Consider the following 57671-nt stretch of genomic DNA (forward strand, 5'->3'; position numbering starts at 1 on the left):
AGCGCTTGCATGGCATGCAAGAGGTCGACGGTTCGATCCCGTCTAGCTCCACCAAAGATTCTCCTTCAAGAGAAACACTAACCACCTCAGGGTGGTTTTTTGTTATCTGTCCTTCAACGTTTGCTTCCTATCAAAACAGCACGCTCTAACCCCGAATGGATTGTTAGAGTATTTATCCAACCATGTATCGAGACATGGCCCCAAAATGCAGATCTTATTAACTGCTCTTATCAGGCTCAGGCTTCACTACCGATACGCCAGATTGTTTTGCCCGGATACCCGCCGAGTTACTACTTGAGTAAAAAGTCGCTACTCGAGTAAGCAAGTCGCAGTTAGTCAAGGTAAGTGTCTCTTTACATGGAAGGCTTAAAAAACAGGAAGCCGCGATGGCTTCCTGGAATGTTGTTCTATGCTGAAAAGCAGGGCGGTATATAGATATTTTAGTCTACACCAATAAAACCGCCTGTTTGGTGGGCCCACAGCTGGGCGTAAATCCCTTTGCTGCGGATCAGTTCCTGATGGCTGCCTTGTTCGACGACTTTGCCCTGATCCAGCACTATCAATCTATCCATAGCGGCTATGGTTGATAGCCTGTGAGCGATAGCGATAACGGTTTTTCCTTCCATCAGTTGATAGAGGCTTTCCTGAATTGCCGCTTCCACTTCCGAGTCGAGTGCCGAGGTGGCTTCATCCAGGATCAGGATTGGCGCATCTTTCAATAGCACTCTGGCGATGGCAATACGCTGCCTTTGACCGCCGGATAATTTGACACCCCGTTCACCCACCTGGGCATCCAGCCCGGTATTTCCCGACGGATCTGTCAAAGAGGCGATAAACTCACTGGCCTGGGCCTTAATGATAGCCTGCTCCAGTTCCTCTTCCGTGGCATCGGGACGACCATAAAGAATATTTTCTCTGATGGATCTGTGCAGCAAGGAGGTATCCTGAGTCACCATGCCTATCTGTGAGCGCAGCGAATCCTGAGTGACTTTACGTATATCCTGACCATCTATCAGAATTTTTCCCTTTTCCACATCATGAAAACGCATCAGCAGATTGACCAAGGTGGACTTACCGGCACCCGAGCGACCCACCAGTCCGACTTTTTCACCTGGCTTGATCTGTAAATCCAAGCCTTCCAGCACGCCGCTCTGTTCTCCATAGTGAAAGCTGACCTTATCGAAATCGATTTGCCCTTGCTCAACCAAAATGGCTTTGGCGTCTTCAGCATCCAGAATGCGGGTGGGTTTGGACAGGGTGCTCATACCATCGGCCACTGTCCCTATATTTTCAAACAGTGAGCTGATTTCCCACATTATCCATTGCGACATGCCGTTGAGGCGCAGAGCCAGGCTGACGGCAATCGCTATGGCGCCGACACTGATGGCACTGTCGCTCCAGAGCCAGATGGATACGGCTGCCACGCTAAAGGCCAGGAAATAGTTCAGCAGCTGCACACTGACGTTAATTCCGGTGACCAGACGCATCTGCCGGTGCACGGTATCCAGGAAGGTTTTCATGCTCGACTGAGCGTATTCGGCTTCCTGTTGGGTGTGGGAGAAGAGTTTGACCGTGGCAATATTGGTGTAGCTGTCGACGATTCGACCCGTCATGGTTGAGCGGGCATCGGCCTGCTCGGTAGACACGGCTTTCAGCTTGGGCACGAAATACCACTGCAGGCCGATATAGATGGCAAGCCATGCCAACATGGGCAGCATCAAGCGCATATCGGCACTGGCTATCATCACCAACATGGAGGTGAAATACACCATTATGTAGACCAGCACGTCCAAGAGTTTCATCACGGTTTCCCGCACCGCCAGAGAGGTTTGCATCACCTTGGTGGCAATGCGGCCGGCAAAGTCGTCCTGATAGAAGGAAACACTCTGTTTCAACAGGTATTTGTGCGCCAGCCAGCGGATAGCCATCGGATAGTTGCCCAGCAGACTTTGGTAGACAATCAAGGCGTGCAGCAAGATGAGTACAGGCAAGAGCACGAGTACCAGCAAGGTCATGCCGAGTAACTTGAGTCCTTCATCCTGCAGCAGGGTTTGTGGATCCTTGTCTACCAGCCAATCAACCAACTGCCCCATAAAGCCAAACAGCGACACTTCCAGCATGGCCAGAATTGCGGTCAATATTGACATCAATATCAGCGGTCGCTCGAAACCTTTGGTGTAGTGGCGGCAAAAAGCATAGAGCCCTTTGGGCGGCGGAGATGGTTCTATATCCGGCAGTGGATCCGTCCAGTGTTCAAAGCGGGAAAACAACGTCTTTATCATGGCCTTCTCTTGGCAAACTGTTATGGGCGATTTATCTCTTGGCAAAGAATGATTCTTGCCCGGTTATGCGGGCAGACATCGGGCCTTGCGGATCTGGAGTGATTTTTATTCAAGCCGTTCCAGCATACCCAATTTTTATCTGTAGGGCAGCTATTATTCCGGATCAATAGTTTGGGTTTGGTCTCGGGGTTCAGTTCCGTTTTCCGCTGGTTTCCCCCGTGTTCGCGGGGTAATCTGCATCCAGGTTATAGACGATAGCGAAACAGATGATGACGATTTTTACCGAGCTCAGCACCGACACCTGTCGCCGGGCGAGACTTAGTCGCGATCCCAGGTTTGATGGCCGCTTCTTTATCGGGGTGAAGACGACGGGGATCTATTGCCGGCCTATCTGCCCGGCGGTGGCGCCGAAAGAGGAAAATGTCGATTACTTTTTCTCGGCCGCCGCCGCGGCAAATCAAGGTTTGCGCCCCTGTTTGCGTTGCCGGCCGGAAAGCGCGCCCGGCTCCTGTGCCTGGAAAGGCACGAGAACCACGCTGGAGCGGGCGGTAACCCTGATAGAGCAGGGCGCCTTGAGCGGCGAGTCGGCGAAAGGTGTCGAGCACTTGGCACAGCGCCTCGGGATCAGCAGTCGTTATCTGCGCAAGCTGTTTGTCGAAGCGCTGGGCCTGTCTCCCAAGCAATACGCTGCGTTTCAGCAATTGATGTTTGCCAAGCAGTTGCTGCACCAAACCCGGCTCCCTATCACGCAAGTGGCCTTGGCTGCGGGATACACGAGCATTCGCCGCTTCAACGAAGTGTTTCAGAGTCAGCTGCAGCTTACCCCGTCGGCGCTCAGACGCAGCGCTGATACGCAAATGGACGACAGTAACAGGCTGCAACTTTTTTTGAGTTACCGGCCGCCATATGCCTGGCAAGCGTTGCTTGATTTCTATCGCCTGCGGGCGGTAACAGGCATGGAGTGGTTTGAACTTGATGGCCGCCAGGGCTATGGTCGCAGCCTGTTACTCAACAGCGACAAAGGCGGGTTCAAAGCTTGGTTTTTTGCCGAGTTGCAGGCCTCGCAAAATAGAGTCGCAGTTACCCTGGCATTGGAAGAGGGCGCCGAGCTTAGCTTGTTGCCGGTATTGGTCAATCGGATAAGAAGGATATTGGATCTCGACGCTGATATGCAGCAGGTTGAGCAAGTGTTGCAACCTATCACACTGGCAGACTCCACCTTTGGTTGGGAGCCGGGGCTGAGGCTGCCGGCAGTAGGCTCTCTGTTTGAAGCCGGGGTGCGGGCTGTTCTGGGCCAGCAGGTCAGCGTTACCCAAGCCACAAAACTGTTGGGGCAGTTGGTGGCAGCCAGAGGTGAGAGGCGAGTTATCGCCGGGCGCGAAATCAGCTTCTTTCCCGAGCCCGAAAGCATGTTGGCGGCGGACTTTGACGAGTTGAAAATGCCCGCAAGCAGAAAGACGGCATTGGCTGAGTTGGCGCGTTTTCAGCTTGAGCATGGTGATACCGAGCCCGAGGCTTGGCTCAGTTTGAAAGGGATTGGCCCCTGGACCATAGCCTACGCCAGAATGCGCGGGTTGTCGGATCCTGATGTGTTGCTCGGCGGCGACTTGATAATCCGTAAACGTCTGCTCACGTTGCTTGGTAAAACGGCAATCTCGACCGAGGTTAACGGGAACTTGGCTCAACTCAACCCGGATTCGGCTAAACAAGGTGCAGTTGGTCAGCATAAAGGCAATAAAAGTGCTGACAAGAAAAGTATGGACAACAAGAGTGACGCCAAGAAAAGTGCGGCCCATTACCAAGCGTTACTGCAAAGTGTCACTGAAGCGGCGTCGCCCTGGGGCAGTTATCTTACTCTACAACTTTGGCAGTCGGCATAGAACCCATTAATAGCAATGAATGAAGAGCTCTGAGATGGGTTGCAGAGGTGACAGGCATCAGGGTCAAACTCCTATTCAAAAGCCATAAAATCAAGGGATTAATCCTATGAATACACAAGATAAACCGAGCTTGGCCGTATCGCTGAGTAAAGAGTGGCCGGCAGCAGAATTGGTGCCGGTGGCGGAGCTTATCATGGATTCGGCTGTGGGCAGGCTGTGGCTTGCTGCGGGGCCCCATGGGTTGTCACATCTGTCGGTTTTGACGGGGGATGACAGAGAGCGCCGGATCCCGCTGGCGAGCGCGAATGTGGCGCAAAAGGCGCGGGCTGAGGCGATATTGGCGCAGACCAAGAGCCAGCTATTGGAGTATTTTGCTGGCGCCAGACAGGTCTTCGAGTTGTCTTTGGCTCCCAAGGGGACACGCTTTCAACGCACCGTTTGGCAGGCGTTGGTGGGGTTGCCCTACGGCAGCTTCACCAGTTACGGCGAGCTGGCCATAAAGATTGATAACCCGAAAGCGGTCCGCGCTGTCGGCACTGCCAATGGCGCCAACCCGATAGCGATCATCGTGCCTTGTCACAGAGTCATAGGTAAGGATGGCAAGTTGACCGGTTATGCCTGGGGCCTGGCCATGAAGCAACAACTGCTTGACTTGGAAGCCGGTCGTCCAAGTTAATCTTTTGGCATAAATCAACGAAATCCTCCGGCGATTTGAGGTATTCTGAAGCCTGATTGAAGTCGCGTATTACTGAGGAAAACACAGATGCAACCACTCTTTTGGCTGGAAGAGGGAGAGTTGGCAGGAAGCCGGGGCCCAGCAGGCCAGAACTGGGATCTCGATGAGCTGCAGCGCTCCGGGATAGGCGCGATTCTTTCCCTGGCTGAAAATGTGGCGGCCGATTGGCCTCAGTCGCCATTTGAGTTTGCCTGTATCCCTTTGCCGAGTGGAGAAACCCCGCTGGATGCCGATTTACGGCTCTGTGTCGAGCAGTTGCCCAAGGCGCTCGACTTTATCAAGCGCCAGCGTGCAGCCGGGCTAGGGGTACTGGTTCATTGCGAGTCTGGGCAAAACCGTACCTGTCTGTTGCTGGCCTACTATCTGATGGCACATGGTGTGGCACCGCTGCATGCGGTTGCCCGTATTCGAGCGGTGGCCGATGCTGCCTTTGAATCCCATGGCTGGGATCAGTTTGTGTTCGATGTGCTCTATGCTTTACAGGAATAGCAAGCCAGAGCTGGAGGCGGGAATGCTGGATCCCGGAACGAATTAATGCTTGAATACTCTTCACTATTTCGAAGAATATTCAAAATGTTGCCACAGTTTGGAATACTGTTGATCCTCTTGTCCTTGCTGAGTGCCTGTAGCTCGGCACCGACACGAGATCCCGCTTACAGCGACTCCAGCTATCTGGCAACGCCGGAGAGTTCTGTCTTGCTGGATTATCTGGAACCTCAATTGTCCATCCACCCATCGCAGACGGGCGTGCTGCCGTTGGCCGAAGGTGTCGATGCCTTTATTGCCAGGTTGGCGCTTATCCGCAGTGCCCAGAGCAGTATCGATCTGCAGTACTACATTTATCGGGCCGATGAAACCGGCAAAACCCTGGTGTGGCAACTGTTGGAAGCCGCTGAGCGCGGTGTGCGGGTAAGGCTGCTGCTGGATGACACCACGAGTGCGCCGCTCGAATCCGGACTGGCGGCCTTGAATCATCATCCCAATATTCAGGTTCGCCTCTATAACCCGGTATATTCCCGCACCTTCAGAGGCTTGTCTTGGCTGTTCAGTTTCGCCCGCTTGAACCACAGAATGCACAATAAGTCGCTGACGGTGGACAACATGGTTTCTGTGGTGGGAGGGCGCAACATAGGCAATGAGTACTTTTCTGCCAACGATGAACTTGAGTTCGGTGACTTTGACTTGCTCGCCATAGGAAAAGCCGTCCCGGCTATCTCTGATCAGTTTGATCTTTACTGGAATGCGCCGCTGACCATTCCACTTGAGCAGCTGCTGCCCAAGCGTCTGACCCGGGAAAAACTGCTGCAGGCCGATGCCAAGATGCGGCAGGAGCAGCAGGCGATGCAGGATCACCCCTATTATCAGCGCCTGTTGCAGAGCCAGTTGATAACCAACATGGAGCAGCAGCAACTCGACTGGTATTGGGGCGAAGCCAAGGTGTTGTTTGACCCGCCCGATAAGCTGCGCAGCGCCGAGCCCGAGAGTTGGATGCTGGCCGATATCGGTCGTTTTCTGTCCCAGGTTGAAAACAACATACTGATCATCTCGCCCTATTTTGTGCCCACCGCCAAAGGGGCCGATGCCCTGGCACAGGCGGTAGCCAATGGCATTGAGGTTACTGTGGTGACCAATAGCCTGGCAGCCACAGATGTAGTGGCCGTGCATGCCGGCTACAAGAAGTATCGTCGGCAACTGCTGGAAGCCGGTGTCAGCCTCTATGAAGTCAAGGCCGACCCTGACCATAAGCCTTCTTCATGGCGCGGCAGCTCACGCACCAGCTTACATGCCAAAACTTTTGTGCTGGACGATAAAGATGTGTTCGTCGGCTCGTTCAATTTTGATCCCCGCTCTGCCTGGATCAATACTGAAATGGGAATTCTGCTACATCAGCCCAAGCTTGCCGAACACATGCAGCGGCAACTGGGCGGCGCCTTACTGCGCAATGCTTACCGATTGGCGCTGGAGGAGGATGAGCTTGTGTGGCACGACGATGCCAAACAAGAGGTGTTCTATAATGAGCCTGCCGCCGGTTTCTGGCGCCGTCTCAGTGCCGATATCCTCAGCCTTTTGCCTATTGAGTCGCAATTGTGAACTGCAGTAGGCCACCATAGGTTCAAGCCTGTGTTATCCTGAAGCGTTTAACTTATTGTCTGTTATGGTGTTGTTATGAAGAGTAAGGCCAATCAATCTCAGGGACTGCTGCTGTTTCATCTGTCGGCAAGCCAGCTGTTTGCCATCGGCACCTTGAAGATCCGTGAGTTGGTACCTTATATGCCACTAAACCAGATCCCCCAATCTCATTCAGCTGTGATGGGTGCGGTAAACTTCAGAGGACACACTATTCCCGTAGTGGATATGGCGGCGGCCGTTGGTTATCGCCCGGTCACCGCAGAGGAGCGCAAGAGCTGTTTTATCATCATCACAGATTGTCAGCGGATGGAGATAGGCTTTCTGGTTCGCGGCATAGACAAGATCCTCGAATGTAACTGGCGAGATATTGAATCACCGCCGGATAACCTGGGACGCAATGCCTATCTGACCGGGGTGACCCGCTACGACAATAAGCTGGTACAACTGCTGGATGTTGAGTTGCTGCTGTCGAAGATTTTCCCGATTGCGGCCCAGAGTGTGGCCATGCTGACCGATGTGCAAAGGGAAAGGTTGAAACCGCTGCGGATCTTGCTGGTGGACGACTCCAAGGTGGCCAGAAAGCAACTGTCCGATGCACTGGACTCCATAAATATCCCCTATGAAGTCACCTCAAACGGTGCTCAGGCTTTGGCCATCATGGAAAAGGCCGCGGCCGAAAAGCGCCCTGTAGATCTCCTGGTGAGCGACATCGAAATGCCGGGTCTGGATGGTTATGAACTCGCCTTTGAGGTGAGAGACAAACCGGCACTCGCCGGAGCTTATATTATTCTGCATACCTCGCTTTCCAGTGAGATCAGTGTCAGTCAGGCGCACCAGGTAGGTGCCAACGAAGCCCTCACCAAGTTCGATGCCCATGAACTTATTGATGCCATGCTCAGAGGCGCCCAAATTGCGCAAGATAGTCAAAAATGACATCACTGTTGCCAAAATGCGTGCTCAGGGTTATCCAGACGACACAAATAGGCTTCAAAGCTAGACATTAGCGGTTTCATCCGCTAAAAACGTAACTCCTGTGGCACTGGTGCCAGAAAGATAATAACGACAGGTCAGGCAATGAACCAATCTTCTTTACTTTTGGCCCGATTGGCCAAGAGCAGTCTTGTACTGCAAATCCTTTTGGGGATCATCGCGGGCATGGGGCTCGCACACTTTGCTCCGGAATGGGCAAAGAGCGTTTCTTTCCTTGGAGATCTTTTTGTCGGCGCGCTTAAGGCGATAGCGCCGATCCTGGTATTTCTGCTGGTGGCGGCATCGATTGCCAATCAGAAGAAAAATACCAAGAGCAATATGCGGCCAATTATCGCCTTGTACCTGTTCGGTACTTTTGCCTCGGCACTTACAGCTGTGGTAATGAGCTTTATGTTTCCCACCACACTCAAGCTCAGGGCGCCTGAACAGTTATTGTCGCCGCCGCAAGGTATTCTGGAAGTTCTCAATACTCTGTTGTTCAAATTGGTCGACAACCCAGTCAATGCTCTGATGAATGCCAACTATATCGGTATTCTGGCTTGGGGTATTGGTCTTGGATTGGCACTGCATCATTCCAGTGATTCGACCAAACAGGTATTTGCCGATGTCAGTCATGGGATCTCACAGATGGTGCGCTTTATTATCCGCTTGGCGCCGATAGGCATCTTCGGTCTGGTGGCCGTGACCTTTGCCGAGAGCGGTTTTGAGGAAGTGTACAATTATGGCCGTCTGCTCGGTGTCTTGCTGGGAAGCATGGCTATCATAGCTCTGGTCGTGAATCCGCTCTTGGTGTTCTACAAGACAAGACGCAATCCTTACCCGCTGGTGTTCGCTTGTCTGAGAGAGAGTGGCGTAACCGCCTTCTTTACCCGTTCGAGCGCCGCCAATATTCCGGTGAACATGGCCTTGTGCGAGCGCCTCAAACTGCATAAAGACACCTACTCGGTTTCTATTCCTCTGGGGGCCACTATCAACATGGGCGGGGCGGCAATTACCATTACCGTACTGACCCTGGCAGCTGTGCATACCACAGGCACCAGTGTCGACTTGCCTACCGCTTTGCTGTTGAGCCTGGTGGCCGCTGTGTCGGCTTGTGGTGCCTCCGGGGTGGCAGGTGGTTCACTGCTGCTGATCCCTCTGGCTTGTAGCTTGTTTGGCATCAGCGACAGCATCGCCATTCAGGTGGTGGCTGTTGGCTTTGTTATTGGGGTCATTCAGGATGCGGCCGAAACTGCACTGAACTCTTCCACTGATGTGTTGTTTACCGCGGCAGTCTGCCAGGCCGAAGAGCGCAAGCTAAGCTAAGGAAGGTGCGAACAAGCCCCATGTGTGCTCTGCGTCGACTTACAGGCCTGGATGCAAGGCGTGGTTCGCAGCAAATGGCCCTAGTCCTTTGCAAGAAGCACAACACAGCAGGCAGGCCTGTAAGCCACGCCCTTCGGGGCTTTCACAGCAAACGGCTCTCTGCGTTATCTGACTTCGACAGGCCCCGGCATGCCTTCAGTCAGATGCCTTGAACGCCAATTGCTGTGTAAGCCAGAGTGCCACGAGGACTTATTCGCACCTTCCCTAAGAAATATTGTTGAAGATAAAGGGCGGCCTCGGGGCCGCCCTTTGTTTTTGGCCCCATTTGCCATGGTGTGACCGTTTAAACGGCCGACGGGAAGGGCATTGTGTGAGTCATTTCATAAATTGCTTAAATTAGCCGCAATAAGTGATCTTGATCACACTTTTATTTTTTCACTGGGCTACACTGCGTACATTAGAGAGATTTCATTCTAACTTATTGGTTTTTAATGATTTGGAATCAAATTTTTCACTTTTCTGTTACTTTTGGCCGGGTAAAGGGGCACTATGAGTTCTATGCTTAATGTCATGCATTTGGGGTCAGCCAAAGAGGCTGGGCTGACATGGTTTAAGGGTATGGATATGTCTGGAGTAGAAAAGCGCAAGCGTCTGCACCGACAGAACGAACAACAGCGAGAATTTCTTGGTTGTTGGCAGGATAGTCGCCCCGGCAGTGGTGAAGAACTGACCCTGTATCGTGAAGGTGGCAAGCTGTTTTTGGAAACCTGGTTCAGCGATGGTTGCCACAGCGTGGATGAGATGAGGTCCAAACAGATCAATGCCGGTTTATGTCTGGAAGATATGGGTGGTAACCTGTTTGGTGAGTACTTTATTTTAACCGCAGAGGGCAAGCTGCAGTTTTGCACCGAAGGAGGCGATAGCTTCAGTCTGGAACCCAAATCTGTGATGAGTGCCTGATAGCGGTCTGATTAAGTCTTGAAAAGAAAACGCCCGCTAAGCGGGCGTTTTCTTTTAGTTGCTTTTCTAAGGCTTTCTTTACCAAGCCTTGCAAGGGTCAGAAAGGTGACAGGCTGACAAAATGCATCTCTGCGCCCGAGTAAGGGTGGCAAAATGCCAGGCTGGCAGCATGCAGACAGAGCCGCGGACGGGCATTTTCAATCTCACACCCACCATAGAAATCATCCCCTAAAATAGGATGCCCCAATGCGAGCATGTGGACTCTGAGCTGGTGAGTCCGGCCGGTTTCCGGTTGCAATGCCACCAGGCTGGAATCTTCACGGTGCTCAAGTACCTTGTAGTGAGTGACCGCTCTCTTACCTTGCTCCGAGACTTGCTGCAGAGGTGGATTGGCCTTGTCCGCTGCCAGTGGCAAGTCAATGACACCGGCTGGCTGTTCAAGATATCCTGCCACCTCGGCCACATATAGCTTATCGCTTTGCCGCTCCTGAAACTGAGTCTTGAGGCTGGACTCGGCGGCCTTGTTGCGGGCGAAAACCATGATCCCTGAAGTGGCGCAGTCCAGCCTGTGCACCAATATGGTTTCCGGATACAGGCGTTGCAAGCGGGTGAGGGCGCAGTCATGGGTTACGGCGGCGCGACCAGGGTTGGACAATAGCCCGGATGGCTTGTTGATGATAATAATATCGCGATCCAGATAGCGGATATCGAGCCAGGGCAGGGCCGGTGGGCGGTACTCAAAAACTTGCATGAACTCTCCTTCGTGAAGGCGCAATTCTAACAAAGCCATAGGCCCGGCAAAAGTGGCTTTGTGGGTTCACCGAACGTGGCAGTTGGCACTTTGCCTCAATCAGAGAAATTCTGCCGGGGTCTTTCTGGCCCATATCCGGCTGTAAGCCATCAATTGTGGGTAAAAGGTTCGAAAGGCGATTTCAATTTCGGTATCGAGTTTTTGCAGCGCCTGTTGGGCGCCGTTGAACAGCTCAGGTTTTGAAAGGCGACGACTCACACCTGTCACCGCACTGTTGAGTCCCTGGCGGCTTTGATAACTCAATAGCCAATTCTGCTGTTCCATCACAGGCGCCAGTTTGGTTAAGCCTTCGGGTAGGGAGGGAGTTTGCCTTAGGCTCTCGTAGGCCTTGTTGCAAAAGGCAGCTAAAGGTTGATGATGATATTCCTCCCAGTATTTGGCCAGCATATGGTCAAAGGCCAAATCCATCAGTACAGGCGCCACTCTGGCAAGTGGCTTGGGGAAAGTACGCACTAACTCGCGGGTTAACTCGTGGCTATCGGTCAACTTGTCTATCTGTCTGTGGAGCCAGAGCCCTTGTTGCAAATGTTTGGGAAACTGTTGGATATTGCCTTTGGCAAAGTCGCCGGCGAGATTGGCGCCGAGAGAGGTTTGGCTGATATCGGCCAGATGCAGGTGTGCAAGGAAGTTCATATTGGCTACTGGGTGTCGAATTCGCCCTCAAGTTACCATGACAAGCCGGCAAATGAAAACAGTCTCTGGCGCCTCGATGAATGTTCTCTTTTTGCTCAGTGAAATAAGATGCTACGCTTAGCGTTCGGTGACGCAGAGGATCAAGGATGATGTGGGACTGGTTCAATAAACTTATCAACAAAACGCCCCGGCCCCAGAGACGCAGGGTCGAGGTGGACATTCCGTTCGAGCAACTCGAATATCGGCGCGAGCCCTTCGATGACAACAAGCCCCTTGCCGAAACGGCAAACGAACCGCTGGAGCCTTGATCTTAACGCCTCAAATCCCTAGACTAGCCGCCGTTTCCAGCTAAGCCGAGGCCCATTCATGCGTGTAGCAGACTTTTCTTTCGATCTTCCAGAGGAACTGATTGCCAAGTTCCCTATGGAGAAACGCAGTGCGTCCAGATTATTGACTCTGGATGGTAACAGCGGGGCCCTTAGCGACTGCCGCTTCACCGAATTGTTGAACCTGGTTCAGCCAGGCGATCTCATGGTATTCAACAATACCCGGGTTATTCCGGCGCGCCTATTTGGGCAGAAGGCAACCGGCGGTAAGCTGGAAATCCTGGTGGAGCGGATGCTGGATGACAAGCGGGTGCTTGCCCATGTGCGTAGCTCCAAGTCGCCGAAAGAAGGCAGTGAAATTTTACTCGATGGCGGCTTCAAGATGCTGATGAGAGCGCGTCACGATGCGCTGTTTGAACTTGAACTGGTATCCGGTCCGAGTGTGCTCGAAGTGCTTGAGCAGGTAGGCCATATGCCGTTGCCGCCTTATATCGACCGTCCCGATGAAGATGCCGACAAAGAGCGCTATCAGACAGTTTATAACCAAACCCCGGGCGCGGTTGCGGCGCCGACAGCCGGTTTGCACTTTGATGACAGTATGTTGGCCGAGCTGAAAGCCAAAGGCGTGGATATTGCCTTTGTGACCCTGCATGTTGGCGCCGGTACTTTTCAGCCGGTGAGGGTCGATAACGTACTGGAACACAAGATGCATTCTGAGTGGGCCGAAGTGCCGGCCGAGGTGGTGACAAAAATCCACAACACCAAGGCGGCCGGGAAACGGGTGATCGCGGTTGGCACCACTTCGGTGCGCTCGCTCGAGAGCGCAGCCCGCGCCAGTGAAGGCGAACTGCAGGCCTTCAAAGGGGATACAGATATTTTCATCTATCCCGGATATGAGTTTCAGGTAGTGGATGCCATGGTCACCAACTTCCACCTGCCGGAGTCGACTCTAATCATGTTGGTCAGTGCTTTTGCCGGCTTTGATGAGGTGATGAACGCCTATCGGCACGCGATTGCCGAAAAATACCGCTTTTTCAGTTACGGTGATGCCATGTTTGTGACTAAAAAAGCTCACTGATTACGACTTTTGTTTTAAAATACCCGCCTCAATGAGCGGGTATTTTGTCTTAAGGGTGAACCTTTTGCCTTTTTGACCCTCTGTTGTCTATACGCTGCGGCCTAAGTCCGCGTAATTAAGGTCAGACTGTTTCTCTGACGAGGTAAGTCATGAAATTTGAATTGGATACAACTGATGGCCGCGCACGCCGGGGCCGATTGATTTTTGACCGTGGCACTGTCGAAACCCCGGCTTTTATGCCGGTTGGAACTTACGGCACTGTGAAGGGGATGACTCCGGAAGAAGTGCGCGCCACCGGAGCCGATATTCTACTGGGAAACACTTTCCACCTCTGGCTGCGCCCAGGTGAAGAGATCATGCGTAAGCATGGTGACCTGCACGATTTCATGAACTGGCAGCGGCCGATTCTTACTGACTCGGGTGGTTTCCAGGTTTTCAGTCTCGGTGATATCCGCAAGATCACCGAAGAAGGGGTGCATTTCCGCTCGCCCATTAACGGCGAAAAGATTTTCATGGATGCCGAGAAGTCGATGCAGATCCAATATTCGCTCGGCTCGGATGTGGTGATGATTTTCGATGAGTGCACGCCGTATCCGGCCACTCATGACGAAGCCCGCAAGTCGATGCAGATGTCACTGCGCTGGGCAAAACGTTCACGGGATGAGTTCGACCGCCTGGAAAACCCCAACTCACTGTTCGGGATTATTCAGGGCAGTGTCTATGAAGATCTGCGTGATGAAAGCCTCAAAGGCTTGTTGGAAATAGGTTTTGACGGCTATGCCGTCGGCGGCTTGGCTGTAGGGGAACCCAAGGCGGACATGCACAGAGTACTGGAGCATGTTTGCCCGCAGATCCCAACAGACAAGCCCCGTTATTTGATGGGGGTAGGCAAACCGGAGGATCTGGTTGAAGGCGTACGTCGCGGTATCGACATGTTTGACTGTGTGATGCCAACCCGTAATGCCCGCAACGGCCACCTGTTTGTCACAGAAGGTGTTATCAAGATCCGCAACGCGCGGCATCGTGACGACACATCACCGCTGGATCCGGAATGTGACTGCTACACCTGTAAGAACTACTCACGGGCGTATCTGTACCATCTGGACCGCTGTAATGAAATTCTCGGGGCCCGTCTCAATACCATACATAACCTGCGTTACTACCAAAGGTTAATGGAAGGTTTGCGCGGCGCCATTGAGACAGGTACATTAGACGCCTTTGTGAAGGACTTCTATGGTCGTCAAGGCCGTGAAGTACCTGAATTGGTGGATTGATTTTATTTGCTGATAAGAAGAGAAAAATATGTTTATTTCAAATGCTTACGCTAGTGCGGCCGGTGCTCCTCAGTCTGGCGGTACCATGGAATTGGTGTTCATGCTGGTGATCTTCGGTCTGATCTTCTATTTCATGATCTTCCGTCCTCAGTCCAAGCGTGTTAAAGAGCACAAAAATCTGATGGCGTCCCTGGGTAAGGGCGACGAAGTCCTGACCAGCGGTGGCATCATAGGCAAAATTGCCAAGATCAGCGACGAGAATGATTATGTTCTGCTGAGCCTGAACGACAGCACCCAGATCACCATCAAAAAAGATTATATCGCGGCGGTATTGCCAAAAGGCTCTATCCAGTCGCTATAAGCCAAGGGGGCTGAGGCGTGTTAAATAAGTATCCTTTATGGAAGAACCTGATGGTGGTGATTATCATCGCCATCGGGGCTTTCTATGCCGTACCTAACCTCTTTGGTGAGGATCACGCGGTACAAGTGGTGGGCACCCGCGGTGCGGATGTGACTGTCACTACCCAGACACAGGTTAACGACTTGCTGCAAAGCAAGGGGATAGGTGTCAAGCGTTCCGAGTTGGAAAACGGTCAGTTACTCGTCAGAGTCAACAATGCCGAACAGCAGTTGTTGGCCAAAGAAGCGATAGCCGAAGCCTTGGGTGACAAGTTCAGCGTGGCGTTGAACCTGGCACCGGCCACACCGGCTTGGCTCGAGTCTCTCGGTGGTTCACCGATGAAACTGGGTCTTGACCTTCGTGGTGGTGTGCACTTCCTGATGGAAGTGGACATGGGCGAAGCCATTCGCAAGATGGAAGAAGCCAAGATCGCCGATTTCCGCAGTCAGCTGCGGGAAGAGGGGATCCGCTACTCGGGTGTCAAGGCTACGGCCAAAGGTATTGAGATCAAGTTCCGCGATGCCGAGAACCTGGCCAAGGCCGAGAGTTTCCTCAAAAGTCGCTCCAACGATATGGTATTCAGCGATGCCAGCGAGGGCAGCAACTTTGCCCTGATGGCCACCATGAGCGAAGTCTACCTCAAGCAGGTGAAAGAAGACGCTCTGTCGCAGAACATCACCACTATTCGTAACCGGGTGAACGAACTTGGGGTTGCTGAACCCGTAGTACAACGTCAAGGCGCCGAGCGCATTATCGTTGAACTGCCTGGGGTACAGGATACGGCTCGCGCCAAAGAGATCCTCGGGGCGACCGCTTCCATTGAATTCCATATGGTCGATGAGAAAGCCGACATGAACGCGGCGCAATCGGGACGGGTACCACCCGGTTCCGAGGTGTATCCTCGTCGTGAAGGCGGTATTGCCGTATTGAAGAAAGAAGTGATGCTGACCGGTGATCATATTACCGGCGCTCAGCCAAGCTTTGACCAATACAGCCGGCCTCAGGTGAGTATCAGCCTAGACGCCAAGGGCGGCAGTATCTTCTCCAACGTGACCAAGGACAACATCGGCAAACCGATGGCGACCCTGTTCATCGAGTATAAGGACAGCGGCAAGCGTAACCCTGACGGCAGCGTGAAGATGGATAAGATAGAGGAAGTGATCTCTGTCGCAACCATTCAGGCTCGCCTCGGCCGTAACTTTGTTATCACGGGTCTGTCTCATGGTGAAGCCCAGAACCTGGCGTTGCTGCTGCGTGCCGGCGCGCTGATTGCACCTGTATCCATAGTGGAAGAACGCACCATAGGCCCAAGCCTGGGTGCCGAAAACATTGAAAATGGGATGCAGGCGATGCTCTGGGGTATGGCAGTGGTATTGATCTTCATGCTGATCTACTACCGCGCCTTTGGTGTTATTGCCAACCTGGCGCTGTGTGCCAACCTGATCATGGTTGTTGGTGTGATGTCGATGATCCCAGGCGCAGTACTGACTCTGCCGGGTATCGCCGGTATGGTGCTGACAGTGGGTATGGCGGTGGATGGCAACGTGCTTATCTATGAGCGTATCCGTGAGGAGCTTCGCGCAGGTCGCAGTGTTCAGCAGGCTATTCATGAAGGTTATGGCAACGCGTTCTCCACCATTGCCGATGCCAACATTACCACCTTCATCACCGCACTTATCCTGTTCGCAGTGGGCAGCGGCGCCATTAAAGGCTTCGCCGTGACCCTGATGATAGGTATCGCGACATCCATGTTTACCGCTATTGTCGGCACCCGGGCGATTGTAAACGCCATGTGGGGCGGCAAGCGCGTGAAAAAACTGTCGATCTGAGGAAGCTGATTATGTTGCAGATTTTATCATTTAAAGGCTCTATCAACTTCCTGCGTCACGCTCTGCCCATCAGTATTATGTCGGCAGTGCTGGTAGTGGCTTCCCTGGCTTCCCTGGCAACCAAGGGGATCAACTGGGGACTGGATTTCACCGGTGGCACCTCTGTCATCATGGAATTCAGCAAACCCGCTAACCTGGACGAGCTGCGTCTTGCCCTGGACACTGAGCTGACCTCGGGCGCCGTGGTACAGAACTTCGGCTCCAGCCGCGATGTGGTAGTGCGCCTGCAGGTGCGAGAAGGCATCAAGAGCGACCTTCAGGTCAAGGAAGTCTTCGCCGCTGCAGCCAAACAAGACCCGGCTGTGCAGCAAAAGAGTGTAGAGTTTGTCGGCCCTCAGGTCGGTAAGGAATTGGCAGAGCAGGGCGGCCTGGCGGTACTGGTTGCGCTTATCTGTATTCTTATCTACGTCTCTTTCCGGTTCGAGTGGCGTCTGGCCATGGGCTCGGTTGCCGCATTGGCGCACGACGTGATAGTGACACTGGGCTTGTTCTCCTTCCTGCAGTTGGAGTTTGACCTGACGGTACTGGCAGGCTTGCTGACCGTGGTGGGTTACTCGCTCAACGATACTATCGTAGTGTTTGACCGTATCCGTGAGAACTTCCTCAAGATGCGTAAGGCAACACCTGTGGAAGTGGTGAATACCTCAATCACCCAGACCATGAGCCGTACCATTATCACCACCGGAACCACGCTTATTACTGTGGTTGCGCTGTTCCTCAAGGGCGGCACTCTGATCCACGGCTTTGCCACGGCATTGCTGATGGGGATTTTGGTGGGTACTTACTCCTCCATCTATGTGGCGAGCTTCCTGGCAATTAAGCTTGGGATCAATCGTGAGCATATGATGCCGGTGGAAGTAGAGAAAGAAGGCGCCGATCAGCCCTCGCTGATGCCCTGATAAACCCAAGTTGAAAAAGCCACCTGCGGGTGGCTTTTTTGTGTCTGGATAGCTGGAAACGATTTTGAAGTCAGGCTCCCCAATCAGTTTTTGGTGTAGATTTGCGGTTTTGTTATCAAAAAGTAAATTCACTTAATTCTGTCACTCGACAGTCCAGGCGTTTATCAGTAGCATGGGCAGCGGATCCTTCCACAGGATCCATTCCTTAATTTCTCTGCTGCGGCAGAGCCTAAAGTTGTAGGAAGAAACATGGAAGAACGAAAAGTCATGGTAGCCGGTGGTAATCTGCTGCAGGCTCATACCTGGAAGGGAATGCTTGAGACCTCAGGATTGAGGGTCGAACTGCGTGGTGAAGCTCTGCTGGGCGGTGTGGGAGAGTTGCCGGTTGATATGCAAACCGTTGAACTTTGGGTCCCGGAATCTCAGCGGGAGCAGGCTCAATCGCAGCTGGCCAGTCTCAATGCCGATAGACCCCAGTGGCAGTGTCTGCAATGTCATGAATTCAACGACGCCAGTTTTGAGCTCTGTTGGCAGTGCAGCGCCGAACGCAGCGAGTGCCATAATTAAGTTATCGCTGGCACAGCCGGAGAGTGGCAAATGACAAACAGCCTTGATTTTATGGCCTTGGTCGAACAGGCAAGAGGTCAGGTCCGTGAGCTGAGCATTGAAGAGTATCAGCAGGACGACGGTTGGCAACTCATCGATGTACGTGAAGATCATGAGTGGCTCAAAGATCGTCTGCCGCTGGCCAAACACTTGTCCCGCGGCATACTGGAGCGTGATATTGCCAAGCGATTTCCGGACAAGTCGGCTGCACTGTTACTCTATAGTGCCGGTGGGCAACGCGCCTTATTGGCAGCACTGAGCCTGCAACAGCTGGGATACCGAAATGTGGCCTCGCTTGCCGGTGGTTATCGAGCCTGGTGCGCCCACGAACTGCCTTTGGTACAGGATTAATGCAATATTTTCCCCTTTTTGTTGATACATCGCGGATAAGAGTGCTGCTGGTCGGTGCCGGTGAAGTGGCCAGCCGCAAACTGGATCTCTTGGCCAGAACCGAAGCCGAAATTCACGTTGTGGCGCCCAAGGTGAGCGCCGAGGTGGAAGCCTATGCGGCCAGTGGCCGAATTTGGCTGTCGCGCCGGGGCGTGGAGGAGCGGGATCTTGCCGAGCGGGAGCTGGTTTATCTGGCTACAGCCGACAGTCATCTGAACCAAACACTGGCGTCCAAGGCGCGCGAGCTTGGTGTATGGGTCAATGTGGTCGATACCCCATCCGAGTGTGATTTTATCACCCCCTCAATCGTCGATAGAGGGCGACTGGTAATGGCTATCAGCACAGCAGGCGCCGCGCCTGTGTTTGCAAGAGACTTGCGAGCCAAACTTGAAACTCTGCTGCCACCGACCCTCAGCCCTTTGCTGGATTTTATCGCCGAGCACAGAGAGGAAGTGCAGCAGCGCCTGCCTTCGGTGGATGCCAGACGGCGCTTCTGGGAGCATTTCTTTAAGCTCAATGGTGACAGGTTTGACGCCAGCACCCGGGAGAATTTCGAGTTGAGCTTTGCCTCAGGTGAAGCCCAAGGGGAGTTACTGCTGTTGGCAGATGACTGTCATCTGCAGTTGTTGCCGCTGGCTGCGATGCCTATGTTGCAGCGGATAGACAGCCTGATAACAGATGCCGCCCCTACGGCTGAGTTGCTGGAGCTTATCCGCCGGGACGCGTCACGTACTGCGCCCATGGCAGACAGCGGCCTGTTGGCATCCTATCAAGCCGGTATGCGGATGTTGCGTCTTGCCGACGCAAACGAAGTCGCCAGGCTCAAGGCGGCGTTTCCGTTCGCCAAACATTTGCGCCCCGGCGCTATTTAACCCCTTTATTTCCTTATTGAGGCAGCATCAGCCTCTTTATCACAGAGAAGTTATCATGGCCTTGAAGGCGAGTATTTTTAAAGTTCAGCTCAGTATTGCTGACATGGACAGGCATTATTATCAGGATCATCAGCTGACCATTGCTCAGCATCCGTCGGAAACCGACGAGCGTATGATGGTGCGCTTGCTGGCTTTTGCGCTCAACGCCAGTGACAGTTTGGCCTTCAGCAAGGGCTTGTGTGTCGATGATGAGCCTGAACTTTGGGATCGCGAGCTAAACGGTGATATTCGTTTGTGGGTCGAGTTTGGACAGAGCGATGAAAAATGGCTGCGCAAGGCCAGCGGCCGCGCCGATGAAGTGCAGCTGTTTACCTATGGTGGCCGCAGCGTGCCTGTATGGTGGCAACAGAATCAGCATGCCTTTAACCGTTATGCCAACCTCAAGGTTTGGGAGATACCCGAAGAGCAGGTGAAGGAGATGGCGCAATTGGTCAGCCGCTCAATGAAACTGGGCTGCAATATCAGCGATGGGATTATTTACCTGAGCAGCGACAGTGCCAGTGTGATGGTGGAGCCCAAGGTGTTGAAGCCCTTGGCGCTGTGATTGTTTCGGTTGCTGCGAGTTGTTTTAAATAACAAGAGCCGCCTCAAAAGGGCGGCTCTTGGGTTATGCAGGTTTCCTGAGCTTAACCCTCTTCAGGGATCACCTCATCGACCTCGTTACGGCCTTTGGTCTTTATTATCACCAGGGCGGTTACCAGCAGGGTCACCACTATGCCGCTGATGGTGGATACTGTCATTGGCAGACCGGCACCCAGGGTACTGGAGTTGAGCAGGAAGCTTATCACTACCGTGGTCATAAACATCGCCGGAATGGTACAGATCCAGTGCAGCTTGTTGTGGCGCAACAGGTAGGCCGAGGCTGTCCACAGCATCATTACCGCTGTTGCCTGGTTGGCAACCCCGAAGTAGCGCCAAATTACACCGAAGTCTACCTGGGTCAGTATCGCCCCTATGATGAACAGCGGAATTGCCAGCATCAATCGCTTGGGCATCTCTGTCTGAGGCATATTGAAGTACTCAGACAAGATCAGCCTGGCGGAGCGGAAGGCAGTATCGCCGGAAGTGATAGGCAGAATGATGACTCCAAGCACCGCCATAAAACCACCGACAGCACCGAGAAGACCGGTTGAAGCACCGTAAACCACGTTGGCAGGGTTGCCGTCCATACCGGCTTTAAGCCCTTCGACGCCGTCGAAGAAAGACAGGGCCACGGCACACCAGATAAGGGCAATGATACCTTCGCCTATCATGGCACCGTAGAACACGAAGCGGCCATTGGATTCATTTTCAACGCAGCGGGCCATCAAGGGAGACTGGGTTGCATGGAAACCTGAAACGGCACCACAGGCGATGGTGATGAAGAGCGCTGGCCACAGCGGGGCATTGTCCGGATTCAGGTTCTGCAGGAAGTCACCGGCTTCAAAGCCCGGCAGCAGAGTATGCTCACTGGACAGCACTATGGCTATGGTCAAACCGACAGACATGAACAGCAGCAAGGCGCCGAAGAAGGGATAAAGGCGACCGATAATTTTGTCTACCGGCACTATGGTGGCAATCAGGTAGTAAACAAAGATGATGCCGACAAACAGGCCGACGCTGCCGCCGGTGAGTTTACCGAGCAAGCCGGCCGGAGCTGAGATAAACACCACACCCACCAACAACAGCAGTATGATGGCGAAGATGTTCATAAAATTCTTGGCACCTTTGCCAAGGTATTTACCCGCCAGGTTAGGCACTGACTGACCGCCGTTACGTACCGACAGCATGCCGGAGAAGTAGTCATGCACGGCACCGGCAAAGATACAGCCGATAACAATCCACAACATGGCTGCCGGGCCGTAAAGGGCCCCCAGAATAGGGCCGAAAATAGGGCCCACACCGGCTATGTTCAGCAGTTGGATAAGGTAGACTTTGCCCTTGGACATGGGCACATAGTCGACACCATCTGTTTGGGCGTAGGCGGGTGTTTGTCTTTTATTGTTAATCCCGAATATTTTTTCTACAAAAGTACCGTAGATGAAGTAGCCGCCGATCAACAGACCGACACACAGCAAAAACCACATCATAGTTGTTATCTCCCCGATTTGAGTTGACGCAATTGTAAACACTTTGGTTACAAGGCCCAGCGGGAACTGGGTCAGCGGTCAAAAGTCGGGGGTGAGCGGTTATCTAGGGCGCCGAGCGGTTGTTAGCTTGTGCTTTACTGGTAACCAAACAGCTGTTTCAGCGGCTTGAGAAAGCGTCTCGATACCGGGATCTTGGCGCCGCTGCGGGTGGTGACCTCGGCGCCTGTTTCCAGCAGTTCTATCTCGGCAATGGCAGTGGGCGCCACCAGATACTGGCGATGGCATCTGAGCAGCGGGGTTTTTTCTTCCAGTAGCTTCAGTGTCAACTGGGTATGAACCTTCTCCCTGGCGGTCGCCACATGCACCCCACCTAGATCGCTGAAGACAAACTCCACCTCGGTGACAGGGACCACCTTGAGACGGTTGCCGCTGAAGCAGGGCAGGTGTTGCAGTTGTTGTGGCGCTATGGCCGACAGCGACTGAGGCCTGAGATCCCGGCGAAGCTTATCCAGGGTCTGGCTGAGGCGCTTCTCATCCAGGGGTTTGAGCAGATAGTCGAAGGCATGGTTATCGAAGGCCTTGACGGCAAATTCATCGTAGGCGGTAACAAACACTACTCTGGGCATATTGTCGGGATCCAGCATGGCGATAAGCTCCATGCCGCTGATCCTTGGCATTTGAATATCCAGGAACAGCAATTGAGGCTTGAGCTTGGCTATCGCTTGCATGGCCTCTATGGCGTTGCCACATTGGCCGAGAATTTCAATGTCGCCGGCCTGAAGCAGCAGCTCTGCCAACTCTTCTCGGGCAAAAGGTTCGTCATCGACAATAAGACAAGTGATCACAGGGCTGTTTCCGTTATGGGTAAATGTATGCTGACTCTAGTGTAACTGTCGCGCTGGCATTCGACACTGACACCGTAATCTGTGCCGAAGAGATTCTGTATTCTTTTGTGCACCAGGTTCATCCCCAGGCCATCGGATTCTTCGGCGGGTTGATAGAGCCCTGCATTATCCGTGACTTCCAGTATGAGCCTGTCATCGGTGCGGCGGCCTTCTACCTGAATACGGCCAGTGTCTATCAGATGCGAAGTGCCGTGTTTGACCGCGTTTTCTATGATGGGTTGCAGGGTAAAGGCTGGCACTCTGATCGCCAGCAGAGATTCGGGAATGGCGATATCTACCTCAAGCTTGTCAATGAAACGGGCTTTTTCTATGGTGAGATAGGCTTCGATATGCTCGAGTTCATCTCCCAGGGTCACCAGGCCCGCAGTACGCTTGAGGTTAATCCGTAAAAACTGACTCAGCTGTTGCAGCAAGGTTCTGGCCATGGGCGGATCGCGACGAATGATTGCCCCTATGGTATTGAGCGCGTTGAACAGGAAATGCGGGTTGACCTGAGCTTGCAACAGTTTGAGCTCAGCCTGGGTTAGCAGGTTTTGCTGCTGCTCGAAACGGCCGTAGAGAATCTGATTCGACAGCAGGCGGGCGATACCTTCCCCCAGAGTACGGTTGATATTGAGAAACAGCTTGTTCTTGGGTTCATACAGTTTAATGGTCCCTATGACCTCGTTGTCGCTGCGAAGCGGGATCACCAAACTGGAGCCCAATTTACAACCGGGGGAGATGGAGCAGGCATAGGGAACCTCTACTCCGTCGGCAAACATCACCTTATTCTGCTGTATGGCATCCAGGGTTATTTGGGACGATATCAGAGTGCCGGGCAAGTGGTGATCGGCTCCTATGCCGATAAAGGCCAGGAGTTTTTCCCTGTCTGTGATGGCCACGGCGCCGACACTGGTTTCCTCTATGACTATCTTGGCAACCTGGGTGCTGGTTTCCTCGTTGAAGCCGGAGCTCAAGAGGCCCACACTGCGCTCGGCGATTTTCAGCGCCTTGGTAGAGAAACTGGACGAGAGTTTATCGAACATGGTTTTTTGGTCCCGCACCATGCTCATAAACAGGGCTGCGCCTATGGAGTTGACCAGCAACATGGGCGGGGCTATTTGACGCACCAAATCCCAGGCTTCATCAAAAGGCTCTGCCAGTAGCAGGATAATGCTCATCTGCATCATCTCGGCATAAAAGGTGATAAGACACACCAGAATGGGATTGAATACCAACTCGGCCTTGCCCTGACGGCGCAGATAATAGCTGATCATCCCGGCGGATAAACCTTCCAGGGTGGTGGAAACCGCGCAGGCCAGATCGGTAAAACCACCCAAGCTATACCTGTGTAAACCTCCTGTCAGGCCGACCAGCAAACCTGTTGTCGGGCCGCCGAGCAGGCCACCGAGTACGGCGCCCATGGCGCGGGTATTTGCGATGGCACCATGGGTCTGCTCACCAAAGTAAGTGGCCATGATGCAAAAGCCGGAAAATACCAGATAGAGAAAGATCTTATGGGGCAGCCGGGTCGATGCCTCAGTAAACAGCTTGAACAAAGGGGTCTTGCTGACCAGATAAACAATCACCAAATACAGGCTCATCTGTTGTGTCAGCAATAGAATAAGGGACATGAAAACTCCTCTTGCACAAGCAAACCGCCGCCATAATGACAAACAAGTTGCGCAAAATCAGGGAATGCTGCAGCAAAATCCGTTAAAAATCGGCAGCGACTCATTATTTTGTGGAGGATACATGAATTCTTCGGTACATGGCCATCAGGTGCTGCAGTTGTTGCTGGAACAAACCGCCCCCATTCAGAGGAACAATCTCAAGGCACTGATGCAGGAGCGTTTCGGTAAAGACGCCCGTTATCATACCTGCAGCGCGGAGGGAATGGATGCCGACGCCTTGCTCAACTTCCTGGCCGCCAAGGGCAAATTTATCGAATCACCTCAGGGGCTGAGCACCCTTGAGAGCAAAATTTGCCGTCACTGAGTTTCGCCTGCCTCATCTCGGGCGATCATTTCGGCCTGGGCTTTATCGCTCAGGTTATGAAAGTCGCGAATGAAGATCCGCAGCAGCCTGGATTTGGCAATACCTGTCTTACGGGCGATGCTGTCCAGCTGGCTGATGCTGGCTTCGGTCAAGGTAAAAGTGGCATGGCGATAGAGACGGGTGGATTTTTTATCCAGACCCGTTTGGGATTTGGCGGCCGCTATCCCGGTTAAGCGGCTGGGTTTCCCATGGGCATAGTTGTTGGCATCTTCGATAAAATCCTCGACAGAGACCTTCTTTGCCTTGGGTTTGATCTTTTGGCGTTTGAGATCAGTTAAGCTCATAAGAGTTTTCCGGCGGAATGGCTAACAGCTCGTCGGCGATATTGCGAATTTCCTCGGCGGCTTTTCCATCGGGCTCAATTTCGATGACGGAGGAGCCTTTTTCTTCGCTGTCATCATAAATGTTACGGCTGAAGGTCACTGAATCCAGCACCCTGAGACCGAATGAGTTGACCACATCCTTGGCTTCAAGAATGCGTTTGAACTGTGAGGGCAGGGCCGGGCATTGGGTCAGTACAATTGTCGCCACCATCTTGGGATTGACCATCTTACAGGTGCTGAGCATATCTTCCATATGCGGCAAGGTCTTCAAATCGCGCCGCTTGGGCCTCAAGGGGATCACCACATAGCTGGCAACCGACATGGCGGCGCGCATTGCCAGGTTGTCCTGACCGCCACAGTCGACTATCACATAGTCGAAACGTTCATCGAGACTCAGGAGATCGTTGCGGATCTTGCCGTAGAGCTGAATACAGTTGATGGCCGGCAGGGAAGGGTCATTGTTACGGGCCTGGATCCAGTCGGATGTGGTGCGCTGTGGGTCACAGTCGACCATCAGTACATTGGCCTGATATTTCTGGGTAATGTGTACAGCCAAATTCTGGGCCAGGCAGCTCTTGCCACTACCACCTTTCTCCCCACCTACGAGCAGTATCATGAATTTTCTCCCCGTGTCCTCGGTACTTATGTTGAATTAAAGTATAGAACACCCCGGATACTGCGTCGGAGTCTAGATAAGTTGCATAGCGATGTGAAAACTCTTTGGATGACTCTCGCTGCAACGGCACACCTGTCCTTTTACAGTGTTTTGGGCATAGGTTCCGGCATGGAAGGTCACGGATACCAGTTCTCCCAAGGCAAAAGGCTGACTGTATTCAAACAAAATTCCCCGTCTGGACAGATCGATACAGACACCATCGTCAATGTGCTCATTGCCCGCTTTATCCAACCAATGAAGCCTGATCCGCTCCGCCTCCAGATCGACTCGCAGTGATCTGCGTCTTTCGATAAAGTCATCCAGATTTTCATCCATGTCGGTCCCCTTTAATTCAATGGATAGTCGGCAGTTTCCCATGCATTATCTAAGTTAGAGTCACTCGTTGCCGTGTATGCATCCAAGGCCAAGGTCGAACTACCCTGATAAACCTTTCTTGCCCTATTTGCCACCACAGCTTTTATTTTTGCTGAGTGAGTCAACTCTCATGTGCAATGGTATAAGTGTTTTAAAAATAGCATAGATTTGTCGGTAACTGCGGCCGGTTATCTCGAGCCGATAAAAAAGAACCCGGCGTTTGCCGGGCTCATTGAATTCAGTTGTCATACTCTTGATTCTTGGGGTAGGGCATCTTCAACTGCCCCCAGCGGATCACTATTACGGTTGCCGCCAGTACCAGGGTCGAGATTGAAATGGCTACTATGCGCCAATCCTCCATCGACTTCATATCCAAAATTAAGTAACGGGCCAAAGCTACAATCGCGATATAGAGTGGCATACGTACAGGCAACTTGCCGGACTCGGCATAATTGGCCACCATTGCCAACACTTCCAGATAGATAAACAGCAACAGCAGATCGGCAAGGGCCACAGCCCCCATTTTGAAGATATGCACTATCTCCTGGCCAATGGCGACGACTGTGGCAATGGCAATAACAATCAACACCAGATGTTCGACGGCTTTAAGGCTCTTAGAGCCGTATTTGCGATACAGTTCCATGAAAACTCCCTGAAATCATTTCCTAAATAGTATCAGCAAATTTTCTGCCTGCCGCGAAATCTGTGTGATAGCTTTCACAGAACCTTTAACCGGGGCGGCCATCCAGCCTCGCTCGGCAAAGGATTGGTGCGTAAAGCAAAACAAAAGTGGCAAATGCCATCAGCCAGCAGATAATCGCGCCCATCAGCAAGATTTGGCTTACCTGGGGCACAATAGCTGCCGTAACCCGCAATATTGCAGCCAGTAATATCAAGCCAAAGGCGGGTATCATGGGCCAGGCAATCTGCAGCGGTCTGCCGGAATGCCCCAAAGATACCCTCGCCATCATAGCCAGGATCATTCCACCCATACCGCCAACGGTCAGGGCATGAAACCCCAACATCATCTGACCGCTGACACCGATAATCAGCAGCCCGATCGGAATACACAGGTAACTCAAATGCAGTGACCACAGCAGTGGTACCTTGAGACTGGCGCGCCAGCCCCAACGAGCCCAGCGCAGCAGTAGCGCAGCACCTGCCAGCAAGGCCAATGCTTGTGTCAGCCAAGGGTAGGGTAAAAATAAACTGATAAGCATCAGGGGTAAGGAGGCGAAGCTGAGCGCTTCGAGTAAAGGGGTTGGCGCCTTGCGGTTAAAGCCGGTGGCGCGCTCGGTAAAGAAGGGGATCACCCTGCCACCGAGTAATGCTACCAGGAGAATGACCAGCAGCGCCGCGGCTTGCAGTGCTTTTTGTGCCAATCCGGGCTGTTCAAGGCCGAGATAAGAGAGGAGGTTGGCACCGAAGAGCAATAGCAGCAGAGGCACAAACACCAGGTTGCGCCACTGTTTTACTCGGATTACAGCCAACCCGAGCAGTAGCGCCGTGACTGGGAAGAAGGCCAGATCCAGCAGCATTACCAAAGTAAAAGGGGCTACGCTGGCATCGAGCAAGAGTAGTCTGGGAGCCAGCCATAGACACCAGAGCAGCAGCAATGGCCAGCCTCTTATACCTGGAACCCCTGTCCAGTTTTGAACTGCTGTTAACAAAAAGCCCGCGACAACAGCGCCTGTGAAGCCGAACAGCATTTCGTGACCATGCCACCACAGAGGGTTAGCGTGGGGCGTCAATGGTACTTGACCACTGAGTAACGCTCCCCAAAGTAAGAGTGACAACAAGCCGAACAGGCTGGCGCCGAGAAAAAAAGGTCTGAAGCCCAAACGGAAGAGCGCCAGCGGAAACTGCTTGTTGGCCGGTTCATCGATGTTGAGGATGCCACCCTGAGTGTTGCGAGTGCCGGATTTGCTCATAGTCTAGCCTTAAATACCCAAACAAAATACTCGGGTATTTTAAGGTGTAATATAAATGCATGTAAATATATCCAAAGAGTTATCTGTATGAGAGACTGAGGGACGATCCCCATCCTTGGTTATTCCGGCTTGGCTCGGCCAGAGCCTTATTGATTCAATCTGATTTACTCGAACGGATTGAAGTCCGCTCTATCTTCTTGGCGTTCAGGCATAAAAAAACCGCCATAAGGCGGTTTTTACCAACTGACTTCAGTACTTTAGTAGGTTATTTCAATGTTTACTCAAGTACTTGTCTGATAACTTACTTCAGAGCGTCGCTCAACAGGGGACGGAAGCGTTTGACCAGCAGGCTGGTGGCTTTAGGCGCACCGGCAACGATATGGCCAGAGAGCAGATAGTTGTGACCACCACTGAAGTCGGTAACTGTACCACCGGCTTCACGAACAATCAGATCGCCGGCAGCGATATCCCAAGGCTTGAGGCCCAGTTCGAAGAAGGCGTCTACACGACCGGCGGCCACATAGGCCAGATCCAGCGCAGCTGAGCCGGCGCGGCGCAAGTCAGCACACAGAGAGAAAGTCTCGCCGAACAGCTTCATATAAGTTTCAGTATGCTGGCGGGCCTTGAAAGGGAAGCCAGTGGCAACCAGACTAGCGCCCAGATCGCTGACATTGTTTACACGGATACGGAAATCATTCAGCTTGGCCCCTTTACCACGTGCGGCGCTGAACAGTTCATCGCGAACAGGATCATAAACAACGGCAACTTCAGTCTTGCCTTTGTACTGCATGGCGATGGAAACGGCGAAGTGAGGTACACCATTAACAAAGTTATTGGTGCCGTCCAGAGGATCAACAATCCACAGATAATCTTGGTTGGTGCCGCGGTTTTCGCCATTTTCCTCACCCACTATGCTGTGGTCGGGATAGGACTTGCGGATCTGATAGATAATTGCTGCTTCTGCTTCCTTGTCTACACTGGTCACAAAATCGTTGACACCTTTGGCATCGACTTCAATACGGTCGAGTTCGGTGTAGGCACGCATAATAGTTTGGCCCGCAGCGCGAGCAGCGCGCACGGCAATAGTCAGCATCGGATGCATTGCAATCCCCTGGATGTTAAAGAACGGACAAAAATTCGGCGCAGATTATACCCTAGTTGTCAGTTATATCAAATGGCGATTTTTCTATAAGCAAAAAAATGTGCCTGTGGTACCATCCGCCTCCTGATTTTTTATTTTTGAAGTTGTTCCATGCTCTCCAATATTCGTGTCGTCCTGGTAGGTACCACGCATCCCGGAAATATAGGTTCTGTGGCCAGGGCCATGAAAACAATGGGATTATCCAATCTTTATCTGGCGGAGCCCAAAGTTGAGCCAGATGGCCAGTCCATTGCGCTTGCCGCCGGTGCCTCCGACATTCTCAAACATCTGGTCAAGGTCGATAGCCTGGAAGAGGCGATTAAAGACTGCAACTTGGTGATTGCCACCAGTGCCCGCAGCCGCACTCTCGACTGGCCCGTGCTCGAACCCCGTGAAGCGGGCAGTAAATTGGCGCTTGAGAGCAGTCAGGGCCCGGTCGCCATTGTCTTTGGCCGTGAAAGCCATGGCCTGAGTAACGAAGAGTTGCAGAAATGCCACTATCATGTGTGTATCCCCGCCAACCCGGAATACAGCTCACTCAACCTAGCCCAGGCGGTGCAGCTTATCTGTTATGAAACCCGGGTGGCCTGGCTGGAGAAGCATCAACAAGCCGAGCAGGAGCTGGTTGAGTATCCCAGCAGTGAAGATCATGAGCGTTTCTTTGAACATCTGGAACGGACACTGCAAAAAACCGGCTTTATTATCAAGAATCATCCGGGACAGGTGATGATCAAGCTGCGGCGCCTGTTCACCCGTGCCAGAATCGAAACGCAGGAGATGAACATACTGCGCGGGATCCTGACATCGGTAGAGAAAAAGGTCGACAGCAAAGAAGAGTAATCCGAGGAATCAAGATGGGTGTGATAGCCAGACTGAAAGAGGACATAGGGTCCATTTACCATAGGGATCCGGCGGCGCGCGGTGCGCTGGAAATATTGCTCAACTACCCGGGTATGCAGGCCATTTGGCTGCACCGTATCAGTCATAAGCTGTGGAAGGCCAATTGGTGTTTTCTGGCGCGCTGTTTGTCCACCTTTTCCCGTTGGCTTACCGGGGTGGAAATACACCCGGGCGCAACCATAGGCCGGCGATTCTTTATCGACCACGGCATGGGGGTTGTAATAGGGGAAACCGCCGAGATTGGCGATGATTGTACCCTTTATCACGGCGTGACTCTGGGCGGCACCACCTGGCAAGCCGGTAAACGTCATCCGACCCTTGGCAATAACGTGGTCATAGGAGCGGGGGCCAAGGTGCTGGGCCCCATTACCATGCATGATGGTGCCCGGGTTGGTTCCAACTCTGTGGTGGTCAAAGACGTGCCCAAGGACACTACCGTTGTGGGTATTCCTGGCCGGGCTGTCACAGTGGCGTCGGCTCAGTCCAAGGAAACCAGCGAGCGTCGCAGCGCCATGGCCAAGAAATATGGTTTTGACGCCTACGCCGTGTCACCCGACAACCCCGACCCTGTTGCCAATGCCATAGGCCAGATGCTGGACCATATGCATCTGATGGACTCCAAAGTACAGGAAGTCTGTCAGGCGGTTCAGAAAATGGGCGGTAGTGTTTGCACCGAGCGCCTGCCTGAGTTGGATGTGGGCGAGTTCAGCGAGGCCGAAACCGCTGCGGCGGAAAAGCGCCAGCAGGCAATGGATGAGTTTGATCCCATAATCTGATACTTAATGGCTATTTTGTGGGCTTTTGCCATTGAATAATCGCGGCGAAAAAGGTTAAATACCCCACCAAGCAGACAGGGTATTCAACCTGATTTATGAACCACTAATACCCGAGTAAACAAGTAGGATTTATACTTGACTAAATTGCTCGGGTATGTTGAAATTCCCACATACCTGTTTGGGAGCCGTGGTCGTTTTATGAAACTTACATCTAAGGGTCGCTACGCAGTGACAGCCATGCTGGACGTGGCCATACATTCGGCGCAGGGGCCGGTACCGCTGGCAGATATTTCCGAGCGCCAGGGGATTTCCCTTTCTTATCTAGAACAACTCTTTGCCAAACTGAGAAAACAAGGCTTGGTCGCCAGTGTGCGCGGTCCCGGTGGGGGTTACCGCCTCGGACTGGAAGCCAATGATATCTCGGTGGGCATGGTGGTACATGCGGTAGATGAATCTGTCGATGCCACCCGTTGTCAGGGGCAGGGGAATTGCCAGAGTGGCACCCGCTGTCTGACGCATTCGCTCTGGGGTGACCTGAGCAAACAGATTTCTGACTTTTTAAATGGCATCAGCCTTGCTGCACTGATGCAGAAACGGGATGTACAGTTCATCTCGGTAAAGCAAGATAAGATGCAGCAGGAGCAGAGAGTCAGCGCTTGAGCTGATCCTCTGGTGGATATAAAAACGAATAATGTACGTTGTATGTAGCCTCGGCCGAGACTGCGAAGTACGGAGTGTGTAATGAAGCTTCCTATCTATTTGGATTATGCCGCAACAACGCCTGTAGACCCCCGGGTTGCAGACAAAATGGTACAGTACATGACAATGGACGGTGTATTCGGTAACCCCGCATCCCGTTCACACCGCTACGGCTGGCAGGCCGAAGAAGCAGTGGATATTGCCCGCAACCAGGTCGCGGAGCTGATCAATGCCGATCCCCGTGAAATCGTGTTCACCTCCGGCGCCACTGAATCTGACAACCTGGCTATCAAAGGTGTTGCCCACTTCTACCAGAAGAAGGGTAAGCACATCATCACCAGCAAGACAGAACATAAGGCCGTACTGGATACCTGCCGTCAGCTGGAGCGTGAAGGTTTCGAGGTCACTTACCTGGAACCTGCAGCCAACGGTATTATTCCCATGGAGCGCCTGGAAGCGGCCATGCGCGACGACACCATTCTTGTCAGCATCATGCATGTCAACAACGAGATTGGCGTGATCCACGATATTGATGCCATCGGCGAACTGTGCCGTAGCAAAGGCATAATCTTCCATGTGGATGCTGCCCAGAGTGCCGGTAAACTGCCTATCGATATTCAAAAGACCAAGGTCGACCTCATGTCTATCTCGGGTCACAAGATGTATGGCCCTAAAGGCATAGGTGCCCTGTATGTGCGCCGTAAGCCTCGTATTCGTCTGGAAGCCCAGATGCACGGCGGTGGTCATGAGCGTGGTATGCGCAGCGGCACCCTGGCGACTCACCAAATTGTGGGTATGGGCGAAGCGGCAGCCATTGCCAAAGCCGATATGGAAAAAGATAACGAACGTATTCGCTATCTGCGCGACAAGCTGTGGAACGGTATCAAAGATATCGAAGAAACCTATCTCAATGGCGATATGGAGCAACGTGCCTGCGGCAGCTTGAACGTCAGCTTTAACTATGTGGAAGGCGAGTCGCTGATGATGGCGCTCAAGGACTTGGCCGTATCTTCCGGCTCGGCCTGTACTTCTGCCAGTCTGGAGCCCAGCTATGTGCTGCGTGCCCTGGGGCTGAACGACGAGATGGCGCACAGCTCAATTCGTTTCTCCATCGGTCGTTTCACTTCCGAGGAAGAGATCGACTACGCAATCGAAACCATTAAAAACTCTATTGGCAAACTGAGAGAAATGTCACCACTTTGGGAAATGTTCAAAGATGGTGTGGACCTCAACCAGGTGCAGTGGGCACACCACTGATCCCCGCGGATAGATGAATTTGGAGCAGTATCATGGCTTACAGTGAAAAAGTGATAGATCATTACGAGAACCCGCGTAACGTAGGTTCTTTCGACAAGAACGACCCATCCGTAGTGACCGGCATGGTGGGTGCGCCTGCCTGTGGTGACGTGATGAAACTGCAGCTCAAGATTGACGACCAGGGCATCATTGAAGACGCTCGCTTCAAGACTTACGGCTGTGGCAGCGCAATCGCATCAAGCTCTTTGGTGACCGAATGGGTAAAAGGCAAGTCCATCGAGGAAGCGGCCGCCATCAAGAACACGGATATTGCAGAAGAGCTGGCTCTGCCACCTGTGAAGATCCACTGTTCTATTCTGGCCGAAGACGCCATCAAGGCGGCTCTGGAAGAGTACAAGTCCAAGCAAGCTAAATAACGCCAGGAGTTAAGATGGCTATTACTATGACGCCTGCCGCCGCCGAGCGTGTCCGTGCCTTTCTAAGCAACAGAGGAAAAGGCATAGGTTTGCGCTTGGGGCTTAAGACTTCAGGCTGCAGCGGGATGGCTTACGTTCTGGAATTTGTCGACGAACTCAACGAAGATGATGAGGTTTACAACATAGATGGTGTCAACATCATCATAGATGCCAAGAGCTTCATCTATCTTCAGGGGATCGAGCTGGACTTTGTCAAGGAAGGACTCAACGAAGGCTTTAAATTCAATAACCCTAACGCCAAAGGTGAGTGTGGTTGCGGTGAGAGCTTCACGGTTTGAGTTTCACCGCCGCCTTGAGAGTATATGAATTATTTCGAGCTGTTTGATTTAACTCCCTCCTTTGATGTGGACACCGCCGAGCTGGCCAGTCGCTATCGCGATCTGCAGCGGGCGGTGCATCCCGACAAGTTCGCCAACGCCAGTGAACAGCAAAAACTGCTGGCCATTTCCCGCACTGCCCAGATAAACGACGCCTTTCAGACCCTGAAAGATCCTATCCGTCGGGCCGAACATATGTTGGCGCTCAAAGGTGTGGATATCAGTCACGAGACCACCACGGTTAAAGACACCGCCTTTTTGATGCAGCAGATGGAATGGCGTGAAGCGCTGGAGGAGATAGGCCAGAGCGGCGATGCCCAGAGCGATATCGATGAGCTCGATGTTTCATTTGCGGCTTACCGTAAGCAGGTGACAGAGCTGCTGCGTAACCAACTTCACAGTTCCAAAGAGGCCGACGCAATAGCCGCGGCAGATCAAGTCCGCAAGTTGAAGTTTATGGCAAAATTGCAGGATGAACTGCAGCGGGCCCAGGATGCGCTGTTCGACTGACGTCGCCTTCGGCCTTCAAGCATATTCCTACGGTTGGCTCAATTTTTGATTGGGCCAACTTTTTAAACACAAGATGGAAGACTATGGCACTTTTGCAGATTGCTGAACCCGGCCAAATGGCCGCTCCTCACCAACACAGATTGGCCGCAGGGATAGACTTGGGTACTACCAACTCCCTGGTTGCTGCGGTTCGCAGCGGCGAGGCGAGCACGCTGGCCGACGAGCAAGGCCGGCATTCATTACCATCTGTGGTGCACTATGGCGAGCAGGGTGTTCGTGTGGGTCACGATGCCCTGGCCGATTCGGCCAAGGATCCTGAAAACACCATAGTGTCGGTGAAGCGTTTCATGGGCCGCTCTTTGGCCGATGTGCAAAGCGGTGAGCAAGCTTTCCCCTATCAGTTTGAAGCCAGTGAAAACGGTCTGCCTCTGTTTGTGACCTGCGCCGGTAAGATGAATCCGGTTCAGGTGTCTGCAGAAGTATTGCGCCCCCTGATTGCCCGCGCCGAGTCTACCCTGGGCGGGCCTTTGGAAGGCGTGGTTATCACAGTGCCTGCTTATTTTGATGATGCCCAGCGTCAGGGAACCAAAGATGCGGCAGCTTTGCTCGGTATCAAGGTGTTACGCCTGCTCAACGAGCCAACTGCGGCCGCCATCGCCTATGGCCTGGACTCGGGTCAGGAAGGCGTCATTGCCGTCTATGACTTGGGCGGCGGCACCTTTGATATCTCTATTTTGCGCCTCAACCGCGGCGTGTTTGAGGTACTTGCAACCGGTGGCGATTCTCGCCTGGGTGGTGACGACTTTGATGAGCTGCTGCAAGGCCTGTTGCGTGAACGCATGGCGCTGGAGTCGCTTTCAAGCCAGGAAGCGCGGCAGTTGCTGATGGAAGCCCGGCGGGTAAAAGAAGCGTTGACCGATAGCGACAGCACTATTGCTAAGCTGACACTGAAAGATGGCAGTGAGCGTGAAGCCGAGGTGAGTCGCAGTGAGTTTGACCAGTTGATCAACACGCTGGTGAAGAAAACCATTCAGGGTTGTCGCAAGGCCCTACGTGATGCCGGAGTGGATACTGACGAGGTGCTGGAAACCGTGATGGTTGGCGGCTCCACCCGGGTGCCTCTGGTGCGGGAAATGGTCGGTGACTTCTTTGGCAAGGCGCCGCTGACTTCAATCGACCCTGATCGCGTGGTCGCCATAGGCGCTGCGGTACAGGCCGATATTCTGGTGGGTAACAAGCCTGACTCGGATTTGCTGCTGCTGGATGTGATCCCGTTGTCGCTCGGCATTGAAACCATGGGCGGTTTGGTGGAGAAGGTGATTCCGCGTAACACCACCATTCCGGTTGCCAGAGCCCAGGAATTTACCACCTTCAAAGACGGTCAGAGCGCCATGGCGTTTCATGTGGTGCAAGGGGAACGTGAACTGGTGGCCGATAGCCGCTCTCTGGCACGCTTTACCCTTAAGGGCATTCCACCATTGGCTGCAGGCGCCGCGCATATTCGGGTGACCTTCCAGGTCGATGCCGATGGCTTGCTCAGTGTCACCGCCATGGAGAAGTCTACCGGAGTGCAATCCAGCATCCAGGTTAAACCTTCCTTCGGTTTGAGTGATACTGAAATTGCCGGAATGCTCAAAGATTCGATGCAGAATGCCAAAGAGGATATTGAGCTGAGAATGCTCACAGAGCAGCGAGTGGAAGCGGCCAGGGTACTGGAATCGCTGCACTCGGCGCTTGCGAAAGATGGCGAACTGCTTAGCCAGGAGGAGCGCGCTCTGGTTGACCGCGCCATGGCTGATTTGAGTGAAACCGCTGCCAATGGCGATGTTGATGCCATCAAAGCGGCGATAGAAGCGGTGGATGCGCAGACCCAGGAGTTTGCCGCCAGACGTATGGACAATTCGATTCGGGCCGCACTGAAGGGTCAGTCGGTCGATAACATATAGGTGAGACTATGCCACAGATAGTATTTTTGCCCCATGAAGAACTGTGTCCTGAAGGCGCCGTGGTGGAGGCAGAGGTGGGTGAATCCATTTTGGATGTCGCGCTGAAAAACGGTATCAACATAGAGCATGCCTGTGAGAAATCCTGTGCCTGTACCACCTGCCATGTGATAGTGCGTGAAGGCTTCGATGAGCTTGAGCCAAGCGATGATCTGGAAGACGACATGCTGGACAAGGCTTGGGGCCTGGAGCCTGAAAGTCGTCTGTCCTGTCAGGCCAAGGTGGTTGAAGGTGATATGGTTGTTGAAATCCCCAAATACACAGTCAACATGGTCAGTGAAGGTTAAGTGCTGACATCTTTTGAAAACCGGCCCCAAGTGGCCGGTTTTTTATTGCTATGCTTGGCGTGCAGAGATTGATTTCCAACACGGCAGGCGTATGATGCGCTGTCTTTTTCACTCTTAGGGACACTGACCTGGATGCAGATTGCAATTTTGTCACAGAACAAAACCTTATATTCCACACGCCGTTTGGTGGAGGCCGCCCAGGAACGGGGTTATCAGGTGCAGGTGATCAATCCGCTGGAATGCTATATGAATATCAGTATGCAGCAGTCCAGTATTCATATCGGGGGCGTCGAGTTGCCGTCCTTCGATGCGGTGATCCCGAGAATAGGTGCCGGCATTACCTTCTACGGCACGGCTGTGGTGCGTCAGTTTGAGATGATGGCTACCTATACACTCAATAGCTCCATGGGGATCTCCCGCTCAAGGGATAAGCTGCGCTCCATGCAGTTACTGTCCCGCAAAGGCATAGGACTGCCAGTGACAGGTTTTGCCAATAAGCCCAGCGATATTCCGGATCTTATCGACATGGTCGGTGGTGCTCCCTTGGTGATTAAACTCTTGGAGGGCACTCAGGGGATAGGTGTGGTGCTGGCTGAAACCCGTAAGGCGGCCGAGAGTGTGATTGAGGCCTTTATGGGCCTCAAGGCTAACATTATGGTACAGGAATATATCAAGGAGGCCCAAGGGGCCGATATCCGCTGTTTTGTGCTCGGCGACAAGGTCATTGCCGCCATGAAACGCCAGGCTCTGCCGGGAGAGTTTCGCTCCAATCTGCATCGGGGCGGCACGGCAACCTTGGTGAAGTTGTCTCCGGAAGAACGTTCAATCGCGGTGCGCGCCGCCAAAACCATGGGGTTGAATGTTGCCGGCGTGGATATTTTACGCTCCAACCATGGACCCGTGGTGATGGAGGTCAATTCATCCCCCGGACTCGAAGGGATTGAAGCCGCCACCGGCAAAGATGTTGCCGGCGCTATCATAGAGTTTATTGCCAAGCAGAGGCGTAAGGGCAAGACGCCAAGCGAAGCCTGATCTTGGTCTCAATCAAGGCTATTAAGGCTTCAACTGCGGCGCTATACTCAAAGTCAGTACTTATCTGAAGCAGGAGTAACCATGGGACTCAAGTGGATAGATTCATTGGACTTGGCTTTGGAGTTGCTGGAGGCACATCCCGATGTGGATCCAGAGCAACTGCATTTCCCTGAGCTTTACGAGTGGATATTGGCGTTGGAAGCCTTCGATGATGACCCTAAACACTGCAGCGAGAAAATTCTCGAAGCCGTGCAGCAATGCTGGATCGAGGAAAAGTAATCCCCTCTGGCGGAAAACTGATCCCGGTCAAATTATCACCATCACGAGTCAACTATATTAGCTTGGTTAATAAATTGTTGTGCTGGTTTCGGAGGTTTGTCATGTCACGTTTCTTCGCCTGTAGTTTTGGATTATTTGCTCCGGCCGTGCTGGCACATTCGGGGCATGGTGGTGTTGGCTTGTTTCATCATTTTCCTCAGTTTATGCCTTTGTTATTACTTTTGGTTTGTCTCTGCGGCGGTTACCTTTGGCTCAAGCGTCGGCATTGAGTCTTTGAGTACCTCCTCCCGGTGGATTTTGCCAGGCGCTTTGCGAGATAGGATTAGGATCTGGCGCATTTATTTCGTATAATCCGCGCGAAATTTAAAAACTCGCTGATTAAGGAAGCTAGTCATGGCGATCGAACGTACTTTTTCTATCATTAAGCCTGATGCGGTAGCCAAGAACCACATTGGTGCTATCTACAACCGTTTTGAAACTGCCGGCCTGAAAATTGTTGCCGCCAAAATGGTTCACCTGACCAAAGAACAAGCCGAAGGTTTCTACGCTGAGCACAGCGAGCGTCCTTTCTTTGGTGCTCTGGTTTCTTTCATGACTTCTGGTCCTATCATGGTTCAGGTTCTGGAAGGTGAAAACGCCGTTCTGGCCAACCGTGAAATCATGGGTGCGACCAATCCTGCTGAAGCTGCCCGTGGAACTCTGCGTGCTGACTTTGCTGACAGCATCGATGAGAACGCTGTTCACGGCTCTGATGCTCTGGCATCAGCCGAGCGCGAAATCGCATACTTCTTTGCTGCTGATGAGCTGTGCCCTCGCACTCGTTAATTAACAGCAAATAGACAAAAGGAGCCGAATGGCTCCTTTTTTGTTTGGTTTTTGTGTGCAGTGAAATTCTACATACATCACATTTTTCATCAAAAGCGTTGCATTAACAGCGGGTTGAAAAGTAAGCGTTGTAAATAAAATGTTTTGATACCTAATGATACATCTTGGCTGTAGCCGGCATTTGTTCTGTAAAAATATCATTAGTTTTTGATTGATAAGGTGCTTGAGTTTTACAAATTAAACCAGGTGTCAACAATTCGTTATCATTTAAGTGATTGATAATGTTGCTGTTATTGGTATGTTTCTCGTTTGGGGGGCTGAGTATTACATAGAATAAGAACACGGTGTTCCCTCCCTGCCACCGTGCTTGAAAAAGGAATGAGAATATGTCAACGCAGACTGCAGTCGCTAAGGCCATCCGCTTTAGTCTGTTTGCTTTTGTTTCCACATCAATCCCTACAATGGTTTATGCCGCCGATGATGCTCAGGCTACAGAACAAGTAGAACGTATTGAAGTTACTGGCTCCCGTATCAAACGCACAGATATGGAGAATGCTTCTCCAGTTGTTGTGATGAGTGCTGCCGATATTGAGAAAGGTGGTTTCAACTCGGTTCAGGATGTACTGGGTAACCTGTCGCAGAACTCAGGCGGCTCCATGACCCAACAGGAAGTACATGGTTTTACCCCTGCCGCTTCCTCTGTCAACCTTCGTGGCGTGGGCGCCGGTCGGGTACTGACCCTGATCAATGGTAAGCGGGTGCCCAAGTATCCCTTTGGTGCCGGTGGTACCGACAGCTTCGTGGATACTGCCAATATTCCTTTGGGTGCGATCGAGCGTATCGAGATCCTGACTACAGGTGCCTCGGCTATTTACGGCTCTGACGCCATGGGCGGTGTTATCAACATCATTCTCAAGAAAGATGTCGAACAGACAACTTTCAAGTACCGTTTCTCCGACACGGATGAAGGTGGTCTGCGCAACAATCAGTTCTCTTTCATGACAGGTGTCAGCAGTGATACGGCTAACCTGACTTTCTTTGCCGAATATGAAGACAGAACGGCACTGAAAGGGACAGATCGCCCAGAGTGGGGTACAGATATTGTCGACGGTCAGCCATACTCAGGTTACAGCTCTTACGGTGCCAACCTGGTACAGGACCTCGGCAACAACAAAACTTCGCTGACCAAGACCTTGTCACCGGCAGAATGTGAGGCCCGTGGCTATGTGGTGATGGAAAATGGCCGCTGTGGTTTTGACCGCTCCAAGCAGCGTGATTTCCTGCCGGAGCAGAAGCGCTACTCGACCATGATCAACCTCACCAAGGAGCTGAATGCGGACCATCAGCTGTATTCCCGCATTGATTACACTCATTCCTCGACCTTTACCGAGATTGAGTCTGCGACAGTGGGCACTGATTTCATGTTCAATGTAGCCGGTGATAAAGTCACCATTGCCAATAAGGACAAGGGGCTGTCCCAAACTTTTGACAAGGACACTGCATTCGGTGGTGACTTTGCCAATGCTGCAGACGGCGACTACTACTACACCCGCCGAATGAGTGAGCTGGGGCCACGTACCTCTGACTTTGAAACCAATAACTTCTCTTTCATCATAGGTTCCAAGGGGTTCCTGACCGACAGTATCGAGTATGATACTTCTTGGTCTATTGCGCGTCAGACAGTGGAATCCCGCAGCAACGGTTCTCCAACTTACCAGAGCACCTTCGACTACCTGACCTCTGGCGACAGCGGCAAGTCTCTGCTGGATGTGATCTCTCCTGAAGATGCGGCACTGCTGAACTACGAAGGTAACAAGAAGGGACAATCTACTCTGTCCAGCTTTAGTGCCGGTATCAATGGTGATGCGTTCGAACTTGCCGGAGGCACTGCTGCCTACGCTGTGGGTATCGAATACAGCAAGGAGTGGTTCTACGATAAGTCTGACAGCTTCACCTCCAACGGTGGCGTCATAGGCAAGGGGGGCAGCAGCGCCGAAGGTGAACGTGAGCAGTATGCTGCCTATGCCGAGCTGGCCTTGCCATTGCTGGATCAGTTGACCATGACACTGGCCGGACGTTATGACTACTATGATGATGAGTCTGATGTTGGTGGCCAGTTTACTCCGCAAGTGTCACTGGAATACCGTCCAATCGACAGCCTGATGCTGCGTGCTTTGTATGCCGAGACTTTCCGCGCACCGGATATGCAGCGTTTGTTTGGCGATCCTACCACTGGCTACAGCACAGTTATCGACACTCCGCGCTGTGAAGCCTATGGTGAATGTGACAAGATTGAGTCTTTGCCGATTGCCATCGGTGCCAACCCAGAGTTGGAAGCCGAAGAGGGTAAAAACTACAACCTGGGTCTGGTCTGGGACTATGAAGGTATCAACCTGACGGTGGACTACTGGATGGTTGAAATCGACAATCTGGTGAATGACCCGAGTGCGCAGTATATTCTGGATCACGCCGATGCCTTTGCCGACAAGATTGAACGTGACAGCAATGGCAAGTTGCTGAAAGTGAACACTCAGGCGATGAATATGTCTTCTCGTGAGACTGCCGGTATCGATTTCTCTCTGGGCTATCGCTATGAAACCGAGAGCTATGGTGAATTCAGCAGCCGCCTGGAAGGGACTTACCTGACCCGTTGGAAGGAAAAGCTGACTCCGGATTCAGAGGAGCTGGACCTTATCGATGGTGAGGGATCTGCGCCTCAGTTGCGTGCCAACTTGAACCTGGGATGGTCTTACAACGACTTCTCCACCAACATTCTGTTCAAGTATATCGACAGCATGAATGGTGAGCGGATGGATTACTTTGTCAGCGAAGGTCTGGACAGCACTTATCCGGTGAAAATCGATAGCCATGTCGAGGTTAACCTGGCTGCCAGTTACTTCATCTACGACAATCTGAAGGTTTCTGCCGGTATCAACAACCTGTTTGATTCAGGACCGGAGATCGATTACACCCAGTCCAGCTGGCCTCATTACCCACGAGCCTACTATAACGTTATTGGACGTGAATATTATGCAGGGGTAGAGTTTACTTTCTAATAGTATTCAAACCTTGAAAACCGGCTTAATAAGCCGGTTTTTTTATGCCTAAAATAAACAAAGGGAAAATGATGTTAGATACATATTGATTCAGGTGTTTGCTAAATGTTTATTCTGGTTCGGTGTGATTTTTTTGCCACGAGATAGTTGTTTCTTAAATATTAAATTTATGGAGCCTTTAAACTTAATAAAAACATATTTTTCAACATGTATCGCTTGTATATTTTTGTTTTAAAATTTTGATTTATAGGTGTTTTTAAGTTTCATTGGCAGTTTCGCTCTATTTGTTTGTATCAATTGGTTACCCAATGGTTGTTTTTGTGTTTTGTTTGTTGACCGTATTGTTTTATTTGTGGAGTATCTTTGTGAGTGTTGCAATTTGTTTGCAATGTTTAAAACAAAAATAATCAGATATTTCTTGCAGAAAGAAACATCAGGGAGACAAGTATGAGTTCCATCAGTTTAACTGCAAAGGCAGTTCGTCGCGGTTTACTTGCTGCGGCAGTTACGGGAATAGCTTTCAGCGGATATGCAACCGCTGAAGAAGCAAAAGAAGGCAAAGTCGAGCGTATTGAAGTAACTGGTTCACGTATCAAACAAGTGGATATGGAAACCGCTTCACCTGTTACTGTTATCACAGCAGCCGATCTTAAGGTTACCGGGGAAACCTCGGTTGCCGATGTATTGAATAACTCCAGTATCAACAGCTTTGGTTCCTGGCGTGGCATGTCCGGCTATGGTGCCGGGGCCAGTGCCACCAGTGATGTGGATTTACGTGGTCTGGGTTCTCAGGCAACCTTGATCCTGCTCGATGGTCGCCGTATGCCGGGTACCAGCTCAAGCTCAGGAACCGTTGCCGATACTTCCAGCATCCCAATGGCGATTGTTGAGCGAATCGAAATTCTGCGTGACGGCGCCTCTGCCGTTTACGGCTCGGATGCGGTTGCCGGGGTAATTAACATCATTACCAAGAAAGACTTTGAAGGTGTTGAGCTGAACTACACCGGTGAATCACCTGATGTGGAAGGCGGCGATTCTTCACGTTTCTCTGTCGCGGCCGGTTTTAGCACAGATAAGGGCAATATCACCCTGACGTTCGAGCATTACGATACTACCTCTGTGTACGATAAAGATGTTTGGCGCTTTGATGATCCTAGCTGGAACGGCATCAGCTCCTACAGTGTGATCCCAAGAGCTACCTATATTGGCGCCGATGGTAAATCGGCCAATTATACCAATAGCGAGCTTTGCTCCCAGGCACCGAATGTTATTGATGGTACCGACGGCGCCAATGCCGGAACCTGTTACTATGACTTTGGTAAGGTGACCAAGCTGTTTGGTAATGTGAACCGCAACAGTATTCTGTCTAACTTCAATTACCAGCTGACTGACGACATACAGTTCCGTGGCCGCGCTTCTGCCAGTCTGAGTGAAACCAATACCCGTTACGCGGGCACCCCGGTATCAACCAACGCCCCAACCATGGCTGCGGACAACCCAATGAACCCATTGGGCACAGATATCACTGAGATCCGTATGCGTTCGGTACAGATTGGTGAGCGTGACACTACCACTGAAACCAACTCAATCGACTTCCTGGCCGGGTTGGTAGGTTATTGGGATGTGGGTAACGGTATCGATTGGGAAATCAATGCCCAGCATACACGTTCAACCACTGACTCATTCAACTACAACCTGATCAACGACAATATCGTTCAGGACCTGATCAACACAGGCAACTATGATGTCTTCAACACCACAGGCATGAGCTATGAAGATTGGGATGCGCAGATGGCCGATCTCTATGGTCAAGCGGCCCATACCGGTGTGTATCAGGCGCAATTTAACAGCACCCAATTTGATGGTCTGTTGTCCGGCATGCTGTATGAAGGCAACGGTATTACTTTGGCCGCTGTTGTCGGTGCCGAGTATGAGATGATTGAGTTTGTGCAGCTGAGTGACCCGCAATCTGCTGCCGGTATTATCTCCGGTGGTTCGGGTGGCGACGATGTTGATGCAACCCGGGATCGCAGTTCTGGCTATTTGGAACTGCAATCTTCGCTGCCATACAATGTGGACCTGTCCGCTGCAGTTCGTTATGAGCGCTATGAGCAGGAAGGTAACATAGCTTCCGGCTTTGCCTCTTCAACCTTCGATTCAGTTGTGCCCAAGTTCTCTGCTAGCTGGCGTCCGGTTGACTCTCTGTTGCTGCGTGCCAGCTGGGGTGAGTCTTTCCGTGCCCCTAATATGGGTGAGATGTTCTCCGGTGAAGCGCTGAGTTTTGAACGTACCCTGGATACTGTCTGGTGTAGTGCCAACCCCGGGGCCGATGAAAACTACTGTAGCCCAAGTAACCAATATAAGACCTTCTATGGCGGTAACCCGGATCTGAAAGCGGAAGAGGGTGAATCCTTGACCCTGGGCTTCGTCTGGAACGTGACTGACGATTGGAGTATTGAAACTTCTTACTATGACATCAGCTACGACAGCAAGATTGAAGTGGTCGATGTTGATGATCTGATCCGTGAAGAAGAAGCCAATGGTGGTTCGCCTTATATCATTCGTGGCAGCGATGGCAAGATTGAGACCATTCACAGCCAGTATCGTAACTTGAGTACGCTGGAAACTTCCGGGATTGACTTTGTCACCAGCTACAACCAGGAAACTGATTTCGGTGATTTCCGTCTCAAGCTGGAAATGACTCATGTACTGGAATATAAGACCAAGGCCGATGCCGAGTCTGACTTCTTCGATGAAGCCGGTCTGCAGGACAAGCCTGAATGGCGTGGCAGTGCGTCAATCAACTGGAGTCGTGATAACTGGAGTGCAGCTTGGACTACCTACTATATAGGTGGCCAGGATTCAGGAGCTGTTGAATACAACAACGAATACCTGATCAACGTACCAAGCTACTTCAAGCACAACGTCCAGGTAAGCTACGCCCACGACTGGAATGGTTCCATCACCTTGGGTGTGAATAACGCCTTCGATGAGGAAGCACCAACCTGGTACAACTATGCTGACTATCGTGATGTCAACACAGGTCTGTACGACGTACTGGGTCGCACCTGGTTTGTAACCATTAATCAGAAGTTCTGATAAAACGCCGATTCTCCCTTACGGCTCAGCCCCGCCATTTTGGCGGGGCTTTTTTGTATAGAGTCCCCCAACTAGGCTGGGGGTTCCGTTTATCCGAATAAAAGCTTGTCTGTCAGGAGCCGAGGACATACGCGCAAAGAAAGAGCGGAGTTTTACGATAGTCATAAAAAAAGCAACCCTTGAGGTTGCCTTCATCGCTCTTGATTGATCAATCAGTGATTCAATCGCAATTCTTGTCTGTGTTCGTGTTTATATTGCTCATGGCAACGTTCACAACGCTGCTCGGTCGGATCTCTGTCGAGCCGATATGCTTCGATTTCTGCCTCACAGTCTGCACAAAGACCATAAAGCCCTAAATCCAGTTGGCAGAGGGCGGCATCCAGTCTCAATAGTCTGTGGTAGAGAGGATGTTTGCAAAGATCGGCCTGAGTCATGGTTTCAATCAGATCACTGAGTGACATCTGGGGATCCCAGTGGGGTCCGAGCACCATTATCTCTTTCCTGAGATCGATTTCTAACGCCGACAATGCTTGTCTGATATGGGAGCTGCTCACTGATAATTGCCTGTAAAGATTGAGTCTACGGTCATTTAGTCTAAACAGCCGGGTCAATGTCACTATGATAAAGATCAAATCTGGGTGACATTTTCTGTCGTTAAGGCGCTAATTTGTCAGAATTGCTCACATCTTGTCATCTATTTCGCGATGAGCTCGGCTGAGAGTGGCCACTATGTCGTCGGTTTGCTTGTGTACCCTGAGCTCCCTGAACAGGGTATCGGCCTGTGGATACTGGCGATTGAGGTAGCTGAACCACTGTTTGATCCGTGCCGGGTAGTAGCAACTCTTGCGGCCGCTGAGCTCTTTCTGGCTGTAACTCATCAGCAGTGCCAGGGTCTGTTGCCAGCTGTATTGCATGGCGCCGTTTTTGATGTGATCCGCCAAATTGGGCAGAGAGATGGCGCCGCGGCCCACCATGATACTGTCGCAACCCGTTACTTCCATGCAGCGCAGGGCATCTTCCCGGTTCCAAATCTCGCCGTTGGCGATCACGGGAATGGCCAGTTTTTCACGGATCTCAGTGATATATTCCCAATAGGCGGGTGGACGGTAACCGTCTTTTTTACTGCGGGCATGGACAGCCAACTCAGTGGCGCCGGCTTCATAAATTGCCAGCGCGTTTTCCATAAACAGGCTCTTGTCTTCGAACCCCAGGCGAATTTTGGCGGTCACCGCATGAGGTACAGGAACCGCCTGCCGCATGGCTTTGACTATCTTATGGATCTGCTCCGGATACTGGAGTAACACGGCACCGCCCTTGCTGCGGTTGACCATCTTGGCCGGACAACCAAAGTTGGCATCTACCCCTTGGGAGCCGAGTTCTATTGCCCTCAAAGCGTTTTCAGCCATCCAACCTGGCTCCTGCCCTAAAAGCTGTACCCTGACTGGCGTACCACTGAGAGTCATGCCGCCCTGCAGCAGTTCGGGGCAGAGGCGATGGAAGACTTTTTCAGGCAAAAGTTGATCCACCACACGTACAAACTCTGTGACCATCAGATCATAAGGATTAATTGCAGAGAGCAGTTCCCGCATCAGATTGTCAACAACCCCCTCCATAGGGGCGAGAATAATACGCACGTGTTTAAGGCCTGGCTGAAATAGAAAGTGGCGCATTCTACCTTAAATCCCATCCGGCACCAATCGACAGCTTAAAAGGCACAGGCTTATTCGAGAGATCTAACTGTTAACAGCTTGATCTTATCGGCATTTGCTATTTTACTCATGTATCCCTACATGGGGTTTTAGGTAAAAACTGTGATCCGTGGTTGAAAATGTGAAATAGATTCTGCTGTCCCCGGGTCTGATATTGCAAGCCGGCAATCGAGGCCGGTCACTCGTAACAACTCTATGAGCAACAGGCAGGAAAGACAATGAAGACAGTCAAGACAACTACAGTAGCAGCCGCTTTGGGTATGGTTATCGCAGGTTCCACCGTCGCGGCAGAGGCCCAGGCCAGTGCTTTCGGTTTTCAGGCAATGGAAGCCGGTTATCAATTGGTTGGTAATGAAGGCAAGTGCGGCGAAGGTAAATGTGGTGATAAGAAAGCCAAAGAAGCCGAGCACAAGGGCCGTGAGGGTAAATGCGGCGAAGGCAAGTGTGGCGAAGGGATGAAGAAAGCTGCCGAAGGCAAATGTGGTGAGGGCATGAATAAGGCCGCCGAGGGCAAGTGTGGTGAAGGCATGAAAAAAGCCGCAGAAGGAAAGTGCGGTGAAGGCAAGTGTGGCGAAGGAATGAAGCATTCCGCCGAGGGTAAAGCCAAAGCCGAAGCCAATAAGGTCAAGGAAGGCAAGTGTGGTGAAGCCAAGTGTGGTAGTAACCACTGAAGCTGAATAGTGCAGGGCGCATTGCGCCCTGTCTGAAACCATAAAGGCGGTAATTATTTATGAATAACTGTGTCGGTTTGGGGCTTAGGCGGGAGATGCTGGCCGAGTTTTGTCAGGCAGCACCCAAGGAGGCCGACTTTTTCGAGGTCGCGCCGGAAAATTGGATGCGCCTGGGGGGTAAGTTTGGCAAGCAGTTTCGACAACTGACCGAAAAGCATTCATTTTACTGCCATGGGCTCAGTCTTTCTATTGGTAGCCCAGCTCCGCTGGATCTGGCGTTTATCAAAGAGATTAAGCGCTTTCTCGATTTGCACCAGATAGATGTCTATTCAGAACACTTAAGCTATTGCTCCGCCGATGGGCATATGTACGATCTTATGCCTATCCCTTTTACTTATGAGGCTGTACGGCATGTCAGTGCCAGGGTCAAACAGGTTGAAGCGATTCTGGAGCGGCCACTTATTCTGGAAAATGTGTCCTTTTATGCCGCGCCGGGTGCCGAGATGACAGAGCAAGAGTTTGTCTGCGCCGTGCTGGAAGAGGCTGACTGTCGTCTGCTGCTGGATGTCAACAACATCTATGTCAACTCGGTTAATCATGGCTATGACCCCAAGACTTTTCTGGCGGCCATGCCCAGTGAGCGCATCGCTTACCTGCATATTGCCGGTCATTATCAGCAGGATGAAGATCTGATTATCGATACCCATGGCGCCGATATTATCGACCCTGTCTGGCAACTGCTGGCAGAGTGCTATAGGTTGCACGGGGTGCATCCCACCTTGCTGGAGCGGGACTTTAATATTCCCGAAACCCAAGTCTTGTGTCAGGAGTTGAAGCAGATAGACACGCTGCAACACCGGGCCTTGGGTGCATTTGCACAAGAGAGGAGAGCTTGATGGCCTTGGCCCAATTACAACAGGCTTTTGTTGCCTATTTGCGGCGGGATGATATGCCTTTGCCGGCCGGCACCGATGAACGGCACATGCGGGTATATCGCGAGCTTTTTTTCAATAATGTCAATGGCTTTGTTTCCAATGCCTATCCGGTTCTTAAGTCGTTGCATACAGAGGCGCAGTGGTTGGCGTTGGTAAAGGATTTCTTTGCCCGCCATGATTGTCAAAGCCCGTTGTTTATCGATATTGCCGCCGAGTTTCTCGACTATCTGTGCCGGGAACAGGCAAGCGCTTTGGATGCCATGCCTTTTATGCTGGAGCTGGCACATTATGAACTCTTGGAACTGCAGGTATCTGTGGCAGTGGACAGTTCGGCGCCTTGGCTGGAGCCGACCGAGCTCCAGGCGCTGGAGCAACTGGCTGCAAAACTGCAATTGGCCGTCACCGCCAGAGTGGCGCAATATCAGTTCGAAGTTGACCGAATTAGCCCAGATTTCCGCCCGGATTCGGTGGCGGCCACCCCGGTATTTTTCTGTGTCTATCGTGACCGGGAAGAGGAGGTGCGCTTTTTAAGGCTCAATCCCATGACGGCGCAGCTGTTGGCCAAACTGCAGCAAACGCCGCTGAGTTTTACCCGGTTACTTGCTTGGCTGGCAGAGACATTTCCCCAGTTTCCTGAGCAACAGCTTTGTCAGGGCGCGCTCACTACTTTGGCGGAGCTGGCGGTCTTGGGCATTATTCGTAAGCAACCCACAACCGCCATCCAAGCCACAACACCTTGTCAGGCATGAGTTTATTTTAGTTGTACTTGCCTTGGGCTGACCCTTTGGCTGACATTGATGCCTGAGTACGGCCTTAATACAAGGGAGTGGCTAATCCCATTGAAAAAACATGGTTTTTATCGGCGTGAGAAAGGGCTAGAATAGCGCGGTTTTGTGATTGAGATCACTCCCACACTGGCCCTAGAAGTAGAGGAGCTGTCATGAGTCAGCCGTTTAAAGACCCATTCAATATTTTGTATTTTCTTGGTTTTATTCTGGTAATGCTGTTACCTACACTGCCTGCCAGTCTGTCTTGGCTGAAACACGCGGGATTGATCTGAAGCAGCAAGATCCAGCTTTTGCTACAATGGCCACCCTCAGCGGTGGCTTTTGTTTAGGCGCGACCGGTTTTCCAGAGGAAATTGGATGGTTATCAAAAGAGGCTTCTTTTTAATCTCGGGTATTTTGAGCCTGGCTATGGGATTACTCGGCATTGTCTTGCCTGTGCTGCCCACGGTTCCCTTTATTTTGTTGGCCGCTTTTTGTTTTGCCCGCTCCAGCGAAAGGCTACACGATTGGCTGCACAGTCATCCTTGGTTTGCCCAGCCTCTTGCCGATTGGCATTCCCGTAAAGCGATGCGTAAAGGATTAAAGCGAAGGGCTTTTTTGGTCAGTGGTGCCAGTTTTGCCCTCAGCATTGCCTTGGTGCCACTTTGGTGGGTGAAACTCTTACTTGCCGTTTGCTGTGTCTGTCTGTTGTTGTTCCTGTGGCAGATCCCCGAGCTGGAAGATAGTGAGTGATCCTGTAGACAAAAACGCCGACTTGTCGTGATTTTGTCATTCAGTTGGGGTAGCCTTGGCGCGCCTTGAAACCACTAGGGAAATTTAATGAGTTTCAACATTTTGCTTGTTGATGATAATAACATCAGCCAACAGGCTTTGGCCGAACTGTTCCAGAGCCAAGGTTGGCACTGTACGTTGGCCACCAATGGCATGCAGGGGCTGGCGTGCGCCGAGCGGCAAAACTTCGATGCCGTGATTAGTGGCTTTTTCATGCCTTTGCTCGACGGGCCGCACTTCGTCCCGCTACTCAGGCAACTCGACGGTTATGCCAACCTGCCTGTCGTGGTGCTAAGTACTCACAGCCAAGAGGAAGTGGCCGCCAGTATGGATATGTCCCAGGTTAATGGCTTTTGGAGAAAACCATTGAACTGTGACACAAAGCAACAACTCCTGGATCACTTATCGACAGAGATTGTTGCATGGCGGATTAAAGCGGCTTAAGCTTTAGCCGGATTTTTGAAATGCAGTCCACCTCAGTGTGGACTTTTTTGTTGTAAAGAGCCGGGCCCAGTGTCTGGAAATGAAGTATTGAGACTATGGCAATGAACTCCGACAGCTTAAGCCTGATTAAGCAAAGCATTAAAACCATTCCGGATTATCCTAAAGCCGGGATCCTGTTCCGCGACGTAACCAGTCTGCTTGAAGACCCGGTTGCCTACCAGTTAAGCATTCGTTTGCTGGTGGATCATTATAAAGATCATGGTTTTACCAAGGTTGTCGGTACCGAAGCCCGCGGTTTCCTCTTTGGTGCCCCTCTGGCGCTGGAGTTGGGTGTGGGCTTTATTCCCGTGCGTAAGCCCGGCAAGTTGCCAAGAGAAACCATAGCCGAAAGCTATGAGCTGGAATATGGCCACGACACCCTGGAAATGCATGTTGATGCCATAGTGCCGGGTGACAAGGTACTGGTTATCGATGACTTGCTGGCAACCGGTGGCACCATTGAAGCCACAGTTAAGCTTATCCGTCGCTTAGGCGGCGAGGTGAAAGACGCCGCATTTGTGATCTCCCTGCCGGACCTGGGCGGTGAACAGCGCCTGACCGAGCAAGGGCTCGAACTGGTTAAGCTGTGCGAGTTTGACGGCGAATAAAAGCTCAGCCCTGCTGCTTTGCGGGTCGTCTCGGTAGCGTGAAGTCATACCTCATGTTATTGTTTTACGATCCGCGGAGCTTGCTCCCGCAAAGATACTTTTATGGATTTTGGGGAGTTTCATGTCCTATCAGGTACTAGCCAGAAAATGGCGACCTGCCAGTTTTGATCAGGTAGTCGGCCAATCTCATGTCTTGCATGCATTGACCAATGCCCTGAGTCAGCAACGACTGCACCATGCCTATCTGTTTACCGGTACCCGCGGCGTTGGCAAGACCAGTTTGGCGCGCCTGTTTGCCAAAGGGCTCAACTGCGAAACAGGGATCACCGCTAAGCCATGTGGCCAATGCAGTGCCTGTCAGGAAATTGCCCAGGGGCGTTTTGTCGACCTTATCGAAGTCGATGCGGCTTCCCGTACCAAGGTAGATGATACCCGCGAACTGCTGGATAATGTTCAGTATCGCCCAACCCAGGGACGTTTCAAGGTTTACCTGATAGACGAAGTTCATATGCTGTCCCGCAGCAGTTTCAATGCGCTGCTTAAGACACTGGAAGAACCCCCAGAGCACGTCAAATTCCTGCTGGCCACCACAGATCCGCAAAAGCTGCCGGTGACAGTACTGTCCCGCTGCCTGCAATTTAACCTAAAGAGTCTGGATCAGACGGAGATGGCCGGCCAGTTGCAGCATATTTTGCAAAGCGAAGGTCTTAAGTTTGAAACTTCTGCGCTGACGCTTCTGGCGCGAGCCGCCAACGGCAGTATGCGAGATGCCCTGAGCCTGACAGATCAGGCCATCGCCTTTGGAGCCGGGCAAGTAATGCTGGAGCAGGTACAAACCATGCTCGGCGCCATAGATGAGCGCCAGGTGCTGGCGCTGTTTGATGCGCTCCTCACCGGCGACATCGCCAAAATGATGCAGGAGGTAGCCAAGGTGCTGGCATTTGGTGCCGATGCTGCCGAAGTGCTGCGCAGCTTGTTGGAGCTCTTGCATCAGATAACCCTGAGTCAGTTTGCGCCGGCGGCGGCCAATCTGTCGCTGTTTGGTCCCAGAATTACCCATTATGGTGAAAACCTCGCCCCCGAGCAGGTGCAACTCTATTACCAGTTGCTGCTCAGCGGTCGCAAGGAACTGCCTTATGCACCGGATCCCAAGTCCGGGCTGGAGATGGCGTTACTCAGAGCCGTTGCCTTTGTGCCGGAAACGCCGCCCAAACGCTGGCAAAGGGGTGAAGTCGCCGATTTATCTGCCTTGGAAAACAGCAGCAGTGCCGCTGCGCCTGCGACGGTCGGGGCGCCGAATCAACCCCTGGCAAGCAATAACGTCGATGAGATAAAACCTCAAGCCGCCTCTGCTCAATCTGTTACAAGCCAGGCTGTCGAAGCGCAAGCCGAAAAGACGCAAGCTGCCAAGATGCCAACACAGGTAAGCCCGGCGGCTGAGACGCAGGCGAGCAATGTTGACTCACAGATGGCTGCCGATGAGGGCGAAGATGCAGACGAACAGGCCTTATTGGCCGAACAAGCGCTGCTGTTATCCCAGGCCGGTAGCATGGGGTTCCGGAATGAGGCCTCTGAGCCTGCTAAAGTGGCCGAGTCTCTGCCGGCACGGCAACCGGCTGCAGCTCAACCTCACAAGCCTGTGTCACAAGCTGAAACCTCGGCTATTAACGATGAGCAGCAATCCCAGGATGACTTCTATGCTGCCATGGGCTATTCACTGCAAGGTGAAGGGCAGGATAGCAGCCTGGATTTTTATCAGCAGCAGATGTCGATGGACGGCCAAATGCCATCCGCTGCTGACAAGAGTACCTCCGAGGCATCGCTATCAAATAAGCCATCAAGCGAGCCAGTGCCTGCCGATGCCAACATAGACTCGGGCAGCGATGACATCTTGGGTGATGATCTGCTCGATCAGGTGCTTGCCACCCGGGATTTGCTGCTCAGTGATATAGAGGCCGCCAGCCCCAAGGACGGTGAAGAAAAAAAGCCCTTGCTGGAGCGACGCAGCGCGGCCGCAGCACCTGAGTCCGATGCTGTAGCGGCCACTCAGTCAGAAGCGGCAGCAGAGCTAGGAAATAGCCCTGAGCTGAGCAAAAGCCCTGAGCGGGTAGACAGCCCTGAACCAAGCAATAGCCCTGAGCCCTCCCAAGCAGAAACACAAACTCCTGTTGCCGGGGAGGTGCCCTCCAAATCCGGCCCAAATCATGTTGCGGCGCTCAAGGAAGACAGGCCACCATGGGAAGATGCCCCAGAGGGTGCGGTTGAAGCGGGTCGCGAGGCAATGCAAGACAGTGAAACGGTTCAAAACGTGGCTTTCCTACAAGCCGAACCAGAGTCTGTGCCTGAGCCACAACCACAACCACAACCACAACCACAACATACCGCGCAGCAGACAGCACAGGAAGCTGCACCACAGGCGGTAGACGAGCCGGGACATGAGCCGAAAAATGAGCTTGAGCTGGGATCTGGCCAAAGCACTACAGTAAATACTGTAAACACAGGAGCTCGGCCTGCATCCGAGCCGGGCCAAGCACCAGGCCCGGAGTCCGCCGAGGCCTTCGCCCATGCTCCACCCAGCGGTCATCCACAGGATCTCTATTGGTATAAATTGATGTCCTCGCTCGAAATAGGCGGCCGGGTAAGGCAACTGGCGGTGAACTCAGTCTGTGAGCGCATAGCTGAACCGCTGCCCTTGCTGCTCAAGCCGGATCAGAAGCACTTGGCGGCAGATTCGGCTATTAAACAGCTCGAAGAAGCGCTTTCCAAACTGTTTGGGAAACCTTGCCGCACAGAGATTGTCGTAGGAGTAGATGACCAAAGGGAAACGCCGTTGGAAATTCGTCATCGTTTTCATCAGGAGCTCCTGAGCGGGGCTCATGCTTCATTGATGAATGATGAAAACATTCAATGGCTTGTCAGTCATATGGGGGCCGAACTGGACCAGGATACTCTCGGGTATCCCCCTGAGCTGCTCAGTCAACGGGCTAATTTGATTGCAGACAAGGCGCCCTAGGGCCCGGTGGATGTTACCCGCTTCATAAGATTGCCGCTCAAAGCGACTCTTGGATTGCCAAGCGGGTTTATTTCAGTAAGATTAGCCAACTTTGACCTGTTACTCACAACTTGAATTGAAGAGATAAAGCTATGTTTGGAAAAGGCGGTATGGGCAACCTGATGAAGCAAGCCCAGATGATGCAAGAAAAAATGGCCAAAATGCAGGAAGAGATTGCCCGCATGGAAGTCACTGGTGAGTCAGGCGCAGGATTGGTGAAAGTCACCATGACCGGCAGCCACAATGTTCGCAAAGTCGAGATAGATCCCAGCTTGCTGGAAGACGACAAAGAGATGCTGGAAGATCTGATCGCCGCGGCCTGCAACGACGCGGCTCGCCGTGTTGAAGAGAACCAAAAGTCCAAGATGGCCGAAGTGACAGGTGGCATGCAACTGCCTCCTGGCATGAAGATGCCATTCTGAGTCGGAATAACAGATGAAATTCAGCCCACTGGTGGATGAATTGATCCAGTCGCTGCGCTGTTTGCCCGGTGTCGGCCCTAAATCGGCACAGCGGATGGCGTTTCAACTGCTTGAGCGCGAGCGTAAAGCCGGGCTCAAGTTGGCTGAAGCGTTGGAGCGAGCCATGAAGGAGGTGGGGCATTGTCAGTCCTGCCGCACCTTCACCGAGGAAACGCTGTGTCCCATCTGCGCCAGTCCTCGGCGCGGCAATGCCGATACCATCTGCGTGGTTGAAACGCCGGCTGATGTGTTGGCTATCGAAGCCGGTGGGCATTTCAGTGGTCGTTATTTTGTGTTGCTGGGGCATCTATCGCCGCTCGATGGTGTCGGACCCGAGGAGTTGGGGCTGGCGCTGCTGGAAGAGCATCTGGCCAAAGGCGAGATTGCCGAGCTGATCCTGGCCACGAACCCGACGGTGGAAGGTGATGCCACGGCGCATTTTATTGCCGATATCGCCCATCGCTACCAAGTCAAGGTGAGCCGAATCGCTCACGGAGTCCCGGTAGGCGGTGAGCTGGAATATGTCGACAGCACCACCCTGGCATTGTCGTTCAATGGGCGAATGCCGCTCTGAAACTTGGGTTAATGTGCCTTCTGTGAATACCGGCCCCGCTTATGCGGGGCTATTTTTTAACTGTTTCAGGTGTGCCTGCCTTTGGGAGAATAGTTTGCCGTCCATGGATAACCCGAGTCATTGGGGCTGGTAGCTGCCAACCTCGGGTTTAAACACTTTCACTATACGGTTCCAACTATTGATGGCATTGATAGCTATGGTCAAATCTGTCATCGCCTGAGGGCCGAAACAATCCAGCACTTGTTGGTACTCTTCATCGCTGATGCTTAATCCGGCGGTCAGTTTCTCGGCCCAACCGAGGGCGACACCTTCTTCGTAGCTATAGATGGGCATGTCCTGCCAGGCATTGAGGCCAAAAATTCGTTCGGCCTTTTCGCCGTACTTCAGTGCGTCTTTACTGTGCATATCAATACAAAAGGCGCACTGATTGATCTGCGAAACTCTGAGTTTGACCAGCTCCCAGATAGTCACTGACATGGTTTCCGATGCATTGAATTGTTGGTGGAAGTAGCTTTCCTGTTGGTAAAGAATCTTCATTGCCTGTGGTGCGGCGTTCGCGTAATCGAGTCGTTTCATCATGATATCTCCTGAGATAGGGTCTCAGACGATAACCAGGCAAAGAGCGCAAAGATTGGATATTTCCGACATGGATGGAAATCGTCAATCGGCGTCCAGGCGATATTTTGGGCCATGTGAGGGCTATTTTTTCGACGGCTGTTATCGGTCTGTGTCCTTCCGCCCTTGAATTTGAAAATCGCATCCCCATTTAGTTAAGCAACTCAAGTTGGTTTAACCTATTGCGATAAACAAGGGAAGCTATTCATGTCACATCAAGAAACTCATGGTTTTCAAACTGAAGTCAAACAACTTTTGCATTTGATGATCCACTCTTTGTACTCCAACAAAGAGATTTTCTTGCGTGAATTGGTATCCAATGCCGCCGATGCCGCCGACAAACTGCGTTATCTGGCACTTACCAACGATGCGCTTTATGAGGGTGATGGTGAGCTCAGGGTACGTATCAGTACCGATAAGGAAAAGGGTACTATTACCATTGAAGACAATGGTATAGGTATGACCCGTGACGGCGTTATCGAACACCTGGGTACCATTGCCAAGTCTGGCACGTCAGAATTCTTCAAAAACCTCTCCGGCGATGCCGCCAAAGACTCGCAGCTGATTGGTCAGTTCGGTGTGGGTTTCTACTCGGCCTTTATTGTGGCCGATAAGGTAACGGTGAGAACCCGCGCCGCCGGTCACAAGGCCGATGAGGGCGTACAATGGCAGTCTGCCGGTGAAGGTGACTTTACCGTTGAAGACATAGTCAAAGAGAGCCGCGGGACCGAGATTACTCTGCATCTGCGGGAAGAGGAAAAAGAGTTTGCCGATGACTGGCGTCTGCGCTCTATCATCACCAAGTACTCAGATCATATCTCCATTCCGGTAGAGATGTGGCAGGAAGGTTCGCCCGAGTCCGAAGGCCCTGATGGTGAAAAAATTCCGGCCACCGAAGGTCAATGGCAAGTGATGAACAAGGCCACCGCGCTTTGGACCCGCAACAAGTCTGAGATTTCCGATGAGGAATATCAGGAGTTTTACAAGCATATCTCCCATGACTTCAGCGATCCTCTGCTGTGGAGTCACAACCGGGTCGAAGGTAAGCAGGAATACACCAGCTTGCTTTACATTCCTTCCAAGGCGCCTTGGGACCTTTGGAACCGGGATCGCAAGCAGGGTCTGCAACTCTTTGTTCAGCGTGTATTTATCATGGATGACGCCGAGCAGTTTATGCCCTCTTACCTGCGTTTCGTCAAAGGCCTTATCGACTCAAACGACCTGCCGCTGAACGTTTCCCGTGAGATACTGCAGGACAACAAGGTGACCCAAGCCATGCGCACGGCCATCACCAAGCGGGTGCTGGGCATGCTGGAGAAACTGGCAAAAGACGACAGCGATAAGTACCAGCAGTTCTGGGCCGAATTTGGCCAGGTACTGAAAGAGGGCCCGGCAGAGGATTGGAGCAACCGCGAGCGTGTGGCCGGCTTGCTGCGTTTTGCCTCGACCCACAATGACAGCGCGGCGCAGACGGTATCGCTGGACGACTACATAGGCCGGATGAAAGAAGGTCAGAGCAAGATTTACTATATTGTTGCCGACAGCTATGAGGCGGCGGCCCACAGTCCGCACCTGGAACTGCTGCGCAAGAAGGGCATCGAAGTGCTGTTGATGTCTGATCGTATCGACGAGTGGCTCATCAACCATCTGACCGAGTACAAGGAAAAGGCGCTGCACTCTGTGACCCGCGGCGAGTTGGATCTCGGTGAGCTGGAAGATGAGAATGAAAAGGCCGAACAGGAAAAACTGGCGGCCGAATCCGAGTCTTTGCTCAAGCGTATCAAAGAAGCGCTGGGTGATAAGGTCAAGGATGTGCGTGTGACCACGCGTTTGACCGATACCCCAGCCTGTGTGGTGGCCGGTGAAGGTGAGATGTCGAGCCAGATGATCAAGCTGATGCAGGCCGCCGGCCAACAGGTGCCGGAAGTCAAACCGACATTTGAGCTGAACCCGACGCACCCGCTGGTGGCCAGGCTCAATGAAGAGGCAGACGAAAGCCGCTTTAATGACTGGAGTAACCTGTTGTTGCAACAGGCAATGTTGTCAGAAAAGGGCAGCCTGGCCGACCCATCTGAGTTTATCCGCTTGATGAACCAGATGCTGCTTGCCAATCTTAAGTAAGCCAATCAAAAAAGGGCCTTTATGGCCCTTTTTTACTCGGGAATAGCCCGACCATCCAACAAGGATTGCTATGGAAACACGTATCGAACTGACCCGCGACAATATTCAGCAGGTGGTGGAAGCCTCGAAACAACAGTTGGTCGCGTTGGTCTTCTGGGCCCAGCAGAGCCCGGAGAGTCTGGGGCTGCTCGGCACCATGGAAGCATTGGCAAGCCGTTATCAGGGGCAACTGCTGCTGGCGGCCGTTAACTGTGAAACCGAGATGGAAATTGCCTCCTATTTCCAAATCCAGAGCCTGCCGACCACTTTGTTCCTCAGTCAGGGCCAGCCGGTTGACGGATTTGCCGGGGTGCAGGACGAGTCGCAAATTCAGGCCATGCTGGATAAACATCTGCCCGCCGCCTGGGAGT

58 protein-coding genes (1 of these 58 running past the window's edge) are annotated in these 57671 nt (G+C 52.3%); 43 read left to right on the forward strand and 15 right to left on the reverse strand.

The window, feature by feature from the left end; all coding sequences use genetic code 11:
* Positions 1-440: 440 nt before the first annotated feature.
* Positions 441-2270, reverse strand: coding sequence for an ABC transporter ATP-binding protein (locus tag ON072_RS08240; protein WP_039033819.1), 1830 nt, complete (start codon positions 2268-2270; stop codon positions 441-443).
* 278 nt (positions 2271-2548) lie between these two features.
* On the opposite strand from ON072_RS08240, the gene ON072_RS08245 reads away from it, so the two are divergent.
* From ON072_RS08245 to ON072_RS08275, 7 genes are all read left to right on the forward strand, one after another.
* On the forward strand, positions 2549-4162 hold the full coding sequence (locus tag ON072_RS08245) for a DNA-3-methyladenine glycosylase 2 family protein (protein WP_096142298.1): 1614 nt from the start codon (positions 2549-2551) through the stop codon (positions 4160-4162).
* 106 nt (positions 4163-4268) lie between these two features.
* Positions 4269-4838 (forward strand): methylated-DNA--[protein]-cysteine S-methyltransferase, encoded by a 570-nt coding sequence (locus tag ON072_RS08250; RefSeq protein WP_274626023.1) that lies wholly within the window; start codon positions 4269-4271, stop codon positions 4836-4838.
* An 87-nt stretch (positions 4839-4925) separates the two neighbouring features.
* A complete protein-coding gene (locus ON072_RS08255; protein ID WP_096142297.1) occupies positions 4926-5387 on the forward strand; it encodes a phosphatase domain-containing protein in 462 nt (153 codons plus the stop codon).
* Between the two features lie 84 nt (positions 5388-5471).
* Complete coding sequence (locus ON072_RS08260; RefSeq protein WP_071239193.1) at positions 5472-6989, forward strand: phospholipase D family protein; 1518 nt, start codon at positions 5472-5474, stop codon at positions 6987-6989.
* Positions 6990-7064: 75 nt separating this feature from the next.
* Positions 7065-7961, forward strand: a complete 897-nt coding sequence (locus tag ON072_RS08265; RefSeq protein ID WP_025012086.1) for a chemotaxis protein — start codon at positions 7065-7067, stop codon at positions 7959-7961.
* A gap of 141 nt (positions 7962-8102) precedes the next feature.
* A complete protein-coding gene (sstT, locus tag ON072_RS08270) occupies positions 8103-9323 on the forward strand; it encodes a serine/threonine transporter SstT (protein ID WP_025012087.1) in 1221 nt (406 codons plus the stop codon).
* Positions 9324-9947: 624 nt separating this feature from the next.
* Positions 9948-10283, forward strand: coding sequence for a hypothetical protein (locus tag ON072_RS08275; RefSeq protein ID WP_232786082.1), 336 nt, complete (start codon positions 9948-9950; stop codon positions 10281-10283).
* Positions 10284-10380: 97 nt separating this feature from the next.
* Here ON072_RS08275 and ON072_RS08280 read toward each other — a convergent pair whose 3' ends face one another.
* Both ON072_RS08280 and ON072_RS08285 read right to left on the reverse strand, forming a co-directional pair.
* Complete coding sequence (locus tag ON072_RS08280; protein WP_044734802.1) at positions 10381-11034, reverse strand: RluA family pseudouridine synthase; 654 nt, start codon at positions 11032-11034, stop codon at positions 10381-10383.
* Between the two features lie 99 nt (positions 11035-11133).
* The gene (locus ON072_RS08285) at positions 11134-11727 is read right to left on the reverse strand and encodes an acyl carrier protein phosphodiesterase (RefSeq protein WP_028781043.1); all 594 of its coding nucleotides are present in this window, start codon (positions 11725-11727) and stop codon (positions 11134-11136) included.
* 146 nt (positions 11728-11873) lie between these two features.
* On the opposite strand from ON072_RS08285, the gene ON072_RS08290 reads away from it, so the two are divergent.
* The 10 genes from ON072_RS08290 (at position 11874) to ON072_RS08335 (ending at position 20065) form a co-directional block, all read left to right on the forward strand.
* On the forward strand, positions 11874-12035 hold the full coding sequence (locus tag ON072_RS08290) for a hypothetical protein (RefSeq protein WP_156029248.1): 162 nt from the start codon (positions 11874-11876) through the stop codon (positions 12033-12035).
* A gap of 58 nt (positions 12036-12093) precedes the next feature.
* Positions 12094-13131, forward strand: coding sequence for a tRNA preQ1(34) S-adenosylmethionine ribosyltransferase-isomerase QueA (gene queA, locus ON072_RS08295; RefSeq protein ID WP_025889444.1), 1038 nt, complete (start codon positions 12094-12096; stop codon positions 13129-13131).
* 149 nt (positions 13132-13280) lie between these two features.
* Complete coding sequence (gene tgt, locus ON072_RS08300) at positions 13281-14405, forward strand: tRNA guanosine(34) transglycosylase Tgt (protein ID WP_028781041.1); 1125 nt, start codon at positions 13281-13283, stop codon at positions 14403-14405.
* A gap of 28 nt (positions 14406-14433) precedes the next feature.
* Positions 14434-14766, forward strand: a complete 333-nt coding sequence (yajC, locus tag ON072_RS08305; RefSeq protein ID WP_025011473.1) for a preprotein translocase subunit YajC — start codon at positions 14434-14436, stop codon at positions 14764-14766.
* A 17-nt stretch (positions 14767-14783) separates the two neighbouring features.
* Entirely contained in the window at positions 14784-16634 is a 1851-nt protein-coding gene (gene secD / locus ON072_RS08310; protein WP_044734800.1) for a protein translocase subunit SecD, read from the forward strand.
* A gap of 11 nt (positions 16635-16645) precedes the next feature.
* Positions 16646-17593, forward strand: a complete 948-nt coding sequence (secF, locus tag ON072_RS08315) for a protein translocase subunit SecF (protein WP_028781039.1) — start codon at positions 16646-16648, stop codon at positions 17591-17593.
* A 249-nt stretch (positions 17594-17842) separates the two neighbouring features.
* Positions 17843-18160 (forward strand): putative signal transducing protein, encoded by a 318-nt coding sequence (locus ON072_RS08320; protein ID WP_025889448.1) that lies wholly within the window; start codon positions 17843-17845, stop codon positions 18158-18160.
* A gap of 30 nt (positions 18161-18190) precedes the next feature.
* Positions 18191-18550, forward strand: coding sequence for a rhodanese-like domain-containing protein (locus ON072_RS08325; RefSeq protein WP_071239191.1), 360 nt, complete (start codon positions 18191-18193; stop codon positions 18548-18550).
* A complete protein-coding gene (locus ON072_RS08330) occupies positions 18550-19461 on the forward strand; it encodes a precorrin-2 dehydrogenase/sirohydrochlorin ferrochelatase family protein (protein ID WP_045282647.1) in 912 nt (303 codons plus the stop codon). Before ON072_RS08325 ends, ON072_RS08330 begins: the two co-directional genes overlap by 1 nt.
* A gap of 55 nt (positions 19462-19516) precedes the next feature.
* Positions 19517-20065 (forward strand): YaeQ family protein, encoded by a 549-nt coding sequence (locus ON072_RS08335; RefSeq protein ID WP_101059844.1) that lies wholly within the window; start codon positions 19517-19519, stop codon positions 20063-20065.
* Between the two features lie 82 nt (positions 20066-20147).
* On the opposite strand, the gene ON072_RS08340 is transcribed toward ON072_RS08335, so the two are convergent.
* From ON072_RS08340 to ON072_RS08350, 3 genes are all read right to left on the reverse strand, one after another.
* A complete protein-coding gene (locus tag ON072_RS08340; protein ID WP_093983187.1) occupies positions 20148-21590 on the reverse strand; it encodes a carbon starvation CstA family protein in 1443 nt (480 codons plus the stop codon).
* Between the two features lie 134 nt (positions 21591-21724).
* Entirely contained in the window at positions 21725-22435 is a 711-nt protein-coding gene (btsR, locus tag ON072_RS08345; protein WP_025889454.1) for a two-component system response regulator BtsR, read from the reverse strand.
* A complete protein-coding gene (locus ON072_RS08350; protein WP_261753060.1) occupies positions 22432-24108 on the reverse strand; it encodes a sensor histidine kinase in 1677 nt (558 codons plus the stop codon). Before ON072_RS08350 ends, btsR begins: the two co-directional genes overlap by 4 nt.
* 121 nt (positions 24109-24229) lie before the next feature.
* Here ON072_RS08350 and ON072_RS08355 point away from each other — a divergent pair, with 121 nt between their 5' ends.
* Positions 24230-24472, forward strand: coding sequence for a YecH family metal-binding protein (locus ON072_RS08355; protein WP_028781035.1), 243 nt, complete (start codon positions 24230-24232; stop codon positions 24470-24472).
* On the opposite strand, the gene ON072_RS08360 is transcribed toward ON072_RS08355, so the two are convergent.
* The 6 genes from ON072_RS08360 to suhB form a co-directional block, all read right to left on the reverse strand.
* Positions 24466-24816 (reverse strand): hypothetical protein, encoded by a 351-nt coding sequence (locus ON072_RS08360; protein WP_025011483.1) that lies wholly within the window; start codon positions 24814-24816, stop codon positions 24466-24468. The genes ON072_RS08355 and ON072_RS08360 overlap by 7 nt on opposite strands.
* Positions 24803-25471, reverse strand: coding sequence for an AAA family ATPase (locus ON072_RS08365; protein WP_025011484.1), 669 nt, complete (start codon positions 25469-25471; stop codon positions 24803-24805). Before ON072_RS08365 ends, ON072_RS08360 begins: the two co-directional genes overlap by 14 nt.
* A 72-nt stretch (positions 25472-25543) precedes the next feature.
* The gene (locus ON072_RS08370; RefSeq protein ID WP_144224659.1) at positions 25544-25846 is read right to left on the reverse strand and encodes a PilZ domain-containing protein; all 303 of its coding nucleotides are present in this window, start codon (positions 25844-25846) and stop codon (positions 25544-25546) included.
* A gap of 277 nt (positions 25847-26123) precedes the next feature.
* Positions 26124-26528 carry a phosphate-starvation-inducible protein PsiE gene (locus ON072_RS08375; protein ID WP_028781034.1) on the reverse strand — a complete coding sequence of 135 codons (405 nt, stop codon included), beginning with the start codon at positions 26526-26528 and terminating at the stop codon, positions 26124-26126.
* A gap of 85 nt (positions 26529-26613) precedes the next feature.
* On the reverse strand, positions 26614-27780 hold the full coding sequence (locus ON072_RS08380) for an NnrS family protein (RefSeq protein WP_261753063.1): 1167 nt from the start codon (positions 27778-27780) through the stop codon (positions 26614-26616).
* A 337-nt stretch (positions 27781-28117) separates the two neighbouring features.
* Positions 28118-28918, reverse strand: coding sequence for an inositol-1-monophosphatase (gene suhB / locus ON072_RS08385; RefSeq protein WP_208145209.1), 801 nt, complete (start codon positions 28916-28918; stop codon positions 28118-28120).
* A 150-nt stretch (positions 28919-29068) separates the two neighbouring features.
* Here suhB and trmJ point away from each other — a divergent pair, with 150 nt between their 5' ends.
* The 14 genes from trmJ to ON072_RS08455 all read left to right on the forward strand — a co-directional run bounded on the left by trmJ (position 29069) and on the right by ON072_RS08455 (position 44473).
* Positions 29069-29797, forward strand: a complete 729-nt coding sequence (trmJ, locus tag ON072_RS08390) for a tRNA (cytosine(32)/uridine(32)-2'-O)-methyltransferase TrmJ (RefSeq protein WP_093983183.1) — start codon at positions 29069-29071, stop codon at positions 29795-29797.
* Positions 29798-29811: 14 nt separating this feature from the next.
* A complete protein-coding gene (cysE, locus tag ON072_RS08395; RefSeq protein WP_025011488.1) occupies positions 29812-30633 on the forward strand; it encodes a serine O-acetyltransferase in 822 nt (273 codons plus the stop codon).
* A 198-nt stretch (positions 30634-30831) separates the two neighbouring features.
* Positions 30832-31293 carry a Fe-S cluster assembly transcriptional regulator IscR gene (iscR, locus tag ON072_RS08400; RefSeq protein WP_025011489.1) on the forward strand — a complete coding sequence of 154 codons (462 nt, stop codon included), beginning with the start codon at positions 30832-30834 and terminating at the stop codon, positions 31291-31293.
* An 81-nt stretch (positions 31294-31374) separates the two neighbouring features.
* Positions 31375-32589 carry an IscS subfamily cysteine desulfurase gene (locus tag ON072_RS08405; RefSeq protein WP_025011490.1) on the forward strand — a complete coding sequence of 405 codons (1215 nt, stop codon included), beginning with the start codon at positions 31375-31377 and terminating at the stop codon, positions 32587-32589.
* 32 nt (positions 32590-32621) lie between these two features.
* Positions 32622-33005 (forward strand): Fe-S cluster assembly scaffold IscU, encoded by a 384-nt coding sequence (iscU, locus tag ON072_RS08410; RefSeq protein ID WP_025011491.1) that lies wholly within the window; start codon positions 32622-32624, stop codon positions 33003-33005.
* Between the two features lie 14 nt (positions 33006-33019).
* Positions 33020-33343 carry an iron-sulfur cluster assembly protein IscA gene (iscA, locus tag ON072_RS08415; protein ID WP_025011492.1) on the forward strand — a complete coding sequence of 108 codons (324 nt, stop codon included), beginning with the start codon at positions 33020-33022 and terminating at the stop codon, positions 33341-33343.
* A gap of 24 nt (positions 33344-33367) precedes the next feature.
* Positions 33368-33892, forward strand: coding sequence for a co-chaperone HscB (gene hscB, locus ON072_RS08420; protein WP_025011493.1), 525 nt, complete (start codon positions 33368-33370; stop codon positions 33890-33892).
* A gap of 83 nt (positions 33893-33975) precedes the next feature.
* Positions 33976-35838: a Fe-S protein assembly chaperone HscA gene (gene hscA / locus ON072_RS08425; RefSeq protein ID WP_219160939.1), complete on the forward strand. Its 1863-nt coding sequence runs from the start codon at positions 33976-33978 to the stop codon at positions 35836-35838.
* Between the two features lie 8 nt (positions 35839-35846).
* On the forward strand, positions 35847-36182 hold the full coding sequence (gene fdx / locus ON072_RS08430; protein ID WP_025011494.1) for an ISC system 2Fe-2S type ferredoxin: 336 nt from the start codon (positions 35847-35849) through the stop codon (positions 36180-36182).
* Between the two features lie 132 nt (positions 36183-36314).
* On the forward strand, positions 36315-37214 hold the full coding sequence (gene rimK, locus ON072_RS08435) for a 30S ribosomal protein S6--L-glutamate ligase (RefSeq protein ID WP_025011495.1): 900 nt from the start codon (positions 36315-36317) through the stop codon (positions 37212-37214).
* 81 nt (positions 37215-37295) lie between these two features.
* The gene (iscX, locus tag ON072_RS08440; protein WP_123116589.1) at positions 37296-37493 is read left to right on the forward strand and encodes a Fe-S cluster assembly protein IscX; all 198 of its coding nucleotides are present in this window, start codon (positions 37296-37298) and stop codon (positions 37491-37493) included.
* Between the two features lie 393 nt (positions 37494-37886).
* A complete protein-coding gene (ndk, locus tag ON072_RS08445) occupies positions 37887-38318 on the forward strand; it encodes a nucleoside-diphosphate kinase (RefSeq protein WP_025011497.1) in 432 nt (143 codons plus the stop codon).
* A gap of 386 nt (positions 38319-38704) precedes the next feature.
* The gene (locus ON072_RS08450; RefSeq protein ID WP_025889464.1) at positions 38705-41374 is read left to right on the forward strand and encodes a TonB-dependent receptor; all 2670 of its coding nucleotides are present in this window, start codon (positions 38705-38707) and stop codon (positions 41372-41374) included.
* Positions 41375-41821: 447 nt separating this feature from the next.
* Positions 41822-44473 (forward strand): TonB-dependent receptor, encoded by a 2652-nt coding sequence (locus ON072_RS08455; RefSeq protein WP_261753059.1) that lies wholly within the window; start codon positions 41822-41824, stop codon positions 44471-44473.
* A 212-nt stretch (positions 44474-44685) separates the two neighbouring features.
* Here ON072_RS08455 and ON072_RS08460 read toward each other — a convergent pair whose 3' ends face one another.
* The gene (locus tag ON072_RS08460) at positions 44686-45027 is read right to left on the reverse strand and encodes a TraR/DksA family transcriptional regulator (RefSeq protein ID WP_025890162.1); all 342 of its coding nucleotides are present in this window, start codon (positions 45025-45027) and stop codon (positions 44686-44688) included.
* Positions 45028-45153: 126 nt separating this feature from the next.
* The gene (locus ON072_RS08465; protein ID WP_208184898.1) at positions 45154-46107 is read right to left on the reverse strand and encodes a tRNA-dihydrouridine synthase; all 954 of its coding nucleotides are present in this window, start codon (positions 46105-46107) and stop codon (positions 45154-45156) included.
* 293 nt (positions 46108-46400) lie between these two features.
* On the opposite strand from ON072_RS08465, the gene ON072_RS08470 reads away from it, so the two are divergent.
* The 9 genes from ON072_RS08470 (at position 46401) to recR (ending at position 54525) form a co-directional block, all read left to right on the forward strand.
* Complete coding sequence (locus tag ON072_RS08470; protein ID WP_025011501.1) at positions 46401-46853, forward strand: HvfA family oxazolone/thioamide-modified RiPP metallophore; 453 nt, start codon at positions 46401-46403, stop codon at positions 46851-46853.
* Between the two features lie 59 nt (positions 46854-46912).
* The gene (locus ON072_RS08475; protein WP_025890164.1) at positions 46913-47749 is read left to right on the forward strand and encodes an HvfB family MNIO-type RiPP peptide maturase; all 837 of its coding nucleotides are present in this window, start codon (positions 46913-46915) and stop codon (positions 47747-47749) included.
* Positions 47749-48537 carry an HvfC family RiPP maturation protein gene (locus tag ON072_RS08480; RefSeq protein ID WP_062793806.1) on the forward strand — a complete coding sequence of 263 codons (789 nt, stop codon included), beginning with the start codon at positions 47749-47751 and terminating at the stop codon, positions 48535-48537. Before ON072_RS08475 ends, ON072_RS08480 begins: the two co-directional genes overlap by 1 nt.
* A 396-nt stretch (positions 48538-48933) precedes the next feature.
* Positions 48934-49308: a YbaN family protein gene (locus ON072_RS08485; RefSeq protein ID WP_025888748.1), complete on the forward strand. Its 375-nt coding sequence runs from the start codon at positions 48934-48936 to the stop codon at positions 49306-49308.
* Between the two features lie 87 nt (positions 49309-49395).
* Complete coding sequence (locus ON072_RS08490; protein WP_028781028.1) at positions 49396-49791, forward strand: response regulator; 396 nt, start codon at positions 49396-49398, stop codon at positions 49789-49791.
* A gap of 95 nt (positions 49792-49886) precedes the next feature.
* Positions 49887-50438, forward strand: a complete 552-nt coding sequence (gene apt, locus ON072_RS08495) for an adenine phosphoribosyltransferase (protein ID WP_025011504.1) — start codon at positions 49887-49889, stop codon at positions 50436-50438.
* 121 nt (positions 50439-50559) lie between these two features.
* Positions 50560-53451: a DNA polymerase III subunit gamma/tau gene (gene dnaX, locus ON072_RS08500; protein ID WP_274626024.1), complete on the forward strand. Its 2892-nt coding sequence runs from the start codon at positions 50560-50562 to the stop codon at positions 53449-53451.
* A gap of 131 nt (positions 53452-53582) precedes the next feature.
* A complete protein-coding gene (locus tag ON072_RS08505) occupies positions 53583-53912 on the forward strand; it encodes a YbaB/EbfC family nucleoid-associated protein (RefSeq protein ID WP_025011505.1) in 330 nt (109 codons plus the stop codon).
* Between the two features lie 13 nt (positions 53913-53925).
* Positions 53926-54525 (forward strand): recombination mediator RecR, encoded by a 600-nt coding sequence (gene recR, locus ON072_RS08510; RefSeq protein WP_025011506.1) that lies wholly within the window; start codon positions 53926-53928, stop codon positions 54523-54525.
* Between the two features lie 117 nt (positions 54526-54642).
* Here recR and ON072_RS08515 read toward each other — a convergent pair whose 3' ends face one another.
* Positions 54643-55104 (reverse strand): carboxymuconolactone decarboxylase family protein, encoded by a 462-nt coding sequence (locus ON072_RS08515; RefSeq protein WP_372239395.1) that lies wholly within the window; start codon positions 55102-55104, stop codon positions 54643-54645.
* Between the two features lie 243 nt (positions 55105-55347).
* Between ON072_RS08515 and htpG the strand changes: the two genes are divergently transcribed.
* Together htpG and ON072_RS08525 are read left to right on the forward strand one after the other, a co-directional pair.
* Positions 55348-57261, forward strand: coding sequence for a molecular chaperone HtpG (htpG, locus tag ON072_RS08520; protein ID WP_261753055.1), 1914 nt, complete (start codon positions 55348-55350; stop codon positions 57259-57261).
* 70 nt (positions 57262-57331) lie between these two features.
* Positions 57332-57671 carry the 5' portion of a tetratricopeptide repeat protein gene (locus ON072_RS08525; protein WP_028781268.1) on the forward strand. The gene runs 506 nt beyond the window's last position, so only the first 340 of its 846 coding nucleotides appear in the window; its start codon is at positions 57332-57334; its stop codon lies beyond the right edge, outside the window.

Source organism: Shewanella sp. K8 (assembly GCF_028823715.1).
In the GTDB taxonomy this organism is placed as follows: domain Bacteria; phylum Pseudomonadota; class Gammaproteobacteria; order Enterobacterales; family Shewanellaceae; genus Shewanella; species Shewanella algae.

Coding starts and splice junctions, on each gene's coding strand:
- ON072_RS08245 (WP_096142298.1), top strand. CDS start 2,549: ATGATGACGATTTTTACCGAGCTCAGCACCGACACCTGTCGCCGGGCG.
- ON072_RS08250 (WP_274626023.1), top strand. CDS start 4,269: ATGAATACACAAGATAAACCGAGCTTGGCCGTATCGCTGAGTAAAGAG.
- ON072_RS08255 (WP_096142297.1), top strand. CDS start 4,926: ATGCAACCACTCTTTTGGCTGGAAGAGGGAGAGTTGGCAGGAAGCCGG.
- ON072_RS08260 (WP_071239193.1), top strand. CDS start 5,472: ATGTTGCCACAGTTTGGAATACTGTTGATCCTCTTGTCCTTGCTGAGT.
- ON072_RS08265 (WP_025012086.1), top strand. CDS start 7,065: ATGAAGAGTAAGGCCAATCAATCTCAGGGACTGCTGCTGTTTCATCTG.
- sstT (WP_025012087.1), top strand. CDS start 8,103: ATGAACCAATCTTCTTTACTTTTGGCCCGATTGGCCAAGAGCAGTCTT.
- ON072_RS08275 (WP_232786082.1), top strand. CDS start 9,948: ATGTCTGGAGTAGAAAAGCGCAAGCGTCTGCACCGACAGAACGAACAA.
- ON072_RS08280 (WP_044734802.1), bottom strand. CDS start 11,034: ATGCAAGTTTTTGAGTACCGCCCACCGGCCCTGCCCTGGCTCGATATC.
- ON072_RS08285 (WP_028781043.1), bottom strand. CDS start 11,727: ATGAACTTCCTTGCACACCTGCATCTGGCCGATATCAGCCAAACCTCT.
- ON072_RS08290 (WP_156029248.1), top strand. CDS start 11,874: ATGATGTGGGACTGGTTCAATAAACTTATCAACAAAACGCCCCGGCCC.
- queA (WP_025889444.1), top strand. CDS start 12,094: ATGCGTGTAGCAGACTTTTCTTTCGATCTTCCAGAGGAACTGATTGCC.
- tgt (WP_028781041.1), top strand. CDS start 13,281: ATGAAATTTGAATTGGATACAACTGATGGCCGCGCACGCCGGGGCCGA.
- yajC (WP_025011473.1), top strand. CDS start 14,434: ATGTTTATTTCAAATGCTTACGCTAGTGCGGCCGGTGCTCCTCAGTCT.
- secF (WP_028781039.1), top strand. CDS start 16,646: ATGTTGCAGATTTTATCATTTAAAGGCTCTATCAACTTCCTGCGTCAC.
- ON072_RS08320 (WP_025889448.1), top strand. CDS start 17,843: ATGGAAGAACGAAAAGTCATGGTAGCCGGTGGTAATCTGCTGCAGGCT.
- ON072_RS08325 (WP_071239191.1), top strand. CDS start 18,191: ATGACAAACAGCCTTGATTTTATGGCCTTGGTCGAACAGGCAAGAGGT.
- ON072_RS08330 (WP_045282647.1), top strand. CDS start 18,550: ATGCAATATTTTCCCCTTTTTGTTGATACATCGCGGATAAGAGTGCTG.
- ON072_RS08335 (WP_101059844.1), top strand. CDS start 19,517: ATGGCCTTGAAGGCGAGTATTTTTAAAGTTCAGCTCAGTATTGCTGAC.
- ON072_RS08340 (WP_093983187.1), bottom strand. CDS start 21,590: ATGATGTGGTTTTTGCTGTGTGTCGGTCTGTTGATCGGCGGCTACTTC.
- ON072_RS08350 (WP_261753060.1), bottom strand. CDS start 24,108: ATGTCCCTTATTCTATTGCTGACACAACAGATGAGCCTGTATTTGGTG.
- ON072_RS08355 (WP_028781035.1), top strand. CDS start 24,230: ATGAATTCTTCGGTACATGGCCATCAGGTGCTGCAGTTGTTGCTGGAA.
- ON072_RS08360 (WP_025011483.1), bottom strand. CDS start 24,816: ATGAGCTTAACTGATCTCAAACGCCAAAAGATCAAACCCAAGGCAAAG.
- ON072_RS08365 (WP_025011484.1), bottom strand. CDS start 25,471: ATGATACTGCTCGTAGGTGGGGAGAAAGGTGGTAGTGGCAAGAGCTGC.
- ON072_RS08370 (WP_144224659.1), bottom strand. CDS start 25,846: ATGGATGAAAATCTGGATGACTTTATCGAAAGACGCAGATCACTGCGA.
- ON072_RS08375 (WP_028781034.1), bottom strand. CDS start 26,528: ATGGAACTGTATCGCAAATACGGCTCTAAGAGCCTTAAAGCCGTCGAA.
- suhB (WP_208145209.1), bottom strand. CDS start 28,918: ATGCATCCGATGCTGACTATTGCCGTGCGCGCTGCTCGCGCTGCGGGC.
- trmJ (WP_093983183.1), top strand. CDS start 29,069: ATGCTCTCCAATATTCGTGTCGTCCTGGTAGGTACCACGCATCCCGGA.
- cysE (WP_025011488.1), top strand. CDS start 29,812: ATGGGTGTGATAGCCAGACTGAAAGAGGACATAGGGTCCATTTACCAT.
- iscR (WP_025011489.1), top strand. CDS start 30,832: ATGAAACTTACATCTAAGGGTCGCTACGCAGTGACAGCCATGCTGGAC.
- ON072_RS08405 (WP_025011490.1), top strand. CDS start 31,375: ATGAAGCTTCCTATCTATTTGGATTATGCCGCAACAACGCCTGTAGAC.
- iscU (WP_025011491.1), top strand. CDS start 32,622: ATGGCTTACAGTGAAAAAGTGATAGATCATTACGAGAACCCGCGTAAC.
- iscA (WP_025011492.1), top strand. CDS start 33,020: ATGGCTATTACTATGACGCCTGCCGCCGCCGAGCGTGTCCGTGCCTTT.
- hscB (WP_025011493.1), top strand. CDS start 33,368: ATGAATTATTTCGAGCTGTTTGATTTAACTCCCTCCTTTGATGTGGAC.
- hscA (WP_219160939.1), top strand. CDS start 33,976: ATGGCACTTTTGCAGATTGCTGAACCCGGCCAAATGGCCGCTCCTCAC.
- fdx (WP_025011494.1), top strand. CDS start 35,847: ATGCCACAGATAGTATTTTTGCCCCATGAAGAACTGTGTCCTGAAGGC.
- rimK (WP_025011495.1), top strand. CDS start 36,315: ATGCAGATTGCAATTTTGTCACAGAACAAAACCTTATATTCCACACGC.
- iscX (WP_123116589.1), top strand. CDS start 37,296: ATGGGACTCAAGTGGATAGATTCATTGGACTTGGCTTTGGAGTTGCTG.
- ndk (WP_025011497.1), top strand. CDS start 37,887: ATGGCGATCGAACGTACTTTTTCTATCATTAAGCCTGATGCGGTAGCC.
- ON072_RS08450 (WP_025889464.1), top strand. CDS start 38,705: ATGTCAACGCAGACTGCAGTCGCTAAGGCCATCCGCTTTAGTCTGTTT.
- ON072_RS08455 (WP_261753059.1), top strand. CDS start 41,822: ATGAGTTCCATCAGTTTAACTGCAAAGGCAGTTCGTCGCGGTTTACTT.
- ON072_RS08470 (WP_025011501.1), top strand. CDS start 46,401: ATGAAGACAGTCAAGACAACTACAGTAGCAGCCGCTTTGGGTATGGTT.
- ON072_RS08475 (WP_025890164.1), top strand. CDS start 46,913: ATGAATAACTGTGTCGGTTTGGGGCTTAGGCGGGAGATGCTGGCCGAG.
- ON072_RS08480 (WP_062793806.1), top strand. CDS start 47,749: ATGGCCTTGGCCCAATTACAACAGGCTTTTGTTGCCTATTTGCGGCGG.
- ON072_RS08485 (WP_025888748.1), top strand. CDS start 48,934: ATGGTTATCAAAAGAGGCTTCTTTTTAATCTCGGGTATTTTGAGCCTG.
- ON072_RS08490 (WP_028781028.1), top strand. CDS start 49,396: ATGAGTTTCAACATTTTGCTTGTTGATGATAATAACATCAGCCAACAG.
- apt (WP_025011504.1), top strand. CDS start 49,887: ATGGCAATGAACTCCGACAGCTTAAGCCTGATTAAGCAAAGCATTAAA.
- dnaX (WP_274626024.1), top strand. CDS start 50,560: ATGTCCTATCAGGTACTAGCCAGAAAATGGCGACCTGCCAGTTTTGAT.
- ON072_RS08505 (WP_025011505.1), top strand. CDS start 53,583: ATGTTTGGAAAAGGCGGTATGGGCAACCTGATGAAGCAAGCCCAGATG.
- recR (WP_025011506.1), top strand. CDS start 53,926: ATGAAATTCAGCCCACTGGTGGATGAATTGATCCAGTCGCTGCGCTGT.
- ON072_RS08515 (WP_372239395.1), bottom strand. CDS start 55,104: ATGATGAAACGACTCGATTACGCGAACGCCGCACCACAGGCAATGAAG.
- htpG (WP_261753055.1), top strand. CDS start 55,348: ATGTCACATCAAGAAACTCATGGTTTTCAAACTGAAGTCAAACAACTT.